This window comes from Peribacillus folii, from assembly GCF_030271255.1.
Lineage (GTDB): Bacteria > Bacillota > Bacilli > Bacillales > DSM-1321 > Peribacillus.
Genome location: NZ_JASJOM010000001.1, coordinates 403,700 through 459,328, shown reverse-complemented (window position 1 = coordinate 459,328; position 55,629 = coordinate 403,700). Strand labels below are relative to the sequence as shown.

General features: G+C 44.9%; 61 protein-coding genes, 1 pseudogene and 3 riboswitches (2 of these 65 only partly in view). Of the genes and pseudogenes, 38 read left to right on the top strand and 24 right to left on the bottom strand.

Annotated features, from left to right (window positions below; all coding sequences use genetic code 11):
• The 6 genes from QNI08_RS02240 to QNI08_RS02215 form a co-directional block, all read right to left on the bottom strand.
• On the bottom strand, positions 1–1,063 hold the 5' portion of the coding sequence (locus QNI08_RS02240; RefSeq protein ID WP_285765785.1) for a gamma-glutamyltransferase family protein. The gene continues 518 nt to the left of window position 1, outside the view; only the first 1,063 of its 1,581 coding nucleotides appear in the window; the start codon lies at positions 1,061–1,063; its stop codon lies beyond the left edge, outside the window.
• A gap of 74 nt (positions 1,064–1,137) precedes the next feature.
• The gene (locus tag QNI08_RS02235) at positions 1,138–2,403 is read right to left on the bottom strand and encodes a CapA family protein (protein WP_285765784.1); all 1,266 of its coding nucleotides are present in this window, start codon (positions 2,401–2,403) and stop codon (positions 1,138–1,140) included.
• Positions 2,404–2,413: 10 nt separating this feature from the next.
• On the bottom strand, positions 2,414–2,863 hold the full coding sequence (gene pgsC, locus QNI08_RS02230; RefSeq protein ID WP_285765783.1) for a poly-gamma-glutamate biosynthesis protein PgsC: 450 nt from the start codon (positions 2,861–2,863) through the stop codon (positions 2,414–2,416).
• Between the two features lie 15 nt (positions 2,864–2,878).
• Complete coding sequence (gene pgsB / locus QNI08_RS02225; protein ID WP_285765782.1) at positions 2,879–4,060, bottom strand: poly-gamma-glutamate synthase PgsB; 1,182 nt, start codon at positions 4,058–4,060, stop codon at positions 2,879–2,881.
• A gap of 733 nt (positions 4,061–4,793) precedes the next feature.
• On the bottom strand, positions 4,794–5,006 hold the full coding sequence (locus tag QNI08_RS02220) for a hypothetical protein (protein WP_285765781.1): 213 nt from the start codon (positions 5,004–5,006) through the stop codon (positions 4,794–4,796).
• A 376-nt stretch (positions 5,007–5,382) separates the two neighbouring features.
• Positions 5,383–7,062, bottom strand: coding sequence for a HAMP domain-containing methyl-accepting chemotaxis protein (locus QNI08_RS02215; protein ID WP_285765780.1), 1,680 nt, complete (start codon positions 7,060–7,062; stop codon positions 5,383–5,385).
• Between the two features lie 184 nt (positions 7,063–7,246).
• Positions 7,247–7,289: riboswitch (PreQ1 riboswitch) on the top strand.
• A gap of 54 nt (positions 7,290–7,343) precedes the next feature.
• Between QNI08_RS02215 and queC the strand changes: the two genes are divergently transcribed.
• From queC to queE, 3 genes are read left to right on the top strand one after another with little or no spacing between them, the layout of a single operon-like run.
• Positions 7,344–8,009: a 7-cyano-7-deazaguanine synthase QueC gene (gene queC, locus QNI08_RS02210; protein WP_285765779.1), complete on the top strand. Its 666-nt coding sequence runs from the start codon at positions 7,344–7,346 to the stop codon at positions 8,007–8,009.
• The gene (queD, locus tag QNI08_RS02205) at positions 8,009–8,479 is read left to right on the top strand and encodes a 6-carboxytetrahydropterin synthase QueD (protein WP_285765884.1); all 471 of its coding nucleotides are present in this window, start codon (positions 8,009–8,011) and stop codon (positions 8,477–8,479) included. Before queC ends, queD begins: the two co-directional genes overlap by 1 nt.
• On the top strand, positions 8,472–9,200 hold the full coding sequence (queE, locus tag QNI08_RS02200) for a 7-carboxy-7-deazaguanine synthase QueE (protein ID WP_285765778.1): 729 nt from the start codon (positions 8,472–8,474) through the stop codon (positions 9,198–9,200). The genes queD and queE overlap by 8 nt, the downstream gene beginning before the upstream one ends.
• 42 nt (positions 9,201–9,242) lie before the next feature.
• On the opposite strand, the gene QNI08_RS02195 is transcribed toward queE, so the two are convergent.
• Both QNI08_RS02195 and QNI08_RS02190 read right to left on the bottom strand, forming a co-directional pair.
• Complete coding sequence (locus QNI08_RS02195) at positions 9,243–9,590, bottom strand: DUF4260 domain-containing protein (protein WP_285765777.1); 348 nt, start codon at positions 9,588–9,590, stop codon at positions 9,243–9,245.
• 42 nt (positions 9,591–9,632) lie between these two features.
• Positions 9,633–10,202, bottom strand: a complete 570-nt coding sequence (locus tag QNI08_RS02190) for a TetR/AcrR family transcriptional regulator (RefSeq protein ID WP_285765776.1) — start codon at positions 10,200–10,202, stop codon at positions 9,633–9,635.
• A 145-nt stretch (positions 10,203–10,347) separates the two neighbouring features.
• Between QNI08_RS02190 and QNI08_RS02185 the strand changes: the two genes are divergently transcribed.
• The 8 genes from QNI08_RS02185 to QNI08_RS02150 all read left to right on the top strand — a co-directional run bounded on the left by QNI08_RS02185 (position 10,348) and on the right by QNI08_RS02150 (position 13,737).
• Positions 10,348–10,557: a hypothetical protein gene (locus tag QNI08_RS02185; RefSeq protein ID WP_285765775.1), complete on the top strand. Its 210-nt coding sequence runs from the start codon at positions 10,348–10,350 to the stop codon at positions 10,555–10,557.
• Positions 10,558–10,588: 31 nt separating this feature from the next.
• A complete protein-coding gene (locus QNI08_RS02180) occupies positions 10,589–10,948 on the top strand; it encodes a hypothetical protein (RefSeq protein ID WP_285765774.1) in 360 nt (119 codons plus the stop codon).
• 20 nt (positions 10,949–10,968) lie between these two features.
• On the top strand, positions 10,969–11,202 hold the full coding sequence (locus tag QNI08_RS02175; protein ID WP_285765773.1) for a hypothetical protein: 234 nt from the start codon (positions 10,969–10,971) through the stop codon (positions 11,200–11,202).
• 79 nt (positions 11,203–11,281) lie between these two features.
• A complete protein-coding gene (locus QNI08_RS02170; protein ID WP_285765772.1) occupies positions 11,282–12,268 on the top strand; it encodes an HD domain-containing protein in 987 nt (328 codons plus the stop codon).
• Between the two features lie 89 nt (positions 12,269–12,357).
• A riboswitch (PreQ1 riboswitch) is annotated at positions 12,358–12,400 on the top strand.
• Positions 12,401–12,451: 51 nt separating this feature from the next.
• Positions 12,452–12,994, top strand: a complete 543-nt coding sequence (locus QNI08_RS02165) for a VUT family protein (RefSeq protein WP_285765771.1) — start codon at positions 12,452–12,454, stop codon at positions 12,992–12,994.
• A 21-nt stretch (positions 12,995–13,015) separates the two neighbouring features.
• Positions 13,016–13,168, top strand: coding sequence for a hypothetical protein (locus QNI08_RS02160; RefSeq protein WP_285765770.1), 153 nt, complete (start codon positions 13,016–13,018; stop codon positions 13,166–13,168).
• 11 nt (positions 13,169–13,179) lie between these two features.
• Positions 13,180–13,410 carry a hypothetical protein gene (locus QNI08_RS02155; protein WP_285765769.1) on the top strand — a complete coding sequence of 77 codons (231 nt, stop codon included), beginning with the start codon at positions 13,180–13,182 and terminating at the stop codon, positions 13,408–13,410.
• A 192-nt stretch (positions 13,411–13,602) separates the two neighbouring features.
• Positions 13,603–13,737, top strand: a complete 135-nt coding sequence (locus tag QNI08_RS02150) for a hypothetical protein (protein WP_285765768.1) — start codon at positions 13,603–13,605, stop codon at positions 13,735–13,737.
• Between the two features lie 254 nt (positions 13,738–13,991).
• Here the strand turns inward: QNI08_RS02150 and QNI08_RS22470 are convergent, their stop codons facing one another.
• Complete coding sequence (locus tag QNI08_RS22470) at positions 13,992–14,186, bottom strand: helix-turn-helix transcriptional regulator (protein WP_352231189.1); 195 nt, start codon at positions 14,184–14,186, stop codon at positions 13,992–13,994.
• A 443-nt stretch (positions 14,187–14,629) separates the two neighbouring features.
• On the opposite strand from QNI08_RS22470, the gene QNI08_RS02145 reads away from it, so the two are divergent.
• Both QNI08_RS02145 and QNI08_RS02140 read left to right on the top strand, forming a co-directional pair.
• On the top strand, positions 14,630–15,370 hold the full coding sequence (locus QNI08_RS02145; RefSeq protein WP_285765767.1) for an alpha/beta hydrolase: 741 nt from the start codon (positions 14,630–14,632) through the stop codon (positions 15,368–15,370).
• Between the two features lie 227 nt (positions 15,371–15,597).
• Positions 15,598–15,698: riboswitch (purine riboswitch) on the top strand.
• A 148-nt stretch (positions 15,699–15,846) separates the two neighbouring features.
• Positions 15,847–17,040, top strand: a complete 1,194-nt coding sequence (locus QNI08_RS02140) for a NupC/NupG family nucleoside CNT transporter (protein ID WP_285765766.1) — start codon at positions 15,847–15,849, stop codon at positions 17,038–17,040.
• Positions 17,041–17,099: 59 nt separating this feature from the next.
• Here QNI08_RS02140 and QNI08_RS02135 read toward each other — a convergent pair whose 3' ends face one another.
• The 3 genes from QNI08_RS02135 to QNI08_RS02125 all read right to left on the bottom strand — a co-directional run bounded on the left by QNI08_RS02135 (position 17,100) and on the right by QNI08_RS02125 (position 19,154).
• Complete coding sequence (locus tag QNI08_RS02135; RefSeq protein WP_285765765.1) at positions 17,100–18,239, bottom strand: CAP domain-containing protein; 1,140 nt, start codon at positions 18,237–18,239, stop codon at positions 17,100–17,102.
• A gap of 17 nt (positions 18,240–18,256) precedes the next feature.
• The gene (locus QNI08_RS02130) at positions 18,257–18,592 is read right to left on the bottom strand and encodes a hypothetical protein (protein WP_285765764.1); all 336 of its coding nucleotides are present in this window, start codon (positions 18,590–18,592) and stop codon (positions 18,257–18,259) included.
• A 199-nt stretch (positions 18,593–18,791) separates the two neighbouring features.
• Positions 18,792–19,154, bottom strand: a complete 363-nt coding sequence (locus QNI08_RS02125; protein WP_285765763.1) for a winged helix-turn-helix transcriptional regulator — start codon at positions 19,152–19,154, stop codon at positions 18,792–18,794.
• Positions 19,155–19,345: 191 nt separating this feature from the next.
• Here QNI08_RS02125 and QNI08_RS02120 point away from each other — a divergent pair, with 191 nt between their 5' ends.
• Together QNI08_RS02120 and QNI08_RS02115 are read left to right on the top strand one after the other, a co-directional pair.
• Positions 19,346–20,539, top strand: coding sequence for an MFS transporter (locus QNI08_RS02120; RefSeq protein ID WP_285765883.1), 1,194 nt, complete (start codon positions 19,346–19,348; stop codon positions 20,537–20,539).
• A gap of 190 nt (positions 20,540–20,729) precedes the next feature.
• Positions 20,730–21,569 carry an aldo/keto reductase gene (locus QNI08_RS02115; protein WP_285765882.1) on the top strand — a complete coding sequence of 280 codons (840 nt, stop codon included), beginning with the start codon at positions 20,730–20,732 and terminating at the stop codon, positions 21,567–21,569.
• A gap of 502 nt (positions 21,570–22,071) precedes the next feature.
• Here QNI08_RS02115 and QNI08_RS02110 read toward each other — a convergent pair.
• Positions 22,072–22,512 (bottom strand): MarR family winged helix-turn-helix transcriptional regulator, encoded by a 441-nt coding sequence (locus QNI08_RS02110; RefSeq protein WP_285765762.1) that lies wholly within the window; start codon positions 22,510–22,512, stop codon positions 22,072–22,074.
• 177 nt (positions 22,513–22,689) lie between these two features.
• Here QNI08_RS02110 and QNI08_RS02105 point away from each other — a divergent pair, with 177 nt between their 5' ends.
• From QNI08_RS02105 to QNI08_RS02090, 4 genes are all read left to right on the top strand, one after another.
• Entirely contained in the window at positions 22,690–23,718 is a 1,029-nt protein-coding gene (locus tag QNI08_RS02105; RefSeq protein WP_285765881.1) for an NADH:flavin oxidoreductase/NADH oxidase, read from the top strand.
• Between the two features lie 155 nt (positions 23,719–23,873).
• Positions 23,874–24,185, top strand: a complete 312-nt coding sequence (locus QNI08_RS02100) for a rhodanese-like domain-containing protein (protein WP_285765761.1) — start codon at positions 23,874–23,876, stop codon at positions 24,183–24,185.
• Positions 24,186–24,317: 132 nt separating this feature from the next.
• The gene (locus QNI08_RS02095; RefSeq protein ID WP_285765760.1) at positions 24,318–25,400 is read left to right on the top strand and encodes a tartrate dehydrogenase; all 1,083 of its coding nucleotides are present in this window, start codon (positions 24,318–24,320) and stop codon (positions 25,398–25,400) included.
• Positions 25,401–25,465: 65 nt separating this feature from the next.
• Complete coding sequence (locus QNI08_RS02090) at positions 25,466–25,651, top strand: sporulation protein Cse60 (protein WP_061143367.1); 186 nt, start codon at positions 25,466–25,468, stop codon at positions 25,649–25,651.
• A 91-nt stretch (positions 25,652–25,742) separates the two neighbouring features.
• On the opposite strand, the gene QNI08_RS02085 is transcribed toward QNI08_RS02090, so the two are convergent.
• On the bottom strand, positions 25,743–26,672 hold the full coding sequence (locus QNI08_RS02085; protein ID WP_285765759.1) for an SDR family oxidoreductase: 930 nt from the start codon (positions 26,670–26,672) through the stop codon (positions 25,743–25,745).
• 39 nt (positions 26,673–26,711) lie between these two features.
• Here QNI08_RS02085 and QNI08_RS02080 point away from each other — a divergent pair, with 39 nt between their 5' ends.
• Positions 26,712–26,999 (top strand): hypothetical protein, encoded by a 288-nt coding sequence (locus QNI08_RS02080; RefSeq protein ID WP_285765890.1) that lies wholly within the window; start codon positions 26,712–26,714, stop codon positions 26,997–26,999.
• Positions 27,000–27,223: 224 nt separating this feature from the next.
• A complete protein-coding gene (locus QNI08_RS02075) occupies positions 27,224–27,541 on the top strand; it encodes an MGMT family protein (protein WP_285765880.1) in 318 nt (105 codons plus the stop codon).
• A gap of 122 nt (positions 27,542–27,663) precedes the next feature.
• On the opposite strand, the gene QNI08_RS02070 is transcribed toward QNI08_RS02075, so the two are convergent.
• Positions 27,664–28,929 (bottom strand): BaiN/RdsA family NAD(P)/FAD-dependent oxidoreductase, encoded by a 1,266-nt coding sequence (locus tag QNI08_RS02070; RefSeq protein ID WP_285765758.1) that lies wholly within the window; start codon positions 28,927–28,929, stop codon positions 27,664–27,666.
• A gap of 205 nt (positions 28,930–29,134) precedes the next feature.
• Here QNI08_RS02070 and QNI08_RS02065 point away from each other — a divergent pair, with 205 nt between their 5' ends.
• Both QNI08_RS02065 and QNI08_RS02060 read left to right on the top strand, forming a co-directional pair.
• Positions 29,135–30,736, top strand: a complete 1,602-nt coding sequence (locus QNI08_RS02065) for a putative polysaccharide biosynthesis protein (RefSeq protein ID WP_285765757.1) — start codon at positions 29,135–29,137, stop codon at positions 30,734–30,736.
• 122 nt (positions 30,737–30,858) lie between these two features.
• Positions 30,859–31,578, top strand: a complete 720-nt coding sequence (locus QNI08_RS02060; protein ID WP_285765756.1) for a pseudouridine synthase — start codon at positions 30,859–30,861, stop codon at positions 31,576–31,578.
• An 84-nt stretch (positions 31,579–31,662) separates the two neighbouring features.
• Here the strand turns inward: QNI08_RS02060 and QNI08_RS02055 are convergent, their stop codons facing one another.
• Complete coding sequence (locus tag QNI08_RS02055) at positions 31,663–31,884, bottom strand: DeoR family transcriptional regulator (protein WP_034309346.1); 222 nt, start codon at positions 31,882–31,884, stop codon at positions 31,663–31,665.
• 531 nt (positions 31,885–32,415) lie between these two features.
• Between QNI08_RS02055 and QNI08_RS02050 the strand changes: the two genes are divergently transcribed.
• The 3 genes from QNI08_RS02050 (at position 32,416) to QNI08_RS02040 (ending at position 34,458) form a co-directional block, all read left to right on the top strand.
• A complete protein-coding gene (locus QNI08_RS02050; protein WP_285765755.1) occupies positions 32,416–32,766 on the top strand; it encodes a hypothetical protein in 351 nt (116 codons plus the stop codon).
• A gap of 590 nt (positions 32,767–33,356) precedes the next feature.
• The gene (locus QNI08_RS02045) at positions 33,357–33,926 is read left to right on the top strand and encodes a bifunctional transcriptional activator/DNA repair enzyme AdaA (protein ID WP_285765754.1); all 570 of its coding nucleotides are present in this window, start codon (positions 33,357–33,359) and stop codon (positions 33,924–33,926) included.
• A gap of 46 nt (positions 33,927–33,972) precedes the next feature.
• A complete protein-coding gene (locus QNI08_RS02040) occupies positions 33,973–34,458 on the top strand; it encodes a methylated-DNA--[protein]-cysteine S-methyltransferase (protein WP_285765753.1) in 486 nt (161 codons plus the stop codon).
• A gap of 61 nt (positions 34,459–34,519) precedes the next feature.
• On the opposite strand, the gene QNI08_RS02035 is transcribed toward QNI08_RS02040, so the two are convergent.
• Positions 34,520–35,278, bottom strand: coding sequence for a DeoR/GlpR family DNA-binding transcription regulator (locus tag QNI08_RS02035; protein WP_285765879.1), 759 nt, complete (start codon positions 35,276–35,278; stop codon positions 34,520–34,522).
• Positions 35,279–35,503: 225 nt separating this feature from the next.
• Here QNI08_RS02035 and QNI08_RS02030 point away from each other — a divergent pair, with 225 nt between their 5' ends.
• The 6 genes from QNI08_RS02030 to QNI08_RS02005 all read left to right on the top strand — a co-directional run bounded on the left by QNI08_RS02030 (position 35,504) and on the right by QNI08_RS02005 (position 42,105).
• Positions 35,504–36,256, top strand: coding sequence for an ABC transporter ATP-binding protein (locus QNI08_RS02030; RefSeq protein WP_285765752.1), 753 nt, complete (start codon positions 35,504–35,506; stop codon positions 36,254–36,256).
• A complete protein-coding gene (locus QNI08_RS02025) occupies positions 36,249–37,865 on the top strand; it encodes an ABC transporter permease subunit (protein WP_285765751.1) in 1,617 nt (538 codons plus the stop codon). The genes QNI08_RS02030 and QNI08_RS02025 overlap by 8 nt, the downstream gene beginning before the upstream one ends.
• Positions 37,866–37,878: 13 nt before the next feature.
• Positions 37,879–38,871: an extracellular solute-binding protein gene (locus tag QNI08_RS02020; RefSeq protein WP_285765750.1), complete on the top strand. Its 993-nt coding sequence runs from the start codon at positions 37,879–37,881 to the stop codon at positions 38,869–38,871.
• Positions 38,872–38,896: 25 nt separating this feature from the next.
• On the top strand, positions 38,897–39,991 hold the full coding sequence (gene phnW / locus QNI08_RS02015; RefSeq protein WP_285765749.1) for a 2-aminoethylphosphonate--pyruvate transaminase: 1,095 nt from the start codon (positions 38,897–38,899) through the stop codon (positions 39,989–39,991).
• The gene (gene phnX / locus QNI08_RS02010; protein ID WP_285765748.1) at positions 39,988–40,803 is read left to right on the top strand and encodes a phosphonoacetaldehyde hydrolase; all 816 of its coding nucleotides are present in this window, start codon (positions 39,988–39,990) and stop codon (positions 40,801–40,803) included. The genes phnW and phnX overlap by 4 nt, the downstream gene beginning before the upstream one ends.
• Before the next feature lie 237 nt (positions 40,804–41,040).
• Positions 41,041–42,105, top strand: coding sequence for an NAD(P)/FAD-dependent oxidoreductase (locus QNI08_RS02005; protein WP_285765747.1), 1,065 nt, complete (start codon positions 41,041–41,043; stop codon positions 42,103–42,105).
• 482 nt (positions 42,106–42,587) lie between these two features.
• On the opposite strand, the gene QNI08_RS02000 is transcribed toward QNI08_RS02005, so the two are convergent.
• The 4 genes and pseudogenes from QNI08_RS02000 to QNI08_RS01985 all read right to left on the bottom strand — a co-directional run bounded on the left by QNI08_RS02000 (position 42,588) and on the right by QNI08_RS01985 (position 47,075).
• The gene (locus QNI08_RS02000; RefSeq protein WP_285765746.1) at positions 42,588–44,534 is read right to left on the bottom strand and encodes an ABC transporter permease; all 1,947 of its coding nucleotides are present in this window, start codon (positions 44,532–44,534) and stop codon (positions 42,588–42,590) included.
• The gene (locus QNI08_RS01995; protein WP_285765745.1) at positions 44,524–45,285 is read right to left on the bottom strand and encodes an ABC transporter ATP-binding protein; all 762 of its coding nucleotides are present in this window, start codon (positions 45,283–45,285) and stop codon (positions 44,524–44,526) included. Before QNI08_RS01995 ends, QNI08_RS02000 begins: the two co-directional genes overlap by 11 nt.
• A gap of 99 nt (positions 45,286–45,384) precedes the next feature.
• Positions 45,385–46,389: pseudogene (locus tag QNI08_RS01990) on the bottom strand (sensor histidine kinase).
• On the bottom strand, positions 46,386–47,075 hold the full coding sequence (locus QNI08_RS01985) for a response regulator transcription factor (protein WP_285765744.1): 690 nt from the start codon (positions 47,073–47,075) through the stop codon (positions 46,386–46,388). The pseudogene QNI08_RS01990 and the gene QNI08_RS01985 overlap by 4 nt, the downstream one beginning before the upstream one ends.
• 159 nt (positions 47,076–47,234) lie before the next feature.
• Between QNI08_RS01985 and QNI08_RS01980 the strand changes: the two genes are divergently transcribed.
• Positions 47,235–47,573, top strand: a complete 339-nt coding sequence (locus tag QNI08_RS01980; RefSeq protein WP_285765743.1) for a zinc ribbon domain-containing protein YjdM — start codon at positions 47,235–47,237, stop codon at positions 47,571–47,573.
• A gap of 68 nt (positions 47,574–47,641) precedes the next feature.
• On the opposite strand, the gene guaC is transcribed toward QNI08_RS01980, so the two are convergent.
• Together guaC and QNI08_RS01970 are read right to left on the bottom strand one after the other, a co-directional pair.
• Positions 47,642–48,625: a GMP reductase gene (gene guaC / locus QNI08_RS01975; protein WP_285765742.1), complete on the bottom strand. Its 984-nt coding sequence runs from the start codon at positions 48,623–48,625 to the stop codon at positions 47,642–47,644.
• Between the two features lie 234 nt (positions 48,626–48,859).
• Positions 48,860–49,366 (bottom strand): DinB family protein, encoded by a 507-nt coding sequence (locus QNI08_RS01970; protein ID WP_285765741.1) that lies wholly within the window; start codon positions 49,364–49,366, stop codon positions 48,860–48,862.
• Between the two features lie 469 nt (positions 49,367–49,835).
• On the opposite strand from QNI08_RS01970, the gene QNI08_RS01965 reads away from it, so the two are divergent.
• A complete protein-coding gene (locus tag QNI08_RS01965; RefSeq protein ID WP_285765740.1) occupies positions 49,836–50,846 on the top strand; it encodes a permease in 1,011 nt (336 codons plus the stop codon).
• Entirely contained in the window at positions 50,846–51,613 is a 768-nt protein-coding gene (locus QNI08_RS01960) for a TIGR03943 family putative permease subunit (protein ID WP_285765739.1), read from the top strand. Before QNI08_RS01965 ends, QNI08_RS01960 begins: the two co-directional genes overlap by 1 nt.
• Positions 51,614–51,664: 51 nt before the next feature.
• On the opposite strand, the gene QNI08_RS01955 is transcribed toward QNI08_RS01960, so the two are convergent.
• A complete protein-coding gene (locus QNI08_RS01955; RefSeq protein ID WP_285765738.1) occupies positions 51,665–52,999 on the bottom strand; it encodes an aldehyde dehydrogenase family protein in 1,335 nt (444 codons plus the stop codon).
• Positions 53,000–53,236: 237 nt separating this feature from the next.
• Between QNI08_RS01955 and QNI08_RS01950 the strand changes: the two genes are divergently transcribed.
• The 3 genes from QNI08_RS01950 to QNI08_RS01940 form a co-directional block, all read left to right on the top strand.
• Complete coding sequence (locus QNI08_RS01950; RefSeq protein WP_285765878.1) at positions 53,237–54,343, top strand: TetR/AcrR family transcriptional regulator; 1,107 nt, start codon at positions 53,237–53,239, stop codon at positions 54,341–54,343.
• Between the two features lie 273 nt (positions 54,344–54,616).
• Positions 54,617–55,072, top strand: a complete 456-nt coding sequence (locus tag QNI08_RS01945; RefSeq protein WP_285765737.1) for an RrF2 family transcriptional regulator — start codon at positions 54,617–54,619, stop codon at positions 55,070–55,072.
• Positions 55,073–55,146: 74 nt separating this feature from the next.
• A protein-coding gene (locus QNI08_RS01940) for a DsbA family oxidoreductase (protein ID WP_285765736.1) crosses the window boundary here: on the top strand, positions 55,147–55,629 show its 5' portion. The gene runs 228 nt beyond the window's last position; 483 of the gene's 711 nt are visible here — the first part of the coding sequence; the start codon lies at positions 55,147–55,149; the stop codon falls past the right edge of the window.

Sequence of the window (55,629 nt, the reverse complement as noted above, 5' to 3'; positions counted from 1 at the left end):
TCACAAAGTGAGTGGTACTTTCATGTTCTTCGTTATCATGCGATTCTTTATTGTCCCAGCTTTCGTTTTTGATCGTATCCTTTAGATTGGTTAAGTGGATGGGGGAGAGGAGCTGTTCAGCTTTAGCTGGACTTGTCCCATCCCCTACATGGGTGATGCGATCTTCGTAAGCGGTATTGGTGATGCCCCCCAGCACCTTCATATAGGCGGATTTGTCAGGAGAATTGCCCAGATCCGTTTCCTCGGCAAGCCTTAGCATTTCAAGAACTGTAATTCCGGAAAAGGGAGGGGGAGCAGTCCAAACGTCATATCCGGCAAATGTTCCCTTAACCGGTTTCCGTTCTTTCACTTCATAACGCTTTAAATCCATTAAATCGACGTCTGATTTCTTCTTTATATCCCGTGCGATTTCCCCTTTATAAAATCCTTCCGGGCCTTCCTTTTGAATCTTCCTCAATGTTTCTGCAAGCTTTTTTTGTCTTAGGGTTTCGCCGGGTTCAAGGGCCTCGCCATCCGGATAAAACAGTGAAGTTTCATTGGATGAAATCCTTGCTTCGGCTCTCGCCAAGCGTGCAGATAGCATTTCGTTCACTTTAAACCCGTCTTGTGCCAAATCAACTGCCGGCTGGATGAGATCTTCCATCGGTACGCTGCCATACGTATCGTGGACAGCCTGCATTCCGGCGACTAAACCAGGAATCGCCGTTTGATGCCTTGAACTTGGATCTTCCGGTGACGATTCACGATAATCGATGAATGTTGGTTTGCCGGATTTCGGGGCAATCAGCATGCCGCCGCCGCCACCTATGCCAGATCCATAAGGCTCGGTTACGCCCAATGCATAGGATACAGCAATGGCGGCATCCGCCGCCGTGCCTCCGTTATTCAATATTTCCATTCCCACATCGATTGCCAGCGGGTTGGATGAACTGACTCCATACGATTGAGATTTGCTATCTATCGGTTCATTCGTGTCAGAATTAGGGGGTGCCTTCGAGCAACCTGCTATATATATGAGCATGCAAAAGGTAAGAAGCACTTTTCTTGTCATATGGTCAATCATCGGTGAATCCCCCTTTTTCGGTGAGTAATCTAAGTTGTGTGTTCTCTCTTGTTCACATTACAGCCGATCTTTCCCTACTCGTTGGGCTGTAGGTCCGTCTGTTTGGCAGTTTCTGCTTTTTTCGCCTGTGCAGCTTGCTTTTCTTTCGCTGCTTTCTCTTCTTGTTCACGCTCTGTTTTATGGTCGATTACCTTTTTGTGGTTCAAGATGATTTCAAGATGATTTTCTTTTTTCGACCATTGGACATTCTCACCCGTTTCCTTCGTTAGCTGCCGGTAAACACGTGATTGGTCACCCTTCGAGGTGGCTGGCCGTGGTGTGGCCTCTTCAATTTGCAGGGGAACGACATCGATCGAGGCTTTCCCGTCATCCGCCAAATGGTATTGGACCATGGCTGAATCCTTTGTGCGTGTCCAGCCTTGATCGAAAATGAAGTTGCCTAAACTATAGAAAATGATGCCATCTTTATATGTATCGAACGATTGAAGGACATGGGGATGATGACCGATGATGATATCGGCTCCCGCGTCGATGACGGCTTTGGCCAAGTCCGTTTGGCGTGAAGTCGCGGATGTTGAATATTCCTGGCCCCAATGCATATTGACCACAACCAAGTCTGCATTGCCTTGCTTGGCATCTTTTGCTTTTCCGATCATTTCAAATAATAAATCGGGATTCGAATTCAAGATGCCGGCTTTAGTCGCAGTCGGTACGGCATCCTTTCCGTAAACATCGGTGAAGCCAAGTGTTGCCACCCTTAAGCCATTAACATCTGCATAGTCGATGCTCTCCCTGGCTTCGGCAGTGTTTGCCCCAACACCCACATGATTCATATCCGCACGTTTGAATTCATCCATCGTGTCAAGGAGTCCTTGTTCTTCAAAATCCATCATATGGTTATTGGCAAGGGTCATGACAGAAAACCCTGCATCCTTGACCGCCTTGACTCCGCTTTTATTGGAGTTTAACCGGATGGCTGTATCTGCTTCCTTGTAGCTGGCCGCCTCTTCTTTTAGTACAGGGTGCTCATAGTTGCCGCTGACATAGTCCGACGCTGCAAAATATGGCTTCATGTAACGAAACAGGTAATCATACCCGTGTTTTTCCGTCACTTCCTGTACATAGCGTCCCATCATCACATCACCGACCATGGTCATCGTCAATGGCTGCCCAGATTTTGGGGCGACCGTTTTCGCTTCCTCGGCCCGTCCCATCCATGTGGTGATGACTAAGGCGATTAGTAATATAGGCAGGATGATACCAGCGTACTTAAGATTGTTTTTCTTTGTCCGTTTAATGAAGATAAGTGTTTTTTCTTTAGCGTTTAAAGTCCGTTTCATTTTATGCACCTCAGAATAGGTAATACACGTTCATCAATCCGAAGGTTATACCGGATAATAAAAGCGTGCTGCCAAGTGTTAAAGGCATTCCTTGTCGTTGAATGGTATTTGCGATCAAGCCTGGTACGATTATCCCGATACCCCTGAACTCGAATATTTCAAACGGCATGACGGGATAGACGAAGTCCAATAGGAGCTTCAGGCATATCCCGGTCACCATCATGGCTGCGAATTTTCTTCTTCCATATAAGATCACCCATCTTGAAAGCCCGTGGGTGACGATCAAATACGTGACGACACTGATGATCATGATGACCAGCATGATTTGCCATTGGTCAAATACGAGTGCCAAATAACCTGGCACGATAAGTCCTGCGGGCACGACACCCGTTTTCTCTGAAAAAATAAGACTAAGTGTTACTCCCAATACTAAGGCTACATATAAATCCGATCCAAACATTAAGGTTCCTCCTACTTAACTCGCTTTTTGCTTTGTTTTAGATTTCATGAATGCTTCGATTAACGGTTCCGCAGCACCATGTATGTTACCGACACCATAGACGATGCGATTTTTCATGACTGGGCTGAGACGGGCGACGATTTCTTCTGTCGACCAGTTTTCCAGGTCCCAATATTCTGTTGTATCCAAATGACCTTGTTCGAATGCCCGAGTGATCGGAGAAGTCGTTTCACCAATGGCAATGACGATGGTAGATTTTATGTAAGGCAATACATCTCTAGCAAACTGCTCGGTACGATCGACACGGTCAGCCCGGCAGTTCATGATGACGATAGGAGGCTCTGTGCTGTATCCGAACGTTTTGACGCGTTCCCAGATGTTCAAAGTCGATGATGCATCATTGGCGGCAAAGCCATTTACAAAGTAAGTGGGCTGGCCTGGATTCCCGAATTTGGTGATCCGCATGGCGCCTGGATCGGGATGCGCATTCAACATGCCGCGAAAGGCTGTTTTTTCATCGATGCCCAAAGCTTCTGCAACGGCCAAGGCCAGGGAGGCGTTATCCGGAAATACCATATAGTCGAATTCACGCAGGAACTCTTCCGAAATTCTGGAATTATCCGCGACTATCACCTTCGTGTTGCGTTCCTTGGCAATTTGTCTGAAAAAGTCCAAATACTCACTTTCGATGGTGATTAAGTGGCCATTATGGGGAATGGTGGCCGTGAATGCTTCGGCAACCTCATCCAAAGTCGGTCCCATGACATCCATATGGTCTTCCAGTACATTCACGATGACCCCGATATTGGCTTGGATCATTTTATTTTGGAAGATTAGTTGATAATCAGGCTGAACGGCCATACATTCACAAACTAGCGCTTCAGTGCCTAAATCAGCCACTTCCTTGACGACACGCCGCTGTTCGCCGATATTCGGCCCCTCCGGACGGCGTATGATCGGTTTTTCTTCGTCCGTGAACCAATAGATCATCCTTGCGGAGGTCCCGGTCGTTTTTCCTACTGTTTTATACTTGGCTTCCTGAATTACACCCGTTATCAGACGCGTTACAGTCGATTTTCCCCGAATCCCATTCACATTCACACGTACGGGAATGGAGTCGAGACGCTTCTGATGGCGTTTTTGTTCGACTAGGCCATAGCCAAGCAAAAAGATCGCACATATAAGTATTGGTGCCATTTTTCACCCTCGCTTTTTTCACATATTTGAATTACTGAATACACACTACATGATTTTAAACTTAATAGGCAAGGGTCAATTATTCTATCGTAATATAGTTATTCTCATTTTTTGCAAAAAAATGTATAAAGGAGTGTAATAGTATCTAATGGAAGTAAATGTTTTATGAGTCCAAAGATATGCGTGGAAACTGAGTAAAACGTAGATTTTTTTACACTAAATTATGGAAGCTGTAATAGAAACACTATATTAAGAGAACATATGCCCATTTATGAGTATTTGAACCCAATGCTTAATGGCTATATTTAAATAATGAATTGGCTTAGAAAGTGACCTTTATTACAGTTGGGTAATTGTTTTTACCCATTAGATCACTGCTTATGTAACAATATTTATTCTTTTGTCATTCAATGTAAGAGATTGCATCCAACGACTCAATTATTTAGACTCTTTTGAATTCGGCCAAAGATGAGTAAAAGAACACAGCACCTTTTTTAGCGTTTTTCGGGTTTTTACACACATATATTGCGATTGGCATCTCAAGTGTTCTTTTTCCTGAAACATGAAATTAGCTAACATTCACCCATTTTTTAAAAAAATACCTAGTTTCTTCTATTAATATAGTGTTAATAGAAGAATGAAAAAGCGAAAAAGCCCAGGCGTCAATCCTGGACTTACGTTTAGATTTACTATTTAAATGATTTGTGAACGATCTATATATTCCCTTTTATGGTCAGCTGGATTTCTTTCGATCAGAAATATCATGATGGGCGCCTTTTTTACCACCATCAATCACATATAACCTAGGAGCTAATCTTCTTTTTACTCCGTTATCAGGATTCAGCTTCATATAATTTTCGTATTCTTTACGAAAGAATTCGTCGGTTTCCCGTTCGAGTGCTTTCCTTTCATTAAACGCTGCTACGAATCTGAATAGATGCTTCATATGAATTCCTCCTTGTGGGGTTAAAAGGTCTTAGTTTAATAGTAACATAAAACGGGTCAGATTTAACCTTTTTTTACAATTTTGGAGAGAATGATAGGGTTTATTGTCTACAAATCATTGAAATGCAGGGGATCCTCATATTGTGCCTGCTGGTTGGATAGGCCTATTTTTCGAAAAAAGTTAAAATATCCCTTCTTGTACATTAATTATACACGAAATATTCTGAAAACAAAACGAAATATCCATCGTCATTATTTCTGTTGAATGCTTTTTTATCTGTATAGTCTTTTATTCCCCGAACCGAAGAAACTAAAACAACCCCTTCATAGAGGGGAAATACGAATTCCCGCCTCGGATTGGCAGGAATTCGCTACTATTATATCCGGAATTTCTTGACTTGCTCAATCAGTTGCGCAGCGGATGATTCAAGCTCACCTGCATGATGGTTGATTTCATCCATAGCCGAGCTCGATTGTTGAGCGGAGGCGGACACTTGCTCGATGCCTGCTGCAGACTCTTCGGAAACGGCTGCGATGTCTTCGATGGCGAGATTGATGTTTTTACTATTAGTAGAGATATAGTTCAATTCATCTGTAATATGTTGGATTTTCGTACTCATCTCATCGACGGAATGATTGATCGTGTCGAAGGTTTGGCCGGTAAGGATAATTTGTTTTGTGCCCTCATCCACCTGGGAATAGCCTTCCTCCAGGGATATGACGACGTTTTTTGAATCTGTCTGGATCGTATCGACAATTTCGGTGATATCTCCTACGGAGTGGGTGACCTCTTCCGCGAGTTTTCTCACTTCATCCGCAACGACGGCAAAGCCTTTGCCATGCTCGCCAGCTCGTGCAGCTTCAATGGCAGCATTCAGGGCCAGAAGGTTGGTTTGATTGGAAATGTCCTTAATGACCTGAACGAGCTGCGAGATTTCCTGTGATCGAGAATCAAGGCCCTTCACTTGCTCGACAGCATGTTTGACGATGCTATCGACCGTTTTCATTTGTTGAACCGAGCTGCGCATCAAAATGGTTCCTTCCTTGGTTAACGTATGGATTTCACTTGAACTCATGAATACCGCAGCCCCGTCAAGATGGGCCCGTTCGATTTTGGCGGTGAAATCCTCCATCATGCGGACCATTTCCGTTGCCCGATTGGCTTGTGACTCCGATCCTTCCGAAAGTTCGTACATCGTGGTCGCTATCTGCTTACTGCCCTGCTGTCCTTCATATGCTGATTGGGTCAGGCTTTGGCTTTGGTTGGAAACGGATTCGGATACAGCCAGTGTTTTTTCGATCGTATCACGGAGATTTTTCTGCATTTGGTTGGAAGACTCCGTTAATTCGCCGATTTCATCATTTGATTTGCGTTCCAGCGGCTCATGATCCAGCTCTCCGGCTGCCACCGATTTCATCCGATCCCTGATTTTCAGGAGGGGAGCGGTAATGAGATGGGCAGTGACGATGGCAAGGAGGATCCCAATGATGACGGCGGCAATGGAGATGATGATACTGGTCACCTTGACCGATTTCCCGCTAGCCATGACGGTTTCGCCTGAAGCTTGAATCAAGTCCTCCTGTTCCGAAGCGAGCCCCTTGAAGCCTTCCATTATATTGTTACTGATGGGTGCCACTTCGTTTTTGAGGATTTCTTTAGCACGTTCCGGATTTCCTTTTTCATATTGTGTGAACACCCGCTCGACAATCATCGTCCTCCAATCCACACTTTTATCGACCAATTCCTTCGTTTCCTCCGAATCGTTCAAGGACAAAAGCTTCTCCTGGATGTCTTTGCTATCATCGCTATATTGTAAGAATTTTTCTTTATAACTTTCGTCGCCATATAATATGTAGGCTCTGGCGAATGCCGTTCTTTGGGAAAGATTATATAACAGTTTTTCGCTCTCGATCAAAAGCGGCAATTCCTTTTCAATGATATTTTGCGAATGTACCAGTGACTTGTTGCTGCTATAAATACTGAATGCCCCTAAGATGATACATAAAGATATGATGAGTGAAAATGCCACCAATATCTTCCCTTTAATGCTTCTCACATGCATGGACCCCTTTATCAATAAGTTTGTTCACTTATTTATCGGAAAAACAGTGAAAATTGTTAATCGGTTTGTCCAAAAAACCAAGTTTACCATTCGGTCTAATGTCGGCATATAAACCACTTGATTTCTTTTCGTTTTCAAGTTACGATTATGGGTGGAAAAATAGCATATTTCGCTTAAGGCGGAAGAGGTTCTAGCTACCCTCTCAAAAAAACTAAGGAGAAACAGTACTCTATTCTTAGGGTGCTGTTTTTTTCCGTAAAAGGAGTTTTATAGAAATGAAGAAGAAAGAAAAGGCAGTAGTAGTGTTTAGCGGAGGTCAGGACAGTACGACATGTCTGTTTTGGGCAATGGAAAGATTCGCGGAAGTAGAGGCGGTGACATTCGATTATAATCAGCGGCACAGCCTGGAAATCGAATGCGCCCAACAGATCGCGAAGGAACTGGGCATCAACCATCATATCCTTGACATGTCACTGCTGAACCAGCTGGCGCCCAACGCCTTGACGAGAAGTGACATAGCAGTGGAAGATGGGGAAGATGGCGAATTGCCATCAACATTCGTGCCTGGTAGGAATTTGCTGTTCCTTTCGTTTGCGGGAGTTCTGGCCAGCCAGATCGGGGCCAAGCATATTGTCACAGGCGTCTGCGAAACGGACTTCAGCGGATACCCGGACTGCCGCGATGTTTTCATTAAATCGCTGAACGTGACCTTGAACTTGTCGATGGACCAGTCATTCGTAATCGATACGCCGCTTATGTGGCTGAATAAAGAAGAAACATGGGAGCTTGCCGATCAGCTTGGCGCGTTCGAATTCGTCCGCGAAAAGACCCTGACTTGCTATAATGGCGTCATATCGGACGGCTGTGGAGAATGTCCGGCATGTAAGCTGCGCAAGAAAGGGCTGGATGACTATGTAAGCAGACGGAGGGTCCTTTCATGATGTATGGGTTTAAAATCGTTGATAAGCTTCAAAAAATAGATGTCGATATAAAGCGAAGCCAGCTGAACTATACCAAGAAGAGGGTCCTCGTCAGCAAGGAATTCACTTTTGACGCAGCACACCACCTGCACGACTATGAAGGGAAATGCAAGAATCTTCACGGTCACACATACAAGGTCATTTTCGGATTGAGCGGCTATACGGATTCACGCGGTTTGATGATAGATTTCGGTGACATGAAGGAAATCTGGAAAAATGAAATTGAAATCCACCTTGATCATCGTTATTTGAATGAAACGCTGCCGCTCATGAATACAACTGCCGAAAATATGGTGGTTTGGATATACGAAAAAATGGCCGAAGCCCTTTCTATGAAACATTACCAGGGTGCCAGGGTTGAATTTGTCCGCCTCTACGAAACACCGACAAGTTATGCCGAGGCGAGACGGGAGTGGATGGAAAGTGAGTAAACTCCCGGTTATGGAAATATTTGGACCAACCATCCAGGGTGAGGGGATGGTCATTGGCCAAAAGACGATGTTCGTCCGGACGGCCGGCTGCGATTATTCCTGTTCTTGGTGTGATTCGGCTTTTACCTGGGATGGCTCAGGGAAAGAAGATACCGTCCAGATGACCGCAGAAGAAATCTGGGGCGAGCTGAAACGGATTGGAGGCTCGGGTTTTTCCTTCGTAACGATATCCGGAGGGAATCCGGCCCTTCTGAAAAATCTGAATGGCTTGATCGCACTGCTGCACGAACACAAAATCAAAATCGGTGTTGAAACACAAGGAAGCCGTTGGCAGGACTGGTTCCTCGATATCGATGAACTGACGCTATCACCTAAGCCGCCGAGCTCGGGAATGAACACGGACTTTACCGTACTCGATCAAATATTGGAGAAGCTGGGCGACCGAAATCCCCAAAACCAGGTCTCATTGAAGATTGTCGTCTTTAATGAAGAAGATTATCAGTATGCCAAGCGTGTACATGAGCGGTATCCGGACATCCCTTTTTATCTGCAGGTAGGCAATGACGATAGCAGGACGGCGGATGATCAGCATTTGATCAGTGGATTATTGAAGAAATATGAAGAGTTAATCGATAAAGTGATTGCCGATGACCAATTGAATGACGTGAGAGTTCTCCCGCAGCTCCATACCTATATATGGGGCAACAAGCGGGGCGTATAAAGAGGGGAAGGCAGTGTGAAGCGTATTCACGCTGCCTTCTGCTTAAACTTTTTGCATATGCGTAGCTTTGAATGACGTGTCGTATTTAAGTCCATAGCCAAAAAAACGATCCATCCCGATATGGGCGGTCCAAATCAAACCGATCATCAACAGGGAATCCAGCTTGAAAAAAACAGCCGCAGCTAGCAGAAGTATCGGAAGTGCGTAGGTATGAAAGACATTATAAACCCTTGCTCCTGCACGTTCACCAAGCAAATAGGCCGCCATCGAAACATCGGGGGAAAGAAGCAATAATAGAAACAACCACCAGCTGAAATCAGATAAGGAATACACATAAATCATTGCAAAAAAAACCAGCAGTCCTTCAATATGTAACCATTTCTTTACCATTTTCTAGCCTCCCAAGTTTAATTGACCAATGGTCAACGAGTTTCATCCAATATTTTTCATGATATTTTTCACATGGAAATGCGCCAGCCCTTGCACATCTGGATAGGATAGCTCGGAATTGATATAAAAAGTAATGAAGCCGTGAAGGGAAAGAAAAATCGACCAGATGGATGCAGGGTCTAACTTATCATCCGTCAGCTCGGCCATGGATGTGATGAGCTTTTCATAGGTTTTGGTGGAATCGATTTGCAGTAAATGCTGAATTTCCTTTTCCTTGGATAAAAACATGATGGAATAATGATTTTGTTGGGTCAAGCCGAACTCGATAAAACATAATAAGACCTTTTCCAGTTTTTGCTGAGGGTGGTATTCCGATTGAAGAATCTCATCGATTAAGTGATTTAAAGCCGAGAAATCCGTTTTTACCAAATTATAAAAGATCTCTGCCTTGTTTTTGAAATGATAATAAAGGGCTCCATGGCTGCAATTCAATGCTTTGGCCAGCTGCCTCATGGAAACGCTCGCGTACCCGAAGGCGGCAAAAAGCTGTCTGGCTTCCTTCAATACCATTTCCTTTGATAGATCAGTACCTGCTGATTTCCTTGGCGACATCCTATCGCCTCCTTTTTTTGACCAGTGGTTAATAAAAATGATAACCTAGATTTTTTATTTCGTCAAAAGAATTTTCCATTTTTATGAAACGGAAATTTGCTTGAATCGTCTAATATAGTAAACCAAGAATGGTGGAAGGAGACCTATGAAATCAAAATATCCCGTTTTAATCACGTTACTGCTGATTGGTTTGACAATTCCCAATGAGGCCGATGCTGAATGGAGTATAACCGATGAAGGATTGGCTGACGACCAATTAAATGCTGCACAAACATTCACCATAGCTGAAAAAGTAAAAGATGTGCTGATGCTGCATGTGGTGAGGGGGGGAGGAGCGGAATTTCGGTTTTATTGATAAACCTTTAGTGGTGGATAAAGAAAATGTAATGGAGTGGCTCTTTTGGAGAAATGGCGAAGAGATTCCTTTAGGCGAACTAAAGGTAAAGGCCACTCATACTGGCGGTAAAAGCCATACAGCTAAAGGGGAAGTGAACAATAGAAACACGCCGATCAAAAAATTACCTACAGCGTATACGCCTGAGCCCGTCAGCTTTAATCATGGCCGCAATGATGTTCCTGTATCGACGGCGACAACGATTGTTGCCTTTACAGAAACCGGCATCTGGAATTTGCGGCTTTATGTTCATGATCAATTCATCGGAGATATGAAGGTGTCAGTAAGCGAAAAAAAGGAACCCATTACTCATTTATCAAAAAACCAACAAATCCCTTTTGTGCTAAAATAAGGACAGGATGAAAGGGACTAATGCATGAAAAAGAAATTAGCAATAGTATCTGTAATACTCATCTCATTGACCGGTTGTTTTGTATTCGCTCTCCTTTTTTTATAAAGACGGACCCTCAAGAAGACCTTTTTATCGTTCATCCAGCAGATCGAGTAATCACGAATGAAGTCATACTCAATGGTGATGAAGCGGATAAGGGCCACCGCGTAGATATCGATTTGAACGATGAGGGAATTGACAAGAAAACAATATAAGCAAGGGGAGAGTGGGGAAATAATTTTCGTGAAGGAACCCGATCACAATCTAGAATAATGAATGAGGGAGTGCAGGTGAGTGATCGTTTCGGATAGTATCTATGGACAGCACGTGGTCGAGGGCGTTCTTGAAGAGCTGATGTTAAGTAAACCGGTCCAAAGGCTGAAGGGGGTCCATCAAGGCGGAGCCAGTTACTTAGTGAATGAAATGTGGAATGTAACGAGATATGAGCATTCCGTTGGTGTGATGTTACTAATCAAGCAGCTTGGCGGAACAGTGCAGGAACAAATTGCTGGCCTGCTGCATGACGTATCACACACGGCCTTTTCGCATGTCATCGATTTCGCTCTCGATTGTGAAGAAGAAAATTACCATGAAAAAATATATGAAAAAACCATTATGAATTCCGAAATTCCGGCTATCCTTAAGCAATATGGATATTCCTGTGAAGGTATCATGCGTTCAGACTGGAGGCTATTGGAACGGTCGGCACCTGAGTTATGCGCTGATCGAGTGGATTATACTCTCCGTGACATGTATCACTATGGAAACATTACGCTGGAATCGGTAACAGACTTTCTGGAGCATATGATTATCATGGACGGAAGGATGTACGTCGATAATCTCGAAGCTGCTGAATGGTTCGTGGAAACGTATTATGGGGAAGTGATCGATTTTTTCATGGACCCGCTCAATATTTATGGCTATGATGCGTTGGCAAAAACCTTGAAGTGGGCCTTGGATAAAAAATGGATCGGCCTTGATGACCTGCTTGGTGAAGATGAAGACGTCATGCTTCTGCTCCATTCGATTGAAGATGATGACTTGAAAAAACTGCTGGGACGGTTACATGGAAACGTTACACTGTACGAGGTTCAAACGGACTACGATATCTATCGGAAAACGAAAGTGCGGCTGATTGACCCCTCCGTCATGCATGGAAACCGATTGATCAGGGCATCGAAGCTATCGGCAAAAGTGGAAGCCATGGGAAACGAGGCCTGCAAAAAGGCTACAAGGGGAATGTATCTAAAAGTGCTGGACGCTCCATGTCGAAATATTTGATATGTACCGGATAACCCCCAAATGGAAACCTCTTGATTTCCATTCCTTTTCAAGCTACGATAAAAAAGGAAAAACAATAATCCGCTCGGGCGGAAGAGGTTCTAGCTACCCTCTCAAAAAAACTAAGGAGAACAGTGCTCTTTCTTGGGGTGCTGTTTTTTCTGTAAGAGGAGAATGGAAGAAATGTTAAGAGTTTTACTGTATTTAGTATCCATCATCACCGCAAATGTGGTGACAGCAGCCTTTGCGCCCTTGCATTTTGGGATGTTCATCATACCGATGGGGACGCTGCTTATTGGGGGAACGTTCATCTTTCGCGATCTGGTCCAGAATAAATTCGGCCGGGCGAAAACCTATTTTTGCATCATCAGCGCACTCATATTATCCGCATGTGTATCATTTCTATTAGGGGATACCTTATTGATCGTATTCGCTTCCGCATTATCGTTCGTGGTTGCAGAAACGGCCGACACGGAAATTTACACCCGGCTTAAATTGCCGATGAGCTGGAGGGTGCTATACAGCGGAATCGTTGGCGGGTTCTTCGATTCAGTGCTGTTTGTCATCATCGGCCTAAGCCCGCTCGGTGCCAATATCCTGCCATGGGAGGCCGTGCCAGCAGCGATCATCGGTCAAATTATCGTCAAAACGATCATTCAGTCCTTCGGTGCCATACTGCTCGGACAGATTCATATTAAGCTGGAGAAGCGCGCAGTCACCGGTTAACGAAGGGGAGTGAAGCACGACATGCAAGGATCCAACCAAAAGAAAGAAGACAGATGCTACTGCCTCGAAGCCTTTCGTGAAAAATACGGTCCGCATGTCCAGGGCGAATGCATGAAGATCTCCTGCGCCAATTACCGCAAGCATCAAGGAATCAGTGAAAAAGGGCCAAAATAGGCCCTTTTTTTATGAAACGAAATCACGCCTATTCAAGAAACACAAATTTAGGAGTGCAATACCAATACGCCAGTAAAAGCCTAAAATTCGCGAGTAAACCATCAAAATTGGCGAGTAAAAGCCTAAAATTGGCGAGTAAACCATCAAAATTCGCGAGTGAAAGCCCCAAATTGGCGAGTAATCGCTCCGAACTGGCGGAAAAGTCGTTGGAATTAATGCATACAAGCCAAAATCATGAGTGAAAACTCCAAATCGCGAGTAAAAGCCTGAAATTGGCGAGTAATCGCTCCGAACTGGCGGAAAAGTCGTTGGAATTAATGCATGCACGTCAAAATCATGAGTGAAAACTCCAATTGGCGAGTAATCGCTCCGAACTGGCGGAAAAGTCGCTGGAATTAATGCATACAAGCCAAAATCATGAGTGAAAACTCCAATTGGCGAGTAAAAGCCTAAAATTGGCGAGTAAACCATCAAAATTCGCGAGTGAAAGCCCCAAATTGGCGAGTGATCGCTCCGAACTGGCGGAAAAGTCGCTGGAATTAAAGCATACAAGCCAAAATCATGAGTGAAAACTCCAAATCGCGAGTAAAAGCCTGGAATTGGCGAGTAAAAGCCTAAAATTGGCGAGTGAAAGCCCCAAATTGGCGAGTAATCGCTCCGAACTGGCGGAAAAGTCGCTGGAATTAATGCATGCACGCCAAATTCATAAGTGAAAACTCCAATTCGCGAGTAAAAGCCTAAAATTGGCGAGAAAACGTCCAAAATTCGCGAGTGAAGTTTCGGATTTTGAAAAATCCGCTCTCATTTATGAGAAAAGCAGCAGTCAGAGCCTTAATTTTTTTGAAAATTCTATGGAGCTTTTTTGAATGGGGGTTTGCCGGAGGGAAAAGCATTTTCGTTTCCGTTCGGTTTGGCCAATTTCGGTGCGGGCATAATATTTTCTTCGTCCGGATTCGGATTCTTTCCATTGGCCTGCGATGAATTCTTTTGTTTCCATCCGTGTTAGGGAAGGGCAGATGTTCCATCGCTGATTTCATATTTTTCCCTGCTCATTTCCTCATACCCTTTGTCCTTTCATCGCCGTAGAGCTTTTTTTGTTGCAGGGGGGAAAGTAAAACGAGGTAAATGCTTCCTTTCATTCATCCCTTGTCACAAGTGAACCGCCTCCTGATTTAATTAGTAAAGTGCCGTGCGTTGTATATCGTATCACAAGGTGCAGTTTACTTTTCTTGAAAAAATGGTTAAATGACGATTGCTAAATAAATTTAATCATAGTAAAATGTGCTTCGGAACGGAAGAGTTGTATGTAGTGGGTATTGTACTCTATCCGGTTGTGTTTGGTTCTATTTAGAAAACGGATGAGGATAGGAGAATGCCCATTCAAGGGGTATTGATTGATTTTTTGTGAAAAATCATTTAGATTCTATTTATCAACAAGAGCAGAAAGAAGGTCCTAGTTAGATGAAAGTGAAAGCACCTGAGTCATTCACATACAGAGGTGGAGATAGAGCTGTCCTTTTACTTCACGGGTTTACCGGAAGTACGGGGGATATGAAGAAATTGGGGAAATATTTGCATGATCGCGATTATACTTGCCACGGGCCTCTTTACAGAGGGCATGGATTGCCAGCGGAGGAACTTGTTCAAACGAGTCCAAAGCAGTGGTGGGAAGATGTGGAGAATGCCTATCAATACTTGAAGGATGAGGGCTACGAAGAAATTGCCGTTGTAGGCATTTCCCTTGGTGGGGTCTTTTCATTGAAAGTCGGAATCGAGTTGCCTGTAACGGGTGTCGTGTCCATGTGTGCCCCTACGATCGGGAATGATGTAGACCGTTTAAATAATCGGATGCTCAGTTATGCACAAGCTTATAAGAAGTTTGAGGGCAAAGATGCAGATCAGGTTGCCGCTGAAATGGACAAGCTTAAAGAGGAGCCCATGTCATCTTTACAAGAAGCGCTTGATATGATTAATGATACAGCCGATAAACTGGATCTGATCACTTCACCGACACTTGTGTTACAGGGGAGTCTTGATGACCCGGATTATAGAAATAGTGCATCCATCATATACAATGAAGTGGATACACAGCATAAATCATTGATATGGTATGAGAAATCCGGCCATATCATTACATTGGGCAAAGAGCGTGAACAGGTGTATGAGGATGTATACCGTTTCTTGAATACACTGCCTTGGTAAATGGCAAAACGATTTACCATTTGGATAACAGGGTACCCTGTCAGAATGAAGCCACCCATTTCGGTGGCTTTTTTTGCTGAAGCAGTAGTGAAAGCTGCTTGATTCGTATCTCGAACAGATCGAGGTCATTATCTGTTTCGCCTTTGTCGAAATATTTATATTAATATAATAATTACAAAACGTATTGTAATTGAAAACAAAGTAATTTAAGATTATATTTTCCCTTAGAATATATAAAAAAATATCCTTGTATAATATCAGTGATGATGGTCTGATAGTTTCTACCTGGCAGCCGTAATGCCGGACTACAAGGAAGTATGAAAATGGTGAGATGGACGTTGGCTACAAGACCGTCATTCGGCCCTTCTTAAATAGGCCCTTACCTTTTCACACTTTCTTCCTGCGGCTGAAAGTGTGAAAAGGTAAGGGCTTTTTTATAATAATGGGAAATGATAAAAAACAAAGGGGATGAAAGCATGTATTTCTTATTGAATATACTAGGTGTTTTAGTTGTAATGGGCATCGTTTACCTTTGTTCACCCAATAAAAGAAGAGTGAATTGGAAAGCCATCCTTGCCTTGCTGGTTTTTGAATTGCTCATCACTTGGTTCATGCTATCGACCAAGATCGGTGCATGGGTGATTAATCTGATTGCATCCTTCTTCACTTGGTTGATTGAATGTGCCAATGAAGGGATTTCTTTCGTATTTCCTTCACTTATGGCAAATGAACAGGTGGATTTCTTTTTTAGTGCGTTGATGCCTATCATTTTCATTATTACGTTTTTTGATGTGTTATCGTATTTTGGCATACTTACTTGGATCATTGATAAAGTGGGCTGGCTCATTTCAAAAGTTTCCGGTTTGCCAAAGCTTGAGAGCTTCTTTTCCATCCAGATGATGTTCCTGGGGAATACGGAGGCATTGGCCGTTATCCGTGCTCAGCTTGGTGCGATTAAAGACCAGCGGTTATTGACATTTGGCATCATGGGCATGAGCAGCATAAGCGGCTCAATCATTGGTGCCTACTTGTCGATGGTCCCGGCAACCTATGTTTTTGTAGCGATACCTTTGAACTGCTTGAATGCCTTGCTGATTGCTAACATGCTTAATCCTGTCGAGGTCAGTAAGGAGGAAGATGTCGTGTATGTTCCTTCCAAAGAGGAAAAGAAGGATTTCTTTTCCACCATTTCGAACAGCATGCTGGTTGGAGCCAAGATGGTCTTTGTCATCATGGCGATGGTTATCGGCTATGTTGCGTTAACGGCAGCTTTAAATGGCATTTTCGGTTTCTTCATCGATGGTTTGACGATCCAAAAGATTTTCTCGGTAATATTCAGTCCTTTTGCATTCCTGCTTGGATTATCTGGACATGATGCCATGTATGTGGCGCAATTGATGGGAATCAAGCTTGCCACGAATGAGTTCGTCGCCTTGCTTGATTTAAAAGATCAAATCAGCAGCCTATCACCGCATACAGTCGCTGTTGCTGTCACTTATTTGACGTCATTTGCCAACTTCAGCACAGTCGGGATGATCTATGGAACCTTCAATTCGATCCTTAGTGATGAGAAATCGAATATTATCGGAAGGAACGTTTGGAAACTGTTGGTCAGCGGAATGGCCGTTTCCTTGTTAAGTGCCATGGTCGTAGGCTTATTCGTTTGGTGATTCGATAGCAAAGTAAAGGAGGGCATCCATTCTTCAATGGTCGCCCTCCTTTTTTTCGGTCATTTCCTCAAGTAGTTTTCCGTATAATAGGGCTTCTGCTCTTTGTCGAAAGCAACCCCGACACCGAGTGATTGGAAGTCCTTCTGCAATTTGTTTTCCCTGTGCCCGATGGAATTCATTAACCCTTCATGGGCGAAGATGCTGCTGTTCTGCCCGGCAGCAAGGTTCTCGCCTGCCATCCGGAACTTGATTTTGTCATCCTCCATCCGATCGAAGGGAGACTCTCCTTCAAGGTTGGTATGGTTGAAATATTGGTTCACGGCCATATCCTTACTGTGATCCTGGGCAGTGACCTTGACCCGTTTATCCCATGATAGCACGGAGAGATCATGATTGACCCGGGCTGCATTGGTCAAATCGAATAATTGGTATTCAAAGCCCTGCTTTAGCTCAGGGCTGGCTGCTGCAAAATAACCGTTTTTTTGCTTTTCGAGATCAGCATTGACGATTTGAATCGAGGTGACGGTATTTTCTTCGTGCTTGTCATAAAAAATCGTCACATAGCTGTTATCCAGTTCAAACATCTCGTATTCGCCATCGCTTTTAATCTGGTAATAGACGTTTCCTTTAAGCAGCTTGGTAATGGGCTTCCCAAGCTTTTCAGCCACTTCCGCCTTAGGTGTGCCGCGTTTTATGCCTTGCCTCGAGGAAATCAAGTCCTGATTCGTATATAAACCGACTACTTTATCGTCCGTGTTGTAGGCAACCATGAAGAAGTTTTGGTAATTTTCATGATACGCATACCAGTCCACGCCATATTCGTTGCGCGTATGCCGCTTCGCCTCACCAGCAAGTTTTTCTACATTCGCCTTCGTGTCGCCCATTTCGATATTACGGACGGAAAAGGTGGCTTCAGCTGGGGCTTTCAATGAGGGCTTTTTCACTTTTTCCGTTTCCTGCCGCTCCTTATCGGCAGCGGTATCCAAAGTTTCCGTTAGCGACCCCATCAGGTTGTTGACGCCTGTGTTCAGCTTTTCCAGGGCTGCGGAAACCTCAGGCCCGTTAATGAGCGAATGAAAATCGGATGCAAATGAGCTGACCCCGGCTTTGACTCCGGACTCCTGAATATCTTTGCCATATCCATGCCAAAAGGCACCGAGCAGGAAGATGAGGACAACCAAATTAAACAATTTTTGCAAAAAAGTTCACTCCTGCTCTAATTAGAATAGATGAAACCGATTATGGTAAAACCATGTGTAAGCATGCTTAAAATGGGTGGCGCCGAGAATAGCAATAGTGAGCAGATGATGAGGATTCTAGAGGCTGTTTTAGAGAGCCTTTCCTTTCCCTTTCCAGCGTACCAACCGCTGAATTGCAATTTATTGCGGTACCAGACGAATAATAAAAGGAAGGTCGCGACTCTACCTAGCCAGCCATACTGCCCCGTGTCCACGCCGATGCTGCTGTATATGCCGTGTACAATCACGGAAAAAATCGATCCGGCTATGCCGAATATCAAGATGATGCGCATCAATTCCAATAGGACTCTCATATGTCACTCCTTGGTTTCCCCAATTATACTCATTCGTTCACTAAATAAAAAATGAAAAGAATCAGCACGATCCTGTTCCATGATATAAAAACGGAATGGCATTACATATTATACCAAAAAATGATGGGCGTTAAAACAGAGGAACGTTTCGGATGCTGCAGTGCAGTAAAAAAAGATTAGCCGCTGCGGCTAATCTTTTCTACTCATTCAAAATGCTTTCCTCCAGCACGGAAGATTTATCCCCGTACACTCTGGTGATATGAGTTTCTCCCCATGTACACAGGGCGGTAAGGATACTTTCCAGGCTTTTTCCATACTCACTAAGCTCATATTCCACTTTGGGCGGGACCTGGTTGTAGACGATCCGGTCGATGACCCCGTCCTTTTCCAGCTCGCGCAATTGCTGTGTCAGCATTTTTTGGGTGATGTTCGGCATCAGGCGCTTCAGCTCACTAGTCCGTTTTTTTCCGTGGGTCAGGTGGCAGAGGATGACACATTTCCATTTGCCGCCCAGTACCTCCAGAGTCGCTTCAACCGATATATTGTACTTCTTTCTTTCCATGATGGCCATACTCTCCTTTTCCTATAGGAACCAAAAGGTACCTATATCACTTTAAAGTACGTACTGTTTTTTATTTATATTATATCTCATAATAACATTTGCACACCGAATCCCACTGTACCATTTATTAAAAAATTGCTTGAGGCAATTTTCATGATAGTACAAAAAGAAGAAAAGGAGAAGAGAGTATGATTTCAAGTAAAAATAAAAGTACATGGGCATTGCTGGCTTTGGCGATCAGTGCCTTTGCGATTGGAACGACCGAGTTCATCAGTGTCGGATTACTGCCGCTGATCTCAAGGGACATGCACATTACGGTCACGACGGCTGGTTTGACGGTATCCTTGTATGCCTTGGGAGTCATGTTCGGGGCCCCGATCCTGACATCACTGACATCGAATATGTCGCGCAAAACCTTGCTGCTTTGGATCATGGTCGTATTCATAGCAGGAAATGCATTGGCGGCTTCTGCGACCACGATCAGTGTTTTATTGATCGCACGTATCATTTCAGCACTGGCACATGGCATCTTCATGTCGATTGGTGCGACGATTGCTGCGGATTTGGTGTCTGAAGATCGAAGGGCGAGCGCCATCGCCATCATGTTTACAGGCCTGACGGTGGCAACGGTGACAGGTGTTCCCTTCGGAACCTTCATCGGACAGCAATTCGGCTGGAGATTTGCCTTCATCATCATTGTGGCGATCGGCCTCATTGCTTTCATCGCCAATAGCGTCCTTGTCCCATCCGATTTAAGGAAGGCGGCACGTACAACATTTCGGGATCAAATCAAATTAATCACAAATGGTCGCTTACTGCTGGTCTTCATCATTACGGCATTAGGATATGGCGGAACATTCGTTGTCTTCACCTACTTGTCACCCCTGCTTCAGGAAGTGACAGGGTTTAAAGAAGGAACTGTCGCCTTGATTTTGTTAATATATGGAGTAGCAATAGCGATAGGGAATACCCTTGGCGGGAAATTAGCCAATCGCAATCCCATTCAGGCTTTATTTTATATGTTCCTCATCCAGGCTATCGTATTGGTGGTCTTGACTTTCACGGCACCATTCAAGCTGGCCGGGTTGATCACAATCATTTTGATGGGGTTATTTGCTTTCATGAATGTCCCAGGGCTTCAAGTCTATGTTGTCATGCTGGCGGAGCGCTTCGTACCAAGTGCAGTTGATGTCGCATCTGCGATCAATATCGCTGCCTTTAATGCAGGCATCGCTCTCGGCGCCTATCTAGGCGGCGTGATCACGGATTCCATCGGCCTCATCCATACAGCATGGATAGGCGGCGTGATGGTTTTCATCGCAGTGCTTTTGACTGGATGGAGCCGTGCCCTGGAGCGTAGGGATCAGGGAAAAGGGACGAACTAGGATAAGGCTGCAAACTACAAAAAGCAAGTCATTTCCTGTAGGCGTATAGAGTATCCCAGAACATCAAGCATCATTACACCCCTTCAGCGAATGAGGGGAGATTCCTTGAAGGGGTGTAATGATGCCGATACTTTCACGCATTACAGTCGATGGAAATTTGAATGGAAATATGGGAGGTAGAGCAAGCATGTTGAACAATTTACAAGCTACAGCAACGTTGCATAACGGTGTGGAAATGCCTTGGTTCGGTTTGGGTGTATTTAAGGTGGAGGAAGGTCCCGAGCTGGTCAATGCGGTTAAAGCAGCAATCAAACAGGGGTATCGCAGCATTGATACGGCCGCCATCTATGGAAATGAAGAAGGCGTCGGACAAGGGATCAGGGAAGGACTAAAAGAAGCCGGAATCACTCGGGAAGAAATATTCGTAACATCCAAAGTATGGAATGCGGATTTAGGTTACGAATCGACGATTGCAGCTTACGAAAAAAGCTTATCGAAGCTTGGCTTGGAGTACCTGGATTTATACCTGATCCATTGGCCAGTGGAAGGGAAATACAAAGAAGCATGGCGGGCACTGGAAGCCCTTTATAAAGAAGGGAAAGTGAAAGCGATCGGCGTAAGTAACTTCCAGATTCACCATTTAGAAGATGTCATCAAGGATGCGGACGTAAAGCCGATGGTCAACCAGGTCGAATGCCATCCGCGTCTGACGCAAAAGGAATTGCAAGCATTTTGTAAGGAACAAGGCATTCAGCTGGAAGCTTGGTCACCTTTGATGCAAGGGGAATTACTTGATAATGAAGTATTGCAGGCCATTGCGGCAAAGCATGGCAAGTCCGTTGCACAGGTCATTTTACGTTGGGATCTCCAAAATGAGATCGTGACGATTCCAAAATCCACGAAGGAACATCGTATAGTGGAAAACTCTTCTGTCTTCGATTTCCAATTGACTGACGAAGAAATGATCAAAATTGATGGCTTGAACCAGAATCATCGTGTTGGTCCGGACCCTGATAATTTTGACTTTTAATCATCGATGAGGACAGGAAAACGTCCTTAGGCTGCAGACAAACACGAGGTTTGTCTGCAGTTTTTTTTGATTTGATGAAAATGGCGTCCAATGCTCTTCTACTGGGGAGTTTATACAATGAACGTTCCATTGCACTGCAGCGATTCCTTATCCAGATGCAGTCCGTGAGCCTCCTTGGCTTTTCAGCCTGCGGGGTCTCACGTAGACGCGCATGTCCCGCAGGAGTGTCGCCCCTTCCGTTATATTTCATTTGGCGTGACAACAAAGAAGGAATATCATAACGCCGACAGTCAGGGGCGGTTTGGATATAGGCTGTTCCATTACACTGCATGCACTCGCTTTTTTGCGGGCGTCAGGTCTCTTCGGGGAACAGTCCTGGGGTTTTTGTTCCTAGACTGTATTTCCGGCAGAGATCTCTCACTTTTCGTTCCGATAAGTCAGGAACGGAAAAAAATGCCCCAAAACGGAATGGGGCACGGAAATGCATGGCTAATTTCTTGGTTCATTGTTCAAAGAACCCGTCTTTAGCATGTACGAATAATTGGAGTGCTTTGTCGATCTCGGTCTTTTTAAGGGCGTTTTCGAGCGTTTCATTTACGGCGGCAAGGATTTCCTGAAGTCTGGTCTCACCACGGTCGGTTATGATCGCACATACACCGCGGCGATCGTCTTCATATCCAAGTCTTTGGATGACGCCGCAGCTTTTATTCTCCATCCTGACGGAAAGCCTCGACATGGCACTTTGGCTAAGGCCGACCAACTGTTGCAATTCGAGCAGCCGCAGTTTTTTTTCTGGGGCTTCCGATAGGAATAATAGAACATAAAACTCATTCAGAGTCGTTTGGTGCCCGGCCTGAAGCATGCGATCAAGCTCATTGGAGAGCTCGCCATGAATACGTGTAAACGCTAGCCATGTTGTTATAAGGTTTTGCTTACTGGACATATATATATTCGCCTTCCTCTGCTTACTATCTATAAATATAACACATATTAAACGAAGTATACCAAGAAGCAATCGGCCTCAATCCGCCACTTGCCGGAAACGGATTCGTTGACACACCATGATTCAAATGATATAAATGCATGTGCATGCATTGAAAATTGGAGGGAGATAGTAATGATGAATGATTTGTTTTCATCCTACCGTATAAAAGAACTGGAACTTAAGAACAGGATCGTCATGCCGCCGATGTGCCAATATTCCGTTGAAGCAAAGGACGGAATCCCGAACAATTGGCATCAGCACCATTATGTAAGCAGGGCAATCGGCGGCACGGGCCTGATCATCGTTGAAATGACGGATGTGGAACCTGATGGACGTATTACGGATCACGATCTTGGATTATGGTCGGATGATCAAATTGATGCATTCTCCAAAATCGTTGAAGAAGTGCACCAGTACGGAGCTAAAATCGGCATCCAAATTGCCCATGCAGGCCGTAAAGCGGAGGATGCCAAAACGCCTGTGGCTCCATCAGCCATTGCTTTTGATGAAACGTACAAAACACCGCGCGCACTGGAAACGGAAGAAGTGAAGGGGATTGTCGATAAATTCCGTGCTTCAGTGAGAAGGGCCGTTCAAGCAGGATTTGATGTCATTGAGTTACATGGTGCACATGGATATCTCATTCATCAATTTTTATCACCGATCACGAATCAGCGTGATGATGAATATGGCGAGGATTTGACCAGGTTTGGCGTGGAGATCATTAAAGCCGCCAAAAGCGAAATGCCTGCTGGCATGCCGCTGATCATGCGAATCTCGGCAAGGGAATATGTAGAAGGCGGGTATGGGCTGGAAGAAAGCATTGCCTTTTCAAAGGTGTTTAAAGAAGCGGGCGTCGATATGTTTCATGTGAGCTCAGGCGGCGAAGGTCCGGTTGGTTCTGCTGGAAGACCAGGCACGCATGCAAGCTACCAAACGCCTTTGGCTAGGGAAATCAAGAAAGCGTTGGATATTCCGGTGATTGCTGTTGGCCGATTGGATGATCCGCTCCTGGCAAATGCAGTCATTGGCAATGAAGAGGCGGATTTGGTCGCTGTAGGCAGGGGGATGCTGAGAAACCCATATTGGACCTTGGATGCGTCCCAGGCATTGAATAAAAAAATAGCAGTTCCTGTGCAATATGAACGTGGATTCAGGCACTGAGATAGGCTTTGGTCTGGCAAACCAAGCTGCCATCACCTTGATGAGCGTGTTTCTCCGGATAGACTTGAAGGAAAAGTCGACGATAAAGTGATGCTCAGCAGGATATTTTGTTATAATGAGTGGGATAAAACAAACGATAATTCGAGGTGCTTATTATGGAAGATATCAAAATCGTTACAACCGAAGAAGTGGAAGCCAAGCTTGAGGCCGGCGAATCGCTGGAACTTGTCGATGTTCGTGAGGACGAAGAAGTGCAGGAAGGGATGATCGAAGGCGCAAAGCATATTCGCATGAACGACATCCCGGCCAATCTTGATTACTTCGATAAAGAAAAGGAATATATTTTTATTTGCCGGTCAGGACGCCGCAGTGAAAATGTCTGCCATTACTTGCAGGAACAAGGCTATAAAGTGGCAAACATGGTTGGCGGAATGCTGGAATGGGACGGCGAAGTCATCGTTAAGTGAATAGGTTTCCATGTAAAATCGGCCTTCGAATATGTGCATATTCGGAGGCTCTTTTTATGGTGGGAGAGCAAAGGGGATATGGTAAAATACAGACAGAGGATTCGGAAAATTCGGATAAAAGGCGGCGAGGGAATGAACATTCATAAAATAGCGGTCATTGCAGGTGACGGAATAGGTCCCGAGGTGATTGATGAGGGCGTGAAAATCCTGAAAGCAGCGGCTGCAATAGCCGGGGATTTTACCTTCGAATTCACGTATTTCCCCTGGGGGTGTGAGCATTATTTGGAGCACGGTACGATGATGCCTGATGATGGAATGGAAAGGTTGAAGAAGTTTGACGCCGTGTACCTCGGGGCGGTTGGATATCCCGGAGTGCCGGATCATATTTCATTACGTGAGCTGCTCCTGAAAATCAGGAAGGAATTCGATCAGTATGTGAACGTTCGTCCTGTCAAATTGCTTCAAGGCGCACCATGTCCTTTAAAAGACGTGACTCGTGACCAAATCGACATGGTCGTGATCCGGGAAAATAGCGAAGGGGAATACTCCGGCGCCGGTGATTGGCTTTTCAAAGGCAAACCGGAGGAAGTCGTCCTGCAAACGGGAGTCTTTTCGCGGAAAGGAACCGAGAGGATCATTCGTTATGCGTATGAGCTGGCCCGCACGATGGGCAGGAGCCTGACAAGCATTAGCAAAGCCAATGCCCTGAATTATTCCATGGTTTTTTGGGATCAGGTATTCGAAGAGGTTGGAAAAGAGTATCCGGATGTGACAATCCATTCCTATTTGGTCGATGCGGCGAGCATGTATTTTGTCAAACAGCCAGAGCGATTTCAAATCGTCGTCACCTCCAATTTGTTTGGTGATATCATCACGGATCTGGGTGCTGCCATAGCGGGCGGGATGGGCCTTGCTTCAGGCGCCAATTTAAATCCGGAACGGGAATATCCTTCGATGTTCGAGCCGATTCACGGCTCCGCTCCGGACATTGCCCATAAAGGCATCGCTAACCCCCTCGCCGCCATATGGTCCGCGAGCCAAATACTGGATTTCTTCGGGCATGGTGATTGGGGTGCAAAAGTGTTGGGTGTGATCGAACAGGTGATGGTCGATCAAAAGACGCTGACCCCGGATATGGGCGGAACAGCCACGACGGCAGATGTCGGAAATGAAGTGGTTGCACTGCTATCGGCTTTATACAAAAAGAACGTATAAATAGCTGCGGAAGTGGGCATCCTGCACAATATCTATCATTATAGTAAAAAGGGCGGGGAGAGCCGATGATCCAAGTGAAATTATTCGATTATGAGCATGAGAAGGATTTAGAGGATGAAATGAACGTCTTCCTCGAGGATATCCGGGAAAATCAAATCGTCGATATTAAATACAATGTTGCTACTACCGGGGAAGATGAAGAAGAACAAATCTACTGTTTTAGTGCGATGATCATTTATAAAAAAAAATGAGGAATTGCAGGTCCGATTCATATAGGGTAAGCAGACTACCTTTTGCTGGAAAATCTCAAACCAAGGTAGTCTTTTTCCTTTGAAGCGAATGTCAGGAAGATGTCGCTTCCCCGCCATTGACATGAAGTGTTTGTCCTGTCACAAAACGGGAATCATCGGAGGCCAGGTAGACAAAGGTTGGAGCCAGTTCGAATGGTTGGCCTTGGCGCTCCATCGGGTTCTGGACCTGTGTGACCTCGTCTGCAGAAAAACTTGCTGGGATAAGCGGTGTCCAAAACCTTCCAGGTGCAATGGCATTCACCCGGATGCCTTGAGCGACAAGGCTGTTAGCCAATGCCCGGGTAAAGCCGATATTGGCTCCTTTAGTCGCCGTATAATCAATCAATTGCTTGTTGCCATTGAATGTCACGACGGAAGATGTATTAATGATGGAGGCTCCTGCCTTTAAGTGCGGCAGGGCTGCCCGGGTCGTGTAGAAGTGGGAATATATATTCACTTTAAAGGTGTCATCGAATTGCTCATCCGTAATATCAAGCAAGCTTAATTGCTGAAATTGAATGCCGACGTGGTTGCAAAGAATATCGAGCTTTCCAAAAGCATGGATGGTCTCTTCCACGATATCGATACATTGCTGCTTATCCCTTAAGTCTCCCGGAAGCAGCAGGCTACGCTGTCCGAGCTCTTCGATCCTCGCCTTTGTCCGTTTTGCATCTTCATGCTCATCCAAGTAAGCGATGGAAACATCCGCACCTTCCTTAGCAAAAGCTATCGCCGCGGCAGCACCGATTCCGCTGTCCCCGCCCGTTATCAATGCAACCTTGCCAGCTAATTTACCACTGCCCTTATAATCGGGGTTTTCGATGATGGGCCGGGGCACCATGAACTTTTCTACCCCAGGCTGGCGAAATTGGCGTTGCTCGGGAACAGTGAGCGGCACGTCCTGATATCGAGTGATTTTTCCATAATTCGCTTGAAGGGGATATCCTTTTTGGGCTGGCTTCTTTTTCTTTTCTTCTGTCATGACAATCCTCCTAAAAAAGAATGTAGTCTCGGTTACTGTATGTCGACTGGGCAACTGCCGTGCATGCCGATATTGACCCAAACGTGTAAGGACGGGCTCGTTGCCGGTTCGTTTGAATATGCTGAAGGGAAGAAAAAAAGTTTTGGAGGATTCGGTATGCCCTATTATTACAGTGAACAAGTGAAGTTGCTGCTGGTCGATCAATCGGATGAGAAAGTCGAGGTATTATATGACTCCAACCCCTATGGCTTCGTCTTGCCGCTCATCGGTTCAAGACCTCCCTATTATTACAATCCGCGTTATTTGCCTTATTACCCGGTAATATGAAATGGAGGCTGCCTTATTCCGGAAGGCTTAAGGCGGTCTCACCAGTCACCTATTCATTCCCGATTATATGGTTCCGTGATCATTACAAATCGGTATATAATGGGTATACATAGTGATGAAAAGGCAGGAGTGAAATGGGAATTTGATTGATGGACGAAGGTGACCAACCTAAGCAAGGGGGATGTTACGGGTTGGGTGAACGGACAGGAAAAGGGGCGAGCCATTTGGAACGTTTTACAGAACAGGTTATCAAAATCATCCAGCAGATCCCGCCGGGTAAAGTGATGACATATGGACAGATTGGGCAGCTCGCCGGAAGCGCGCGCGGAGCAAGGCAAGTCGTTAGGATCCTGCATTCGAGCAGTAAAAAACATCATCTTCCTTGGCATCGGGTAATCAATGCAAAAGGGGAAATCGGCATAAAAGCAGACGGCGCCGCCGAACACCAGCAAATCCTGCTGGAAAGCGAAGGCATCACATTCACGAACCGGAACACGATCGACCTTAAAACGTATCGCCATCATCCAGAACTGGACGAATGAAAGCGATTCACGGTTGACGGCCGGAAAAACGTACCGACTGCGCCAGGGTAAGCGAAATGAATGCACAACAAGCGAAATCCATACAAAAAAAGGCTAATCTCAGTAGATCAGCCTTTTTTGTGTCAGGACCGGGCATGTATCGCAGCATTCATTCCGGCTAGCCTTCCGGTGACGAGGGCGGAGGTGATGTTGTAGCCGCCTGTGTATCCATGTATGTCCAGGATCTCACCGCAGAAGTATAGTCCATCCATTAGCTTGGAGGACATTTCTTTCGGATGGATTTCCTTGACGGATACGCCTCCGCCGGTGACGAAGGCCTTTTCCAGCGGCTGGGTGCCGTGCACGCCAAATTGGAAGTCCTTGCATAGCTCGGCAAAGCGGCGGATTTTCTCATGGGAAATCGTCGCTCCTTGTTCCTGGAGGTCGATGCCGCTTCGTTCAAGCAGGAAGTGAAGGTATCGTTCCGGTACTAAACCCTTTAACGTATTTTTGATCGCTTTTTTCGGTTCTGTTTTGATTTCCTTCATGATGTCTTGAAAGACCTCTTCCTTGTTGCGATCCGGAAGGGCATCGAGTTTCATGGTCACTTCCTTGAGGTTCCACTTTTTCATCGCTTTCACGACGAATTGGCTGCATCGTAGGACAGCTGGTCCGGAAACGCCGAAATGGGTGAAGAGCATATCCATTTGGTGGGTAATCAGTGCCTTGCCTTTTGGGTTGAGCACGCTCAGCGAAACATCCCGAAGTGCGAGGCCTTGAAGCGTTCGAGCTTTAATGAAGGCTTCGTCGCTGAGGATGGGAACTTCAGTCGGGAACAGGTCGGTAATCGTATGCCCCGCTTTTTTTGCCCACGCATATCCATCGCCGGTTGATCCGGTGTGGGGAACCGATTTACCGCCGACGGCGATCACGACTGCGTCTGTGGCAACGGTTTGTCCGTCCTTCAGCCGGACCCCGCTTGTTTTTCCATTTTCATAGAGGACCTCGGCAACCGGGGAGTTCTTATAAATCGTTACCTTCAGATGCGATAGGCGGGTCAGTAGTGCATCCACGACGCTTTGCGCTTTATCGTTGACCGGGAACATCCGGCCATGGTCCTCTTCCTTTAGGGCAACACCCAATTTTTCAAAGAATAGAATGATGTCTTCATTATTGAATTCCGAGAAAGCACTATATAAAAATCGCCCGTTTCCAGGGATGTGCTGAATGATTTCATCGATCGAGAGCCTGTTCGTCACATTGCAGCGTCCGCCGCCCGAGATGGCAAGTTTCCTGCCAAGCTTCTCGCCTTTATCCACTAACAAGACTTGGGCGCCTTTTTCCCCGGCCGCGATCGCTGCCATCAATCCGGAAGGGCCGCCGCCAATTACCACTACATCATATTTCAAATTGATCACCACTTTATCATTTTCAGTCCCTTCATTATATAGCAAGAGCCCTTAGAATATCGAATGTAGAAAAAAAGGAATTATTTGTTTGTGTATTATCTTCGAAAACGATAAACTTGAGTGTAGTTTTCTATAGAAAAAATGCTTTAATATGATAAGATAAAGAGCGTGTAAAACGTAACTGACAGAGGCAGGAAGGGATTAGATGTCATCTAAGTTTTTAAAAGGGGCTTTTATATTAACGCTGGGAGCGATCATTTCCAAGGTTCTTGGATTATTTTACGTCATCCCATTTGAACATATGGTCGGGAATAAAGGGGCAACCCTCTATCAATATGGATACGTTCCATATACCATTTTCATCAGCTTTGCAACGGCTGGCATGCCGCTTGCCGTTTCTAAATTCATTTCGAAGTATAATGCTCTCGAGGAATATGCCGTCGGCGAGAAGTTATTCAAATCAAGCCTGAAATTAATGGCTGTCACCGGTTTTCTCGCTTTTTTGATCCTCTATACGATGGCACCGCTGTTTACTGAAGTGTTTGGTGTGGAGAAGGAAGATGTCAGGGATGTCACCGCGATCATACGGGCCGTCAGCTTTGCCTTGATTTTTGTACCGTTTATGAGCATCATCCGCGGCTTCTTCCAGGGTCATGAAGCGATGGAGCCAACGGCGATATCGCAGGTGATCGAACAAATTGTCCGCATCGTGTTCCTTCTGGCCGGTGTGTTTGTTGTTTTGAATGTCCTTGATGGAGAGTTAGTGAGAGCCATCCAAATCGCTACATTTGCGGCTACGGTCGGGGCCATCGGCGGACTGGTGGTGTTGTTTTGGTATTGGAAAAAACAAAAACCTTACTTGGACAGCTTGATGGAGAGAGACCGGGGGACGATGGACATTTCCTTGAAGGAAATTTATAAAGAAATCTTCCTATCGTCGATTCCTTTCATATTTGTCGGTATCGCGATGCCGATGTTCCAGTTTGCCGATTTGCTGTCATTCAATAAGGCAATGTCGTCGATCGGCCTGCAGCATGTTGCAGAAGATGCCCTGGGGGTTTTGAATGTATACGCCCAGAAGCTAGTTTTGATTCCGATGACGCTTGCAACAGGGTTTTCCATGGCGCTGCTACCTTCGGTGACGAAGGCCTATGTCAGTGAGGACTCACAAGAGCTGAACCGCCAGCTGAACCAAGCCTTCCAAATCTTATTGTTCATCACGATCCCTGCGGTCGTGGGCATGTCTGTGCTGGCCGATCCGATTTATAGTGCCTTTTACAGCCATGATCCGCTTGGCATCAGCGTCCTGAAGGCCTATGCGCCCGTTTCCATCTTGTTTGCGCTTTTTTCCGTTTCGGCGGCCATTTTACAAGGCATCAATCAGCAAAAATATACGGTGCTCAGCCTGCTCCTTGGGTTTTTAATCAAATTGAGCTTGAATATCCCGATGATCAAGCTGTTTGAAACGGAAGGATCCGTTTATGCCACGGCCTTCGGCTACTTGGCTGCTGTGCTTCTGAACTTGTACGTCATAACCTATTTTACTGGGTATCGCTACAGCCTCACCATCAGAAGGAGTGTATTGATCACTGTATTTTCAGTGATAATGGGACTGGCTGCATGGGGCATGAACAGTCTGCTATCACTGTGGCTTACAACGGAAGGCCGATTCCAGGCGATATTGGTCGTCGCCGTTTGTGCCATTTTCGGGGCCCTCATTTATGCGGCACTTTCCTTGAAAAGCAAACTTGCCCATCGCTTGTTCGGCTCCCGAATCGATCGATTGAAGGCTAAGCTAGGTTTATAAATGAACGTTTGATGTGTAAAAAAAAGGGTATTAGTAAGATGATCCCCAAATTATCATATATTGGCCTTGCCTGTCATGAAAATGGGCAAGGCTTTTTACTGAAAAGGCTTTAGGAGGAAACGATGAGAATTGATAAGATATTATCCAATATTGGTTATGGCAGCAGGAAAGAAGTGAAGAAACTTCTGAAATCAGGTGCCGTGAAGGTCAATGAACGGGTGCTTAAGGATCCGAAGGAGCAAGTCGATCCACATGCAGAAACCGTGACGGTCCATGGTGACCGTGTGGAATACAGGGAATTCATCTATTTGATGATGAATAAACCGCCTGGTGTATTGTCGGCGACGGAAGATAATCATCAGGAGACGGTCATCGACATTTTGGAGCCTGAGGACTCGGTGTTCGAGCCATTTCCTGTTGGCCGTTTGGATAAAGATACGGAAGGGTTGCTGCTGATCACGAATGACGGGAAGCTGGCGCATCAACTGCTTTCACCTAAGAAGCACGTCCCTAAAACGTATTTTGCGGTCATTGATGGCGAAGTAACGGAACGGGATATCGAGGCATTCCGCAACGGCGTGACCTTGGATGACGGGTACGAAACAAAACCGGGTGAATTGAACATCCTTAAATCGGGCTTGACCTCGGATATCGAGCTGACCATCATGGAAGGGAAGTTCCATCAGGTGAAGCGGATGTTCGAGGCTGTCGGCAAGCGGGTCATTTACCTAAAGCGCCTATCCATGGGAAGCCTGCAGCTCGATGAGGAGCTTGAGCTTGGCGAATACCGTGAATTGACCGCTGAAGAGCTTGAACAGCTAAAAGCGGGACAGCCCCAATGAAGAATAAGCAATAAAAAATGAGGCGGACATATTGTCCGTCTCAAAGTATCTTACATATCGATTTTGTTCGGGTGGTCGTTCTCTTTACGATGACATCTTCACCTTTTTACTTGTTGTCGTCCAAAGGCCACGGCTTGGGCTTTGAACAAGGTCATTGTATGCTAAGACATTTAAATCGCGCTGCACAGTTCGAGGAGTGATGCCAAATTCTTCTACAAGCTCTTGAGTAGAAACCGTACCGTTATTGCTAATGAACATATAAACGGATTTAATACGGGTTAACATGCGATTTGTTGAAGGTTTCAAAAAATCACTCCTTATTCTTTTCATTGTTAGTGTAAACCAAATGAAAACAACCGATATGTCGGACAGCGTTTCAGCTGCCGCTATGTACTTGCTATACCCACCCTATAACTCCTCGGAAACATTAGAGAAAAAACAAGATGTCATTAGCTTCATTTTACTCCTTTGCAAAAGCAAATTCTAGAACAAAATGAAAATTGACTAAATATTACATTTATTATATCGAAATTTAACAATTTTATTCCCTATACATATATAAATATTAACAAACATGGGGGTGACTGCATTTACTTAGTTGCATTTTGCCAATAAACGATGCAAAATATGCATGGACTGAAAAATATTGACTGTACCGGCGATACGTGTTATTTTCTAAACTAGATTGCTAATCGTAATTATTACGGTTTATCCGCGCGTTGCAAATATACTTGATGGCATGCGGCTGCGATGTCATAATGAAGTGTCGAGCGCTATAGCGTTTTCATAGATGACCCAAAAGGAATGTAACTCTAAACAAATTCGAGGTTGAACGATATGAATGAAAGATTAATCGAGTTTCTATTGCGCGACGAAGTGACCAGGCTTTCTGGCATGAAAAAACAAGTGTACGAATTCATCGTGAAGGAAGAAGACTATCTGGCATCCAAGGCCGATACGGTCGATCAATTTATGAGATTGCTGGTGAAGCATTCCCCACCCCGGCTTGCCGCCCGTCATTTCAATATGCCGTATGGGGAAATCATCCGCTTCATGAATGAAATAGAAGCCGAGCTGAACGAGAGGCTGGAGGAAAGGTGCAAGAGAGTGAAGTGGCTGGACTGTACGGAAAAGGATCAGCAGGCTTTTGCGGAATATCATCGCAAGTTATTCTTGTTCGTTAATTGAATGGAAAATCATGAAAATGTCCTGGAATGTAAGGGCATTTTTTTTCGTTCGTGAAACTGGATCATCCCAATCTGAATGAGACGAAGTTCTGATGACCCGCATTTCTGGCTGGCTTGGGCGTTTCGTTGTACGGCAGATCTATCCGGATCCAGAGGCTGAGAGGCGGAGGCCTTGTCCGCAATCGGGTCCAAATCATGTTAGAAGTGACCAAAACAGCAAGAATGAGGACGATTTGGAGATGGTCTGATTGTTAAAATGGGGACAATAAACGAATAGGAGCGAAAATCATGTCTACCATTAAGGCATTCAATGCAGTACACTTTTCAAGAACATGCTGATGGAGGAGGACGCATGAGATCCCTTATCGGCGTTGATTCTAGTTCAAGGCGATTGGAACGAAGCTGGAGAACCGATTGACTTTGAAAGGCAATGAAGTATCATTTACCTTATTGCGGATCATGTGAAAATCCCCGTCAGCGCGGACATTGAAGCAGGCTATGGTGAAACCGCGGTAATGTGCTATGCGCGGCAGACGACGAATCACACCTCACATGGATTTGGGACTAAAACCTGAAAGGATGCGGAGTATAATGGATGTTGCGTTCAATCTTTCTTTTGAAGAAATGTGGGAGAAAATCATGGCCTGCGATGCTAAATATGATGGATTATTCTTTACGGCAGTAAAGACCACCAAGATATACTGCCGCCCTTCATGCAGGTCGAGGAAGCCGAAACAAATAAATGTGGAATTTTATCATAGCATCGCAGAAGTCGAGCAGGCAGGTTTCCGTGCTTGCAAAAGATGCCAGCCGCAAGTCGAGGTGTCCCCGCAGATGCAGCTTGTCAGAGATGTCATCATATTCTTGGTAAGGCAGTATAACCAAAAAGTGGAATTGAAGGATATTGCCGACCATGTTGGTGTAAGCTCCTATTATCTCGAGCGGCTGTTCAAAAAGGAAACGTCGGAAACTCCCCGTTCCTATTTGGAGAAAATAAGAGTCGATAAAGCGGCATTTCTTCTAACAAGCACAAAGCTAACGAACCTTGAAGTCTCCCTTGATGTGGGATTTCACAGCCCTTCGAACTTTTATAAGGTATTTCGCCGGTTGAAAAATTGTTCTCCAAGTGAATATCGAAGCATGCAGGAAAAGGGGAAATGAAAAATGGACGGGAGGCTTACGCTGCCTTCCACTAGGAGGTCTTTATATGAGTGAAGTATATAAATTGGATTATCAATCGCCGATTGGAGTGATCGAGATATCAGGGACGAATGAGGCCATCAGCTCGATATTATTCGCTGAAAGGGACAGGAAGGTGAATAGTATGCAGGAGCGGACGCCAGAGGTTTTGGTGGAGTGCTTCAATCAGCTTGATGAGTATTTCAAAGGTGAACGCAGGGAATTTACATTTCCCTATATATTTGATGGGACGATCTTTCAAAAAAATGTCTGGAATGCACTAACAGGAATCCTGTATGCCGACACAGGCTCCTATAAAGACATTGCCGTTTCCATCGGCAATGAAAAAGCCATTAGGGCAGTAGGGAGCGCTAATGGCAGGAATAAGTTAAGCATCGTGGTTCCTTGTCATCGGATCATAGGGTCGAATGGGAAATTGACCGGTTATGCAGGTGGCTTATGGAGAAAGGAATGGCTCCTGCAGCATGAAAGGAATTGTAAGCAGCAAACGTGATGTCAGCAAAACGAAAAAAGCGTGAACCATACCGCTGTATGGTTCACGCTTTTTTTTGCTTTTAAGAAAGGAGCAAATGTATGCCGGTGTCTTTGAACGATGTGATGAATGCTTCATGCAAATGATCATCCGTAATGATGTAATCGATTTTATCCAGTGGCGCAATCCCGATGGTCACGTCTTTGCCGAACTTCGAGCTGTCAGCGGCAACAAAGGCCTGTTGTGATAATTCGATGATTTTCTTTCGTGTATTCGCTTCTTCCAAATTATAGTCGGAAATGCCTTTTTCAATCGTGATGCCACTCGCACAAATGAATGCCTTTGTAATATTCAATTCGCTGAAGTTGAAGAGATAGTCGAAGGCGACAATGGATTGTTCATTTTGCCGGACCTTTCCGCCTATGATCAAGATCTCGATATCACTATCAAGAAGCTCATTCACGACAGGGATGGAACTGGTTATCACCGTGAGTTTCTTTTTTTGTTTTATATATTTAGCGATTTGATAGGTTGTCGAACCGCTGTCAATATAAATGCAGTCTCCATCATGGATAAACTCACTGCATTTTCGGGCGATTCTTTCCTTTTCGCTTAATTGGCTGAACATCCTTTCATCTATCGTCGATTCCCCGAACTTCGATTGAGCCAGCTTTACGCCTCCATAGATCTTTTCTATTTTTCCTTGCCTGGTTAGAAGGTTCATATCCCTCCTGAGAGTTTCAATGGAAATTTGCAGTTCTTCAGTAAGCTCACCAAGCTTCATGACTTTTCTTATCGTCAATAATTCGATGATTTTCTTTTGTCTTTCAAGTGGTAGCATATTTTCACCCGCCATTCTTCATTCTCATTACCGGATATTCATTATAAGTGTACGATGTGCGCGAAACATATTCAATAAATAGCTAATGAATAAATTATTATATGGTCATAATTTAGTATAAAGTTGGTATGAAAGTGTTCAATATTTACAGAGTATTTACAAAAATCGCAAATTCGATTTACATGCGGCTTTTATACTAAGGGTGTATTGAAGGAGGTGAGCGGTTTGCTAAAACTACAAAATATTAGCAAGCGATTCGATGATAAATTCGTTTTGGAACATATAAATCTTGAAATAGGAACAGGGGAGATCGTTTCACTGTTAGGACCAAGCGGCAGCGGAAAAACTACGCTGTTGAATATCATCTTGGGGTTAACGAGTGTGGAGCAAGGAAAAATCATCTTTAACGATCTGGATTTGAGCAATGTGCGGATGAAGGACAGGGGGTTTAATATCGTCTTTCAAGATTATGCGCTCTTCCCGCATTTAAATGCATACGAAAACATCGTTTACGGATTGAGAAATAAAAAGGGCTTGGTGTCTGAGGAGGAATTACATGATTATATCGATTTCTTGGAACTACAGCCTCATTTAACGAAAAAAATGGGTGAATTATCAGGAGGGCAGAAACAGCGGGTGGCGCTCGCAAGGACCCTCGTCATGAAGCCGAAAATATTATTGCTCGATGAACCATTGAGTGCATTGGATGGAGTCATCAAGGAATCGATCAAGCAGCGCATTAAATCGATAGCTAGAGAATATAAACTGACGACGATCATCGTGACGCATGATCCGGAAGAGGCGTTGACGATGTCCGATAAAATCTTGATCATCAATCAAGGGAATATTTCTCAATTCGGATCACCGCAACAAATCATCGATCATCCAGCCAATGATTTTGTCAAAGAGTTCATTCTTAAACAACTGGAGATCAAAAGGGAAAATATTTATCACTTATTCGGTGAAAAGTATGCCTGAGGTAAAACCGGCCATGCGAATCATTTATATACCTATCTTACTGCTATTTGCCGCTTTTCTTATCTTGCCTTTGGGCATCTTGTTCATCCGCTCTTTCGAAACGGCAGAGGGCATCAATCTCTCGAATTATCTAACGGTCCTCTCTGATGAAGAGCTATTGAAGGCATTTGGAAACAGCTTGAAAATCTCGGGGCTCACGGCCGCCGTAACGACCACTATCGCCTTTTGTCTCGCCTATTCAATCCATTGCACCCGAATATATGGACCGATAAAAAGTATCATTAAAACGGGAATCCTTATTCCGATGCTGCTTCCGACCATCACATTCGGTTTTGCGATCATCTACTCTTTCGGCAATCAAGGAGTCATAACGAGAATTTTTGGGAGGAATTTATTCGATATATACGGCTTCACTGGATTATTGATAGGTTATGTGATTTATACATTACCATCAGCTTTTCTTCTCATCCATAATTCCTTCAAATACAGTGATAAGAAGTTCATCATCGTTTCTAAGCTGATGGGGGACGGAACGATGAGAAGCTTCATGAATACGATCATACGGCCATTGGCGGGAACTCTTGGCGGAGCCTTTATCCTTTCCTTCATCTTGAGCTTCACCGACTTTGGAATACCGGCTTCGGTCGGCGGCACCTACTCCGTTGTTGCGACGCAGCTGTATCAGGTCATGCTCGGCTCCATCCCTGATTTCCATACAGGGGCAGTAATTGCCATTCTCATGCTGATTCCGGCCGTGTTCAGTGTTTTCCTATTAAACTATCTTGATAAGCGTAATTTTCACTATGAAAAATTCAGCGATATCGAAATGACCCGGCATAAAGGGAGGGATATATGCTTTGGGGCGGTCTCGCTGCTCGTACTGATAGGAATGGTTTCCATTTTTGCAGTCATGTTCATTGCACCATTTCTTACTAGTTTCCCTTATGATCTTACGTTCACTTTCACACACTTCATCGACACATTTCAAGCAAGCGATTTAACGGCAGTCTATCAAAACTCTTTATTCGTTGCCTTGATGACGGCCGTACTGGGAACGTTCATTGCCTTCAGCTCGGCGGTCTTGAATGTCCGGACGCCGCTTAGGGGGAAGTCGTCAATCGATGCCATTTCGATGCTGACGAATACCGTGCCAGGAATGGTGCTCGGTTTATCGTATTTGCTGCTGTTCAACGGCAGCAGCTTGAAGGGGACCTTCGCGATCATCATTGTTTGTAACATGGTCCACTTCTTTACGACGCCCTATTTAATGGCAAAGAACGCATTAGCGAAAATGAACCCTTCATGGGAAACGACCGCTGAGTTATTGGGGGATAGCTGGATCAGGACAATCCAACGTGTCATCCTGCCAAACTCGGCATCCACAGTGATCGAGATGTTCAGCTACTATTTCATCAATAGTATGGTGACGATCAGCGGGATCATCTTTTTGGTCACGGCCCAAACCACGTTAGTGGCCAGTAAAATAAAGGAGCTTCAGCATTTTGCCAAATTCAATGAAATCTTCATCCTGTCTTTACTTATCTTCTTTACAAATCTGGTCGTGAAACTGCTTTGTGATCATTATCAAAAAAGATCATTCAAACATTAATGAGGGGGATATCATGTTGAAAAAATGGAAGATCGTCGTACTATCTTTAATTGCTTTAAGTGTGGTATTTGTATGGGCCGGCCGAAATGGCACAAAGGCGGATGAGGAAAGGGTTGTCATTTATACGAATGGTGATGAAGAAGCGACATCAGCAATGGAGACATCCTTGAGGGAAGCCGGGTACGAAGGGAAATATGTCCTTCAATCGCTGGGTACATCCGAATTAGGAGGAAAGCTGTTGGCGGAGGGCGCAGAAATCGAGGCCGATCTGGTGACGATGAGCTCCTATTTCATCGATAGTGCCCAAAACCAGCACTCCATGTTCATGGATCTGTCCTTCGGCACGAAAGCACTGGAATCCACACCCGCTTATTATACGCCGATCCTGGCCAATACCGGTTCCATTTTTGTCAATACGGAGGTGCTCAAACAAAAAGGGCTGCCGATGCCCGCCTCGATCAAGGACTTAACAAAGCCGGAATATAAAGGGCTCGTTTCCATTCCTAATATTCTGGACTCGTCAACAGGGTGGCTTTTAGTCCAAGCGATCATCAGTCAATACGGTGATGCTGAAGGGAAAAGGATCCTCCATGATTTAATCGCGAACAGCGGCCCGCACCTAGAGAGCTCAGGGTCGGGACCGATCAATAAAGTGCAAGCAGGGGAAGTGGCTGCCGGCTTCGGATTACGCTATCAAGCCGTGATGGCGAAAGAAAAGGGCTTACCGATCAAGTATGTCGATCCAATCGAGGGGAATTTCTCCTATACGGAATCGATTGCCGTCGTGAAAAAAGAAGATGATGCAAAAACAAGCTTGGCGATGAGAATGGCGGAAACGATCAGTACAGATGCTAGGGAAGATTTATTGAAGCTTTACCCGGTCGCCCTTTATGAAGGGGAAAAGGTAACCGAAAAGAACAACCCGGCCCACCCGAAAAGATTCAAGCAGCCTCTTACGGTCGAATTATTAAAACAGCATCAACAGTTCTTTAAATCAGCACAATGATCAATCCAGTAGGGAGTGGAGGAAAATGAATACGTATAAACTATTGACGCCTGGACCGCTGACAACGACAGATACAGTGAAGCAGGAAATGCTCGTTGACCGCTGTACGTGGGAAAATGATTATAAGGAAATCACCCAAAAAATCAGGAGCCAGCTTCTCGACCTGGCACATGCTGCAAATGGCGAGTATACCTCAGTGCTCATGCAGGGAAGCGGTTCGTTTGTTGTAGAAGCTGTGCTGATGACTGCCGTATCCGAATCCGATAAAGTTCTGATCATAACAAATGGCGCATACGGAAAACGGATGGTGCAAATGGCAGCCTGCATCGGCGTGAATCATCGGGAATATGGCGTTGGCTACAACGAGTTTCCCAAGGAAGCAGACATTCGCAGCCTATTAAGGGAAGATCGGGATATCACGCATATTGCAATGGTGCATTGTGAAACGACGACAGGAATATTGAATCCAATCGAAATGGTTTCCAGGATTTCGAAGGAACAGCAAAAAACCTTGATCATCGATGCCATGAGCAGCTTTGGCGGGGTTGACTTGAAGGTAGCCGAACTTGGAATCGATTATTTGATCAGCAGTGCAAATAAATGCATCCAAGGCGTGCCTGGGTTTGGCTTTGTGATAGCTAAGCTTGATAAGTTGCTGGCTTGCAAGGGTAATGCCCGCAGCTTGTCACTGGATTTGTATGATCAGTGGGAGGAAATGGACAAGGACGGGAAATGGCGTTTCACCTCCCCCACCCATGTAGTGGCCGCGTTTGCCAAAGCGTTGGAGGAGTTGGCTGAAGAAGGGGGCATTCCTGCCAGATCGGCCCGTTATAAAAGTAATAATGAGAGGCTGAGGAAGCTGATGGGGCAATGGGGGATAGATGCCTACATTGAGCCGGATAAACAATCCCCGATCATCACGACATTCCTTTTTCCGACTGAGTCCTTTGATTTCGAAGGCTTCTACAATTTCGTTAAAGCAAGAGGGTACGTCATCTACCCCGGTAAGCTGACTGACATAAATACATTCCGCATCGGCAACATCGGGGAAATCCACGAAGAAGATATCAAGGAGCTTGGCAGGATCATAGAAAAATATATGAAAGTGGTGACAGTATGAATAAGGTAGAAGGAATCATTTTGGATTGGGCTGGGACAGCGGTGGATTTTGGCTGTTTTGCACCTGTGAATGTTTTTGTCGATATTTTCAAGAATGCAGGTATCGATGTGACGATGGAGGAAGCGAGGGCACCGATGGGCATGCTGAAAATCGACCATATCCGTGCGATGCTGGCGATGCCAAGGATAACCGCTTTATGGAAAGAGGCATATGGACGGAATTTCAATGAAGAAGACGTCGAAAAATTGTACGCTGAATTTGAACCGGCACTGATGGTTTCCCTGGCGGATTATACGGATCCGATTCCTGGTGTCATCGAGACGGTGGAGGCATTAAAAAATCGCGGGCTGAAGATTGGTTCGACAACGGGATATACGGATGCCATGATGGAGGTCGTTGTATCCAATGCGCTGAAAAAAGGCTATGGGCCCGATTTCCATGTGACCCCTGATGCTACCCGTTCGATTGGAAGACCTTATCCATACATGATTTATCGTAATGTAGAAGAATTGAAGATAGCGGCATCATGGAAGGCAGTGAAGGTTGGCGATACGGTTGCGGATATGAAAGAGGGAGTCAATGCAGGGGTCTGGTCGGTCGGAGTGATTGTCGGAAGCTCTGAGATGGGATTGAGCTTGGCAGAGTATACCAGCTTGGCGGAACCGGATAAGCAAAAGCGGATTTCCAGAACGGCGGAGACCTTCAAGCAGAATGGAGCCGATTTCACGATTGCCACGATGGAGGAATTACCCGGGCTCATCGATCATATCAATGCTCTTATAGCTGATGGGAAGAGGCCGGGCACGCGCTAATTCTATCAAAGGTGCAGGCATCCGCTTATCCAGCGGAATGACTGCACTTTTTTGCGTTTCATTCCTTCTGCCCAGGCAATCAGCCAGCCTTACAAAACCGTGAAGCAGGCCGGCGATTGATTTTTTAACATTTTGCGCGCTTATTTCATAAATTCGTGTTGTAAAAGTTACGAAAAGGGTGTACGATTAAATGAGAATGATAATCAATAACATTTGATTACCGAGGAGTGAACGGAAATGGAAGAGCAAGATTTATTTGATGTAACAGTTATTGGAGGGGGGCCCGCGGGCCTTTACTCCACTTTTTATAGCGGCTTAAGAGAAATGAAAGCGAAAATCATCGAATTTCAGCCACAGCTAGGCGGGAAAATCCATGTTTATCCGGAGAAAATGATTTGGGATGTAGGCGGGCTGACACCGACTACAGGAGAAAAGTTAATCGAACAGCTAGTGGAGCAAGGCTTAACCTTCAATCCGACGGTCGTGCTGAACGAGAAGGTGGAGTCGATCACACGTAATGAAGAAGGGATCTTCATTTTGCTTACCTCCTCCGGTCAAAAGCATTATTCCAAGACGATCATTGTTGCGGTTGGCGGAGGGATCTTGAATCCTCAAAAGCTTGAAATAGACGGAGCTGAAAGGTTTGAGGTTTCCAATTTGAACTATACCGTCAAATCGTTAAATCGATTCAAGGGTAAAACGGTGATCATTTCCGGCGGCGGAAATTCGGCAATCGATTGGGCAAATGAATTGGAGCCAGTCGCCAAAAAGGTTTATTTGGCCTATAGGAAGGATAGCTTGGCTGGTCATGAATCGCAGGCAAGGCAATTGATGGAAAGCTCAGCCGTTTGCTTATTGAATACGACAATCACCAAGCTGGTTGCATGTGCTGATCATGATTCGATTGAACATGTGGAATTGACCAATCAGGTGACGGGAGAGATTTCTTACCTGCCGATCGATGAGGTCATCATCAATCACGGTTATGAGCGCGATACATCACTGCTGCAAAACAGTAAAGTGGATATTGCCATGGTCGACAATTATTATATCAAGGGTAATGCTTCCAGTGAATCCTCGATAGACGGCATTTATGCGGCAGGTGATATCCTGAATCATGAGGGGAAATTGAACCTAATAGCAGGAACCTTCCAAGATGCGGCAAATGCCGTCAACAAGGCAAAGCAATTTATCCAGCCTGATGCGTATGGGGTCGGAATGGTCTCCTCCCATAATGAGATTTTTAAAAAGCGCAACAAGGAACTGATCAAGCAAATGATGCAACCGGCGGCGGTCTTATAAAAAGGATGGCAGGAAAAGTTTGGCGATACATGACCGTCTACTCTATCGGATAAACACTTTAAAAAGTTTATCTGGTGGGGTACTTTTTTTATTTATACTCTGCATTAAAGTGAAGGTGTGGAATTCTGAATCCCCATAGTTTTGGAGAAACTGTACATCTCAACAGATGCAAAGCCTAAATTCGCGAATAAAAAGCACGAAATTGGCGAGTAAAGTTGTTAATTTGGCGAGTAAAAGTGCAGATTTCGCGAGTAAAGTGGCTAAATTGGCGAGTAACGCTCCGAAATGATGAAAGAAAGCTGCAATTATACGGATAATCCGGACCGAAGTTGAGCGTTAAGCAGGAAATTGACGAGAAACGGCTCCAATGTCATGTGAAATGTGCAATTTTGCATTCGATGCAAAGGCTATATTCACGGATAAACGCACGAAACTCGCGAGTAAAGTGGAAACTCGCGAGTAACTGTACCTTAATTCTAGTGTTATAGTGAATCTTTGATGACCTTCTTGTAATGCAGGACGGAAAGGATCCCGAAGATCGAATACAAAGCGGTGTATAAAACCATGACGATGATCATCGGTGTCCAAACCTCTGTTCCGAATAGGAACCATCCCGATTGAACGGCGAAATAACTATGAAGCAAACCGACGACTAAAGGAATGCCGAAATTGAAAACTTGCTTTGCTTGAATTCCTCTTAGCAAATCACCTTGGGTGAATCCGAGTTTTCGTAAAATCGTATAATTAGGCTTTTCGTTTTCGCTTTCATCCATTTGCTTGAAATAGAGGATACAGCCTGATGTTATCAGGAAGGTCAGTCCCAAAAAGCCGACGATGAACATCATGAGGCCCATATTCTTCTTCTGGTGATCGAAGGTTTCAAGCTGTGATTCCTGGATATGCTCTTCGTTGAATTTCATCTTTTTGAAGGTTTCATTCGCTTCCGGGATTTTTGCGTCATCTTCAATATCGATCCCGTAATGAACGGAAAAGATTTTCTGTATTTTTGGGTCGATATCCTTTTTCAAACGGTTGAATATGGCATCATCCACAATTGCGACGGGCATTCCGCCATCCGTGACATAATAGGGAAGGATGCTCTCATCGTTCAGGCCCATATAGGTTTGCGGTATCACCTCATGTTTGCCCTTCCATTCCACCTTTCCGGAATCCTTCAAGGGCATGACTTTCTCAAGTATGCTGCTGTATCCGCTAAACAGCGTCTCGTCCTTTGCGAGATTGATCCCTTTAACCGATTTTTCACTGATGACGGAAAGAACCATATTGTTCGCATCGAATGTCACCGCACCCAGGTTTTTCTCCAAGATATTCTTTGCGTTGACATTCGTCTGGAGGACTTCGATCTTTTCTTCGTCATAAGCAATGTTACTTGCGGACAAAGCTTGTTTGAATGCCTCGGCATCTTTCTTATCGGTCAAGGAAAAATCGTTAGGTATGGAAGACACGGCCATTTTTTCAGCTGAGTAGTAGGCGATATAGCTTAAGGATAACAATCCGATCGCCAGGGCGGAAACGGTCGTGATGATCGTCAGCAAAATCGCATTCGATTTCATCCGGAACATGATCGATGAGAGGGATAATACTTCATTGATATTCAAATAGCCATTTTTCTTTTTACGAACGATATTAAAAATGAAGCTTACGGATCCTTTATAAAAAAGATAGGTCCCGATGATGACGGATGCCAAAATGAAGATCATCGCCATGAAAAGCTCGGACATTTCCATGAACGCTCCATCGAATAATTTGGAGGAAACAATATAGCCGCTGATGATCAGGATGATGCCGAATATGCCGATGATCATTTCCGCAATTGAAACCTTTTTCACTTTTCCTTCAGTCAATGAGGTCACCCTGAATAGAGATAATATCGTCTGCCTTTTAATGAACGCATAATTCATCAACATGATAAAAAGGTAGATGACGCTAAAGACGATCAAGGTTTGTATAAACGGCAAAAAGGAAAACTGCAGAGTTGCAATCGCTTGGACACCGGTAATCTTGAATAAGATCATGATGATCAATTTGGAAAAGGCAAACCCTATGAAGATTCCCATGAACACGGAACAGAAATATAAAATCAAGTTTTCCGCGCTCAGGATACGGAAGATCCTGTTTTTTGTCATGCCAATCAATTGGAATAAACCAATCTCCTTACTGCGCCTTTTGATGAATATGCTATTGGCATATAAAAGGAATATGGATACGATCGCAACAAGCAAGATCGATGCAGCCCTGATGGATGCCGCTCCTTTTATCGAACCTTCCGCTTTATCCATCGCTGGGTCATATTGCAAGGTGACAAATGCGAAATAAAGCGAGGCGCTGAATACCAATGCGAATACATAGAGGTAATAGTTTTTCAGGTTTTTCTTCAGGTTCCGAAAGATGAGTTGATTAATGCTCATTTTGCACACCGCCCAATACACCTTGTGTTTTCATGATGTCCTTGAAGAAGGTTTGCCTCGTTTCGTCGCCTTTATTCAATTGGGTATAAATTTGTCCATCTTTGATGAAGATGACCCTGCTGCAATAACTGGCTGCCACGGGATCGTGGGTGACCATGATGATCGTCGCATTGTGTTTTTTGTTCATATCGCTCAGTTTGTTCAATAAATCGGAAGCGGATTTTGAATCAAGCGCCCCTGTGGGCTCATCAGCGAAAATGATGCTCGGTTCATGGATGAATGCCCGTGCTGCGGAGGTACGCTGCTTTTGGCCGCCGGAAATTTCATTAGGGTATTTATCCTTCACGTCATGGATGCCAAGCTCCTTTGCCACGGCATCGAACTTTTGAAACGCTTCGCGAGTGGGCGTTTTTGTAATCGACAAAGGCAGGAGAATGTTTTCCTTGACGGTCAACGTGTCCAGTAAATTATATTCTTGGAAGATGAAGCCAAGATGGTTTTTCCTGAATTCGGCGAGCATTTTTTCCTTCATCCCCGAAATTTCTTGTCCATCGATCGAGATGGTGCCGTTGCTGATTTTGTCGATGGAGGAAAGGACATTGAGCAAGGTCGTTTTCCCTGAACCGGATGCCCCCATGATGCTGACGAATTCACCCTCCTCGATGCTTATATCGAGACCCTTCAGTACCTCTTGTTTATTCAACTTATTCCCGTAGCTCTTATGGATTTTTTTCGCTTCTAATATATTCATATCAATACACTCCTTTTTTCTATATCCTCATTATAAAAGTCCATGTATGCTATTTCCTGCGATTGGCCGAACAAAGAATAAAAGCATGTGACACTTTTGTCACATGCTTGTTATATTCACGAAGTCATTCCGCTTCGGGAAGCGTAAGGTCATGGTCGTTCCGGCTCCGGGCTCCGATATCACATCAATGGAGATGAATAGGGAATCGGCCGCCTTCTTGGTTAAAAATAATCCCATGCCTGTTGCCGCACTGTCGCGATGATAGGTCGTCGATGTAAATCCTTTAGCAAAAATGCGGGGTAAATCCTTCGGAGCGATGCCTCGTCCGCCGTCCTTCACTTCAAGCGTAGCTTGATCATCGTACATATAGCTTTTTATTACAATATCGGTGTTTTCACTGTATTTAATCTAGTTCGTCAATAACTGCCTCATGATGAAAGCGAGCCATTTGGCATCACTGAGCACTTCGGTGACATCCAATTGGATGTCAAAGCCGATGCCTTTTTGGATGCACCATGATTGCAAGGTTTTGATTTCATCGAAAATGATCGTTTCCAAGCTGATTTTCTCCATATATAAATCATTTTCTATGAAAGGCATGCGCCTTTGGTGGAGCTGCTGATCGAGAAGCAGGTGAATCCTTAACCACTCATAAGTTAAATGGGACTTGAGCATGCCATCATCCAGCCGGTCGATCATTAAATGCATCGCCGTTAATGGGGTCTTCACTTCATGTATCCAAGTCAATAATTCATCCTTCTCCTGCTCCAGGGTCATTTGGCCCTTTTCGGCTGCTTGCTTCAGTAACTGGGTTTGGTTGATGATGCTGCTTTCGATGATCCTTTCGAAAGGGCTGTCGGCCTCGGCTAGGTTCGATAAGTCCAGGTTGTCTTCCCGCTCTTCCAACTGCTTATAAAAATGGGTTTCTTTTTTATAGCGGAAAAACAAAAAGATACAGAACATGATCAAGGATAAAAAGGCCATGTACATGACGGGCTTTACGGGTATGGCCGAATCAAGATACGCGACAAAGACGATGAATAGATGAAGGACGATAAAGAAGGTGATCCAGCTGAGCCTTTCTGCCAGGTATTTTCCGATCATGCATGTGCCTCTTCAACGGCGATATAGCCCTGGCCGACCTTCGTTTCGATATAAGCCCCTAGCCCTAATTCATCCAATCTTTTACGTAAACGGTTCACATTTACCGTAAGGGTGTTATCGCTTATGAAGCGCTTGTCATCCCATAAGCTGTTGATTAATTCTTCGCGGCTGACAATTTTGTTTTTCTGTTCAATGAGCTTTTTCAAGATGAAGATTTCATTTTTCGTCAGTTCAATTGATCCAGTCTCAGTGGAAATGGTATTGCTCTCATAATCCACTGTTGCCCCGCACCACGTTTTCAGCTCGATTTTTTCGGTATTGTAATTATAGACACGGCGAAGGGTAGCTTGTATCTTGGCGATTAGGACATCGAAATGAAAGGGCTTCTGGATAAAGTCATCCGCACCAAGCTGCATCGACATCACCATATCGGTAGGGTGATCTCGGGACGATAAAAAGATGATCGGAACATTGGAATGGGCCCGGATCAGCCTGCACCAATGGAACCCATCAAACTTCGGCAGCTGGATATCGATGATAACCAAATCAGGCTTAATGTCCGAGAATTCCAGAAAGACTTTACTAAAATCACGGATTCCATGAATATCATAAGACCATTGCGTCAATCTATCTTTCATTTCATTGAATAAGGTCGTATCATCTTCTATTAATAACAATTTGAACATGCGCTTCCCCACACTTTTCCGCTTTTCCTTAGAATTATATAGTAAAACCTCTCAAGGTTCTAGAGGAGCTGGAAATGAGGTAGCGGGAATAAAGGCAATGGACGCTTGTGGGCATGCCAATAATGGACTAAAATGGATAGTAGCGAAGGAAGTGAAGGTATGGCTGGTTTTCCAGATTGCCCTGCATGCAATTCAAACTATGCATATGAAGACGGAAGTGTTTTTGTTTGTCCGGAATGCGCCCATGAGTGGACGGCAGAAGCCGATACAGACCTTGGAGACCAACGGACGGTCACGGACGCAAATGGAAATGCCCTGAATGATGGGGACACCGTTACCGTCATCAAAGACCTGAAAGTGAAGGGGAGCTCGTCTGTCCTGAAAATGGGCACGAAAGTCAAAAGCATCCGTTTGGTCGAAGGAGATCATGATATTGATTGCAAGATCGACGGCTTTGGCGCGATGAAGCTAAAATCCCAATTTGTTAAAAAGGCTTGAATGCCTGCCGGAAAAAAAAGCACGGCCCAATCTTAGCGATGGGACCGTGCTTTTTTCTTATTTAGTCCTTAATAGACTTTGTCACCGTTAAAGATCGAATTCTTAACGACTACGTAATCAACATTTCGGATGGCTTCAAGCTTGTTTCCTCCAGCATAGGAAATCGATGATTGAAGATCTTGCTCCATTTCTTTCAAAGTATCTTCCAAGGATCCTTTGTGCTCGACAAACATCTTTTTGCCTTCCACGTTTTTCTTTTCACCTTTTTGGAATTCGGAAGCCGAACCAAAGTATTCTTTGAAGGCTTTTCCGTCTTTCTCGATCGTTTGCCCTGGAGATTCTTCGTGACCGGCGAATAATGAACCGATCATGACCATGGAAGCCCCGAACCTGACAGATTTGGCTATATCCCCGTTCGTGCGGATGCCGCCGTCGGCAATGATCGGCTTGCTTGCCGCTTTTGCACACCAGCGAAGCGCAGCCAATTGCCAGCCGCCCGTTCCAAACCCGGTTTTGATTTTCGTGATGCATACTTTCCCTGGCCCTATGCCCACCTTAGTTGCATCGGCACCGGCATGTTCCAATTCCCTTACCGCTTCCGGAGTTCCCACATTCCCTGCAATCACAAAGCTTTCAGGCAAGTGTTTCTTTATATGCTGGATCATTTTGATCACGGCGTTGGAATGTCCGTGGGCAATATCGATCGTAATGAATTCGGGTACGATGTTGTCCGCAGCCAATTGCTCGATGAATCCGTATTCTTCTTCTTTAACGCCAACACTAATGGACGCGATTAATTCGCGTGCATGCATATCTTGAATGAAGGTCACGCGCTTTTCAGGTTCAAAGCGATGCATGACATAGAAGTAACCGTTTTCAGCCAAGTACGTGGCAATCTTTTCATCGATGATCGTTTGCATATTGGCAGGAACGACAGGTAACTTGAATGTATGCTTGCCCAATGTAACGGATGTATCACACTCAGAACGGCTATTTACTACACATTTTGCAGGAATTAATTGAATATCTTCATAATCAAATACATTTTCCATGATATGCACCTCTATATACGAATATTTTTATTAATTATTATTAAAATTGTTCGCTCAATAGGTAATGTACATCATTTTTGGCATTAAGTCAAAATTATTAATGGTTTTCTTTGGATTTTATTTTTGAATCAGGGGGATGAGCCGCTAAAATCCATGAGGAAGAGGTGATGTCAGGCACGGAAAAAAGGCCGCCAATAGTGATGGGGGCCTGGCTTCCTAGTGACTGGATCTTTTTTAAAGGAGGAGGGAGTGCTTGATCTCTTGAATCTGCTTGGTATGCCTTTGTTCATGAAGAGACAATAACTCGATCCATTGATCCAAAGAGAGGTCCCCGAACAGGGGATGCTTGGCTTTCTTTTTACTTAGGCTCGTATTATCATCCATCTCATAAAGAACTTGGAATAACCGATCTCTGGATTCAGCCAGTAAATCCATGATGTTCGTTAACGGAAATGGATTCGAAGAAGGTGAAAGGTTAGCAGGGGATGCGAATTTTTTTGTTCGATCGGATACTAGGTAAATGTTTTTTTGAATGATATTGGTGAAATCCCTTTCCCTGATGCCATTGGCGATCACATCGGTAAACACTTGCTCCGTCAGATACAAGTGGTGGCATATCTGGGCGATGCTCCATACGCCAGGTGCCGGACGATGCTCCAGCGCTTTTTCGTCCAAATCCGAAATTTCCCCGATTAACTGGTTTCTTGATTCGAATAATAGATCATACTCGATAAAATTCATGAGAACCCCCTATTGTGACAGCTCAGAAAAAAAGCGCCGCCGTCTTTTTGGTATAGATCGTTTGAGGCTATGGAAAAAAGGGTCGGGTCAATCGTTGACGATGAAAGAAACGGATACTTGCCTGAACTGGGCGATGCGTAATGAAACCAATACCTTCTAGTAAGCTTGCGGAAGGCATGCGGCTGTAAAGCCGGATTTACTTCGGGTCAGGGTGAATGCCCTTACATTTCTATGCAAGTTTCTTTGCTTTATGAATGCAAGGGGAGCTTTGAGGGGAAAATGCTGAACGCTTCATTATATGTAGTTTATCATAAAAATAGGTTTTGTGCCGGCCTCACGCAATCCGGCGCAGGAAGTGCCGATTGCTTTTCATGTTGTTCGTTTCTAGTCATGTCAATCCGAGCATGGGCATATAATAGACCAAATCAACGATTAAATCGTAATAATTATGATTTGCGAGGTGTGAAACATGCTTTTGAAACGATACACGGGCAATTTGCTGATCTTGATCCTCTTGTTTTTGCTGCTAGCATTCTTTTTTCTAGGCGATGTGTTTATTCCAAAAGCAATCGATTTATCTGGGTATCCGCTGCTTCATTCCGTGCTTGTCGTCTTTTTGGGATTGTTTTTAGAATCGATTCCCTTCCTGTTTCTTGGTGCGATTGCGTCTTCTTTCATCCAGTTGTTCATCAGTGAAGAAATCATCCAGCGAATGATCCCAAAAAGCGCGTTCATGGCCATTTTCGCTGCGATAGTAGCAGCACTGATCATTCCAGTGTGCGAATGTGCGATCATCCCGGTCGTAAGGAGGTTGATTCAAAAGGGCGTTCCGGTCCACGCTGGCGTGGTCCTGCTTGTCACGGCCCCGATCTTGAATGTCATCGTCTTTGGTTCGACCTATTATGCGTTCCAGAACAATCCGGCGATTTTGTACGGGAGAATCATCCTCTGTATCCTGACGGCCATTATCGTCGGATTATTCATTTATATCTTCAGCAGGAAGGATGTCGTGAAGGAAGAAAAGCCGGAAGCAGTCCGCGGGCATGTACACGATTTTCCGCCAAGTAAGTGGACAAGCTTCATCGAACATACCTCACAGGAGTTTTTCATGGTCGGGAGGTACTTCATCATCGGAGCTTTGTTTGCCAGTATCTTTCAAGTGCTCATGGACCGGACCCTCTTGGCAGAAATCGGACAGGCCCCGATAAAAGGCACGGCGCTGATGATGGGCATTGCGTTTGTCCTTTCACTCTGCTCTTCGGCAGATGCCTTCGTGGCCGCTTCCTTTTCCCATAGTTTCCTCCCCGGCTCGATCCTTGGCTTCCTTGTCTTCGGGCCGATGCTTGATCTGAAAAACGTCCTGATCATGCTGTCTTGTTTTAAACGGAGCTTCGTCTTTACCTATGTTTTGCTTGTTTTCGCCGTCGTCTTCAGTCTATGCCTCATCGCAGGTGGCTTGATCAGTAAGGGAGGGCTTTGATGAAAACGTATTTCATCCAAAAACTTGAAGGGTTGCTGCTGCTGGGATTGGGAATGATGATTTTTAAATTGTATGTGTCGGGTCACTTAACGAATTTGATCGCACCAAAGATGGTACCATATGCATTGGCGGCACTTTTTGCTTTTTTTGTGATCAGTCTTCTTCGGCTGAAAAAACGAAAACAGGGCGGAAATCATTGTGAGTGCCATTCGCATGGAAAATCTTCATCACCCGCCTTAGCCTTGAAATATAGTTTGTTCTTCATCCCGATCCTTCTCGGCTTCATCTTGACGGATTTCACATTAAGCGGGGAAGTGCTCGCAAAAAGGGGCATGGCCCAGCAGCAATCACAGAAGCAAAGCCCGAATGATGCAGCAGGAAAGCATGTGAATCAAGCGAAAATTACGGTTACGGATGATAATTATTTTGAAGTGCTTGATGACCTCCTGAACAACCTCGATACGATTGAAGGAAAGGAAATTGAGCTTTCGGGGTTTATATATCGCGAGGATGGGTTTACAAGCAAACAAGTGGCGATCTCCCGTCTGTCCATGTCCTGCTGTGTCGTCGATGCGACGCTGTATGGATATATGGTCAACGGACATGTAAAAGGCATGAAGACGAATGATTGGTACACTATTACTGGTACATTGAAAAAAGGAACCTATAAAGGGGAAACGGTTCCAGTGCTTGATTTAAAGGCTGCGAAGAAAATAAAGGCACCGAAAGAAGTCTATTTATATGAGAATGTGCAAATCATTCAATAGAGTAAAACCCGGCAAAAAACTGCTTTTGCCGGGTTTTACTTGTGCTAATGATCATTTTGCTTGAACGAAGACTCCCTTTTCATGCGAGAAGGCCTTGAAGCCATATATGCCATGATATGACCCGATCCCGCTCGTATTCACACCGCCGAATGGCAGGTTATAATCCGTGAAATGTACGACTACGTCATTGACAGAAGCGTTACCGGAGGTGGTGTGATTCAGGACTTTATCGATGACCTCCTGCTTAGAGCTAAAAACATATAATGCCAAAGGCTTATCACATTCGTTAATGGAATCGATGACTTCATCCATGTCGTCATAGTTCAACAACGGGAGGATCGGTGCGAAAATTTCCTCCTGCATGATCTTCATGTTTCGAGTTACATTCTTCAACACAGTCGGTGATATGGTTCGGTCGCTTAGGTCGAACTGTCCGCCGAAGACGACTTCAGCACCTTGTTCGATTGCATCATCAAATAGAAGCTTGACCCGGTGGAAATTCCGCTCGTTCACGATTTGCGTGAAGTTATTCCTATCGGCCGTTCCGTCTTCCTTAAGGAACCCAGCTTGTACGATGGCTTGCAAATGGCCGGTGAATTCCGCTAGCTGGCCATGCTTGATGAAAAGATAATCAGGCGCAATGCAAGTTTGGCCGGCATTGACGAATTTGCCGACTGCTATTTTTTTTGCGGCATCCAGCAAATCATAGCCTTCATCGATGATGGTCGGGCTTTTTCCGCCAAGCTCAAGTGTTACGGATGATAAATGCTTCGCTGCCGCCGTCATGACGATTTTGCCGACATTCGTGCTGCCTGTAAAGAAGATATGATCAAATGGCTGATCAAGGAGCTCCGTCGCCACATCCACATCGCCCTCGAAGATTGCCACTTCTTTTTCATCGAAGGCCTCGCGGATGATTTTCGCTGCGATATTGCTCGTTTTCATCGTGAAATCGGACAGCTTGACGACTGCACAGTTACCAGCTGCAATCGCGGCAGCAAGCGGGGCCATCGTAAGCATGAAAGGGTAATTCCAAGGTCCCAGCACTAAACACGTTCCTTTTGCTTCATACATCAAATACCCTTTAGCATCAGCGCTCAAGGAAGAGCCCACTTCTTTAGGGGCCATCCACTCATCAAGGTTATTGATATTATCTTGGATCGATTTGATCGTTCCAAGGATTTCTGCTCGCTTTACTTCATGATAGGGCTTGCGGACATCTTGGCGCACCGCCTCGATAATTTCCTCCTCATGGGCGGCCACCACCTCCAAAAATCGGTTCAATTTCGCCTTTCTCTGTTCAGCGGTCGTTGAACGCATCACTCTTTGGTGTTTCTTTTGCAATTGGAATACTCGATTTATCTCATTTTTCATTTCAATATCCATGCCGTTTTGTTTCCCCCTTAAAGTGAAATTTGCTTTATTCATCTCTCGAAATTATTATAGTTTTTAAGATCACCTAAATAAAGACAGAGACAGGGAAAGTGTACGTTATCGTATAAATCACTGGAAACTGTACAAATTCTGAACATGCCAGGAGGTCCTTTTGTGCCAGATGATCATGAAAGCCTTGCAAATGAACCAACACCTTCAAAAATAAAGGAGGCATTGCTGAGCCTTCTTATGGTAAAGGACATCCGCCATATAACGAGCAAGGAAATAGCCGCGCTAGCAAACGTCAGCAGGGGGGCCCTGTATTTCTACTATGAAGATAAATTCGCCATTTTCGAGGAAATAGTCCAAGAGCAAAAGGAAGGATTGCAGAATGCCATTTTCGATTCCCTGAAGGACCTGGATCATATCGACCTTCGGGAAATGAACTTGAAGGTCCTTCCTGCGTTATCATACGTGGCCAAGCATACGCCCTTCTTTTTAACCATGATGGATCGGAATAAGATGCCTTATGTCAATTTTCATGCGTTTTTCTTTGAAGTATTCAATAGGGAAATCATGCTGACCCCGATGAAGGAAAACGTATCGGAGAGCTTAAAGGACCTGTATGTGCATTACCGGGCCCTCTACACCTATGCGATCATCTTGTACTGGTTTAAAGAAGGGATGGAACCTACCCCAGAGAAAATCAGCCGGCAATTTTGGGATTTGGTCAGCCAGAAGAGATATTATTGGATTTTCGGAGTTCCCGTTTTGCCGGAAGAAAAGGAAGCGCGCATCGATCGGCGTGTAATCAGGACTAGGCAAGCGCTGCAGGAGGCGATGATCCAATTGATCATCGAAAAAAAAGATTATTCAGCGGTGACGATATCCGATATTACACGCAGAAGTGATATGCGCCGTGCGACCTTTTATGACCATTATTCCGGTAAAGCGGACTTGCTTAAAGCGATCACCCATCAGTTCTGTACGGATATCATCGCGATTTTAACGCTTGAAGGAAGTACCGAGGAGGTGACCATGAAGCAATCGGAAGCCATTCTCGTTCAATTGTTCGCTTATCTTTCGGAACACACTTCCATCGTCCATTTCATCAGCGGAAATTACGGGATTCCCGATCCAATTCCGGAAATCCTCAATAGGTTGAGCCAGTTTTTCTTGAAGCAGCGCATAAACATCCATGCAGGCAAGCAAATGTATGCGTACTATGTATCCGGGCTATTGGTGGGCCTTATCTTATACAGGCTTCATGAAGGAAAAGAATTCACCCCGCAGTTCCTGGCCCAGGAATTCATTCAGTTCCTTGATCTGAAGAAATATAAAATCAATTTGCTTTAATGGGGCCATCCAAGTTCATCGTTTAGCCGAAAGCACGTGCTTCACCCAGCAGGACGACTTCCGTCCTTAGGTGAAATTGTCAATGCGCTTGATTCCATAGAAGCAAGGCGATCCCGGAACCATGACAACCGTGGCAGGCTTGCGGACAGCCAGTAATGTGGCAATCCAGCTGTTAACCAGTATGAATAAGGCGGAAATGGTGACATTTGTTCCAAGTGAACGGAACATAGTATAATGGGTGTAGTATAGATAAGATGGTAAGGGGGATAAAGAATGTCTTCGGGTAATCGGAACAATCAAATTGGACCGCCACGCTTTGCCATCGCCATCCACTCCCTGGTTTGGCTCGCACAAAGCGAAAAGCTCCTGACAAGTTCGAGTATCGCCTCAAAGGTGAAATCACATGCTACTTTTTTAAGAAGGGTGATGGCACAGCTTGCAGCTGAGGGTATCGTCGAAACGAAGGAAGGCCGTGATGGAGGATATAGCTTGAAGGTACCTGCATCACAGCTCACTTTAGCGGATGTGTATCAAGCGGTACGGCCGGAATGCCTGGTTTGTATGGAAACGAGTGAATGCGGTGAGGTCGGGAAGCAGCTGGATTCTGCTTTGGAGGAAGTCATGAATGAAGCGGAAAAGGAGACCCTGCGTCTATTGAAGGGATATACGTTAGAAGACTTCATGAAAAAAATCGACTTCACCTCATTCGAAGAAGAGTGTCTAGGGTAATATCCTTGCAAGAGGATACCCTTGATTATATAATGTGCTTAAAGTGATTGCATTTAATGCGAGGAGGAATTTACATGAAGGTGGAAATTTGGTCGGATTATCAATGTCCGTTCTGTTATATAGGGAAGCATCGATTCGAAGAAGCTTTGAAGCAATTTGAGAATAAAGAGCAGGTGGAGGTGGCATTCCGCAGCTTCGAACTGAATCCTGAGGCAGAACGGGACATCAATATGACCCAACAGGAAATGCTCATGAAGAAATATGGCATGTCGCAAGCCGATGTGGAAGCAAGCAGCCAAAACCTGACACAGCAGGCAAAGGAATTGGGACTTGATTATCATCTGGACAACATCGTCTTGACGAATTCATTCGATGCCCACCGTCTGATGTATCTTGCCCAATCGAAAGGTAAGGAAAATGAAATGAACGAGCGCCTGTTCAAAGCATACTTTACGGAAGGTAAGCATATTGGCGACCATGCAACACTGGCCACATTGGCACAAGAGGCTGGCATTGATAAGTCTGAAGCGGAAGCTGTTCTTTCAGGGACAGCATTC

What these genes read in the sequence shown, in the direction of transcription:
- QNI08_RS02105 (WP_285765881.1), top strand. Translation starts at nt 22,690, where the DNA reads ATGAATGATTTGTTTTCATCCTACCGTATAAAAGAACTGGAACTTAAG.
- QNI08_RS02060 (WP_285765756.1), top strand. Translation starts at nt 30,859, where the DNA reads ATGAGAATTGATAAGATATTATCCAATATTGGTTATGGCAGCAGGAAA.
- queC (WP_285765779.1), top strand. Translation starts at nt 7,344, where the DNA reads ATGAAGAAGAAAGAAAAGGCAGTAGTAGTGTTTAGCGGAGGTCAGGAC.
- QNI08_RS02035 (WP_285765879.1), bottom strand. Translation starts at nt 35,278, where the DNA reads ATGCTACCACTTGAAAGACAAAAGAAAATCATCGAATTATTGACGATA.
- QNI08_RS02095 (WP_285765760.1), top strand. Translation starts at nt 24,318, where the DNA reads ATGAACATTCATAAAATAGCGGTCATTGCAGGTGACGGAATAGGTCCC.
- QNI08_RS02050 (WP_285765755.1), top strand. Translation starts at nt 32,416, where the DNA reads ATGAATGAAAGATTAATCGAGTTTCTATTGCGCGACGAAGTGACCAGG.
- QNI08_RS02235 (WP_285765784.1), bottom strand. Translation starts at nt 2,403, where the DNA reads ATGAAACGGACTTTAAACGCTAAAGAAAAAACACTTATCTTCATTAAA.
- QNI08_RS02005 (WP_285765747.1), top strand. Translation starts at nt 41,041, where the DNA reads ATGGAAGAGCAAGATTTATTTGATGTAACAGTTATTGGAGGGGGGCCC.
- pgsC (WP_285765783.1), bottom strand. Translation starts at nt 2,863, where the DNA reads ATGTTTGGATCGGATTTATATGTAGCCTTAGTATTGGGAGTAACACTT.
- QNI08_RS02025 (WP_285765751.1), top strand. Translation starts at nt 36,249, where the DNA reads ATGCCTGAGGTAAAACCGGCCATGCGAATCATTTATATACCTATCTTA.
- QNI08_RS02000 (WP_285765746.1), bottom strand. Translation starts at nt 44,534, where the DNA reads ATGAGCATTAATCAACTCATCTTTCGGAACCTGAAGAAAAACCTGAAA.
- QNI08_RS02090 (WP_061143367.1), top strand. Translation starts at nt 25,466, where the DNA reads ATGATCCAAGTGAAATTATTCGATTATGAGCATGAGAAGGATTTAGAG.
- QNI08_RS02190 (WP_285765776.1), bottom strand. Translation starts at nt 10,202, where the DNA reads ATGTCGCCAAGGAAATCAGCAGGTACTGATCTATCAAAGGAAATGGTA.
- QNI08_RS02125 (WP_285765763.1), bottom strand. Translation starts at nt 19,154, where the DNA reads ATGGAAAGAAAGAAGTACAATATATCGGTTGAAGCGACTCTGGAGGTA.
- QNI08_RS02185 (WP_285765775.1), top strand. Translation starts at nt 10,348, where the DNA reads ATGAAATCAAAATATCCCGTTTTAATCACGTTACTGCTGATTGGTTTG.
- QNI08_RS02045 (WP_285765754.1), top strand. Translation starts at nt 33,357, where the DNA reads ATGGATGTTGCGTTCAATCTTTCTTTTGAAGAAATGTGGGAGAAAATC.
- QNI08_RS01995 (WP_285765745.1), bottom strand. Translation starts at nt 45,285, where the DNA reads ATGAATATATTAGAAGCGAAAAAAATCCATAAGAGCTACGGGAATAAG.
- QNI08_RS02130 (WP_285765764.1), bottom strand. Translation starts at nt 18,592, where the DNA reads ATGAGAGTCCTATTGGAATTGATGCGCATCATCTTGATATTCGGCATA.
- queD (WP_285765884.1), top strand. Translation starts at nt 8,009, where the DNA reads ATGTATGGGTTTAAAATCGTTGATAAGCTTCAAAAAATAGATGTCGAT.
- phnW (WP_285765749.1), top strand. Translation starts at nt 38,897, where the DNA reads ATGAATACGTATAAACTATTGACGCCTGGACCGCTGACAACGACAGAT.
- QNI08_RS02180 (WP_285765774.1), top strand. Translation starts at nt 10,589, where the DNA reads ATGGAGTGGCTCTTTTGGAGAAATGGCGAAGAGATTCCTTTAGGCGAA.
- QNI08_RS01980 (WP_285765743.1), top strand. Translation starts at nt 47,235, where the DNA reads ATGGCTGGTTTTCCAGATTGCCCTGCATGCAATTCAAACTATGCATAT.
- QNI08_RS01960 (WP_285765739.1), top strand. Translation starts at nt 50,846, where the DNA reads ATGAAAACGTATTTCATCCAAAAACTTGAAGGGTTGCTGCTGCTGGGA.
- QNI08_RS02100 (WP_285765761.1), top strand. Translation starts at nt 23,874, where the DNA reads ATGGAAGATATCAAAATCGTTACAACCGAAGAAGTGGAAGCCAAGCTT.
- QNI08_RS02080 (WP_285765890.1), top strand. Translation starts at nt 26,712, where the DNA reads ATGTCGACTGGGCAACTGCCGTGCATGCCGATATTGACCCAAACGTGT.
- QNI08_RS01945 (WP_285765737.1), top strand. Translation starts at nt 54,617, where the DNA reads ATGTCTTCGGGTAATCGGAACAATCAAATTGGACCGCCACGCTTTGCC.
- phnX (WP_285765748.1), top strand. Translation starts at nt 39,988, where the DNA reads ATGAATAAGGTAGAAGGAATCATTTTGGATTGGGCTGGGACAGCGGTG.
- QNI08_RS02155 (WP_285765769.1), top strand. Translation starts at nt 13,180, where the DNA reads ATGAAACGAAATCACGCCTATTCAAGAAACACAAATTTAGGAGTGCAA.
- QNI08_RS01955 (WP_285765738.1), bottom strand. Translation starts at nt 52,999, where the DNA reads ATGGATATTGAAATGAAAAATGAGATAAATCGAGTATTCCAATTGCAA.
- QNI08_RS01985 (WP_285765744.1), bottom strand. Translation starts at nt 47,075, where the DNA reads ATGTTCAAATTGTTATTAATAGAAGATGATACGACCTTATTCAATGAA.
- QNI08_RS02160 (WP_285765770.1), top strand. Translation starts at nt 13,016, where the DNA reads ATGCAAGGATCCAACCAAAAGAAAGAAGACAGATGCTACTGCCTCGAA.
- QNI08_RS02145 (WP_285765767.1), top strand. Translation starts at nt 14,630, where the DNA reads ATGAAAGTGAAAGCACCTGAGTCATTCACATACAGAGGTGGAGATAGA.
- QNI08_RS02065 (WP_285765757.1), top strand. Translation starts at nt 29,135, where the DNA reads ATGTCATCTAAGTTTTTAAAAGGGGCTTTTATATTAACGCTGGGAGCG.
- QNI08_RS01970 (WP_285765741.1), bottom strand. Translation starts at nt 49,366, where the DNA reads ATGAATTTTATCGAGTATGATCTATTATTCGAATCAAGAAACCAGTTA.
- QNI08_RS02175 (WP_285765773.1), top strand. Translation starts at nt 10,969, where the DNA reads ATGCATGAAAAAGAAATTAGCAATAGTATCTGTAATACTCATCTCATT.
- QNI08_RS02020 (WP_285765750.1), top strand. Translation starts at nt 37,879, where the DNA reads ATGTTGAAAAAATGGAAGATCGTCGTACTATCTTTAATTGCTTTAAGT.
- guaC (WP_285765742.1), bottom strand. Translation starts at nt 48,625, where the DNA reads ATGGAAAATGTATTTGATTATGAAGATATTCAATTAATTCCTGCAAAA.
- QNI08_RS02085 (WP_285765759.1), bottom strand. Translation starts at nt 26,672, where the DNA reads ATGACAGAAGAAAAGAAAAAGAAGCCAGCCCAAAAAGGATATCCCCTT.
- pgsB (WP_285765782.1), bottom strand. Translation starts at nt 4,060, where the DNA reads ATGGCACCAATACTTATATGTGCGATCTTTTTGCTTGGCTATGGCCTA.
- QNI08_RS02165 (WP_285765771.1), top strand. Translation starts at nt 12,452, where the DNA reads ATGTTAAGAGTTTTACTGTATTTAGTATCCATCATCACCGCAAATGTG.
- QNI08_RS02140 (WP_285765766.1), top strand. Translation starts at nt 15,847, where the DNA reads ATGTATTTCTTATTGAATATACTAGGTGTTTTAGTTGTAATGGGCATC.
- QNI08_RS02195 (WP_285765777.1), bottom strand. Translation starts at nt 9,590, where the DNA reads ATGGTAAAGAAATGGTTACATATTGAAGGACTGCTGGTTTTTTTTGCA.
- QNI08_RS02040 (WP_285765753.1), top strand. Translation starts at nt 33,973, where the DNA reads ATGAGTGAAGTATATAAATTGGATTATCAATCGCCGATTGGAGTGATC.
- QNI08_RS02110 (WP_285765762.1), bottom strand. Translation starts at nt 22,512, where the DNA reads ATGTCCAGTAAGCAAAACCTTATAACAACATGGCTAGCGTTTACACGT.
- QNI08_RS02220 (WP_285765781.1), bottom strand. Translation starts at nt 5,006, where the DNA reads ATGAAGCATCTATTCAGATTCGTAGCAGCGTTTAATGAAAGGAAAGCA.
- QNI08_RS01950 (WP_285765878.1), top strand. Translation starts at nt 53,237, where the DNA reads ATGGTAAAGGACATCCGCCATATAACGAGCAAGGAAATAGCCGCGCTA.
- QNI08_RS01965 (WP_285765740.1), top strand. Translation starts at nt 49,836, where the DNA reads ATGCTTTTGAAACGATACACGGGCAATTTGCTGATCTTGATCCTCTTG.